Annotated in this window: 60 protein-coding genes and 2 pseudogenes (2 of these 62 cut by a window edge); 35 read left to right on the top strand and 27 right to left on the bottom strand. The window is 65.2% G+C overall.

What is annotated here, in order from left to right:
- On the bottom strand, positions 1-496 hold the beginning of the coding sequence (locus CEX87_RS12445) for a class I fructose-bisphosphate aldolase (protein ID WP_094287454.1). Its footprint begins 500 nt before the window's first position; only the first 496 of its 996 coding nucleotides appear in the window; its start codon is at positions 494-496; its stop codon lies beyond the left edge, outside the window.
- Between the two features lie 172 nt (positions 497-668).
- Between CEX87_RS12445 and CEX87_RS12440 the strand changes: the two genes are divergently transcribed.
- From CEX87_RS12440 to CEX87_RS12430, 3 genes are all read left to right on the top strand, one after another.
- Positions 669-2,099: a form I ribulose bisphosphate carboxylase large subunit gene (locus CEX87_RS12440; protein ID WP_094287452.1), complete on the top strand. Its 1,431-nt coding sequence runs from the start codon at positions 669-671 to the stop codon at positions 2,097-2,099.
- 20 nt (positions 2,100-2,119) lie between these two features.
- The gene (locus tag CEX87_RS12435) at positions 2,120-2,545 is read left to right on the top strand and encodes a ribulose bisphosphate carboxylase small subunit (protein ID WP_094287450.1); all 426 of its coding nucleotides are present in this window, start codon (positions 2,120-2,122) and stop codon (positions 2,543-2,545) included.
- Between the two features lie 145 nt (positions 2,546-2,690).
- Positions 2,691-3,209 carry a hypothetical protein gene (locus tag CEX87_RS12430; protein WP_094287448.1) on the top strand — a complete coding sequence of 173 codons (519 nt, stop codon included), beginning with the start codon at positions 2,691-2,693 and terminating at the stop codon, positions 3,207-3,209.
- A 378-nt stretch (positions 3,210-3,587) separates the two neighbouring features.
- Here CEX87_RS12430 and CEX87_RS12420 read toward each other — a convergent pair whose 3' ends face one another.
- Positions 3,588-4,310, bottom strand: a complete 723-nt coding sequence (locus CEX87_RS12420; protein ID WP_094287446.1) for a dienelactone hydrolase family protein — start codon at positions 4,308-4,310, stop codon at positions 3,588-3,590.
- Positions 4,307-4,954, bottom strand: coding sequence for a TetR/AcrR family transcriptional regulator (locus CEX87_RS12415; protein WP_094287445.1), 648 nt, complete (start codon positions 4,952-4,954; stop codon positions 4,307-4,309). Before CEX87_RS12415 ends, CEX87_RS12420 begins: the two co-directional genes overlap by 4 nt.
- 290 nt (positions 4,955-5,244) lie before the next feature.
- Between CEX87_RS12415 and CEX87_RS12410 the strand changes: the two genes are divergently transcribed.
- Complete coding sequence (locus CEX87_RS12410) at positions 5,245-5,769, top strand: sigma-70 family RNA polymerase sigma factor (RefSeq protein ID WP_094287444.1); 525 nt, start codon at positions 5,245-5,247, stop codon at positions 5,767-5,769.
- Between the two features lie 197 nt (positions 5,770-5,966).
- Positions 5,967-6,165 (top strand): annotated as a pseudogene (locus tag CEX87_RS12405) (SDR family oxidoreductase); the annotation flags it as partial.
- Positions 6,166-6,524: 359 nt separating this feature from the next.
- Here the strand turns inward: CEX87_RS12405 and CEX87_RS12395 are convergent.
- Positions 6,525-7,091, bottom strand: coding sequence for a TetR/AcrR family transcriptional regulator (locus CEX87_RS12395; RefSeq protein ID WP_233151371.1), 567 nt, complete (start codon positions 7,089-7,091; stop codon positions 6,525-6,527).
- Positions 7,092-7,100: 9 nt separating this feature from the next.
- On the bottom strand, positions 7,101-7,448 hold the full coding sequence (locus CEX87_RS12390; RefSeq protein WP_094287442.1) for a DUF962 domain-containing protein: 348 nt from the start codon (positions 7,446-7,448) through the stop codon (positions 7,101-7,103).
- A gap of 105 nt (positions 7,449-7,553) precedes the next feature.
- Between CEX87_RS12390 and CEX87_RS12385 the strand changes: the two genes are divergently transcribed.
- Together CEX87_RS12385 and CEX87_RS27555 are read left to right on the top strand one after the other, a co-directional pair.
- A complete protein-coding gene (locus CEX87_RS12385) occupies positions 7,554-8,366 on the top strand; it encodes an alpha/beta fold hydrolase (RefSeq protein WP_094287440.1) in 813 nt (270 codons plus the stop codon).
- Positions 8,363-9,007 (top strand): annotated as a pseudogene (locus CEX87_RS27555) (SDR family NAD(P)-dependent oxidoreductase). The gene CEX87_RS12385 and the pseudogene CEX87_RS27555 overlap by 4 nt, the downstream one beginning before the upstream one ends.
- Positions 9,008-9,442: 435 nt before the next feature.
- On the opposite strand, the gene CEX87_RS12370 reads toward CEX87_RS27555, so the two are convergent.
- The 5 genes from CEX87_RS12370 to CEX87_RS12350 all read right to left on the bottom strand — a co-directional run bounded on the left by CEX87_RS12370 (position 9,443) and on the right by CEX87_RS12350 (position 13,796).
- On the bottom strand, positions 9,443-10,327 hold the full coding sequence (locus tag CEX87_RS12370; RefSeq protein ID WP_094287434.1) for a phosphoribulokinase: 885 nt from the start codon (positions 10,325-10,327) through the stop codon (positions 9,443-9,445).
- 13 nt (positions 10,328-10,340) lie between these two features.
- Complete coding sequence (locus tag CEX87_RS12365; RefSeq protein WP_094287432.1) at positions 10,341-11,414, bottom strand: class 1 fructose-bisphosphatase; 1,074 nt, start codon at positions 11,412-11,414, stop codon at positions 10,341-10,343.
- 84 nt (positions 11,415-11,498) lie between these two features.
- Positions 11,499-12,350, bottom strand: a complete 852-nt coding sequence (gene hypB, locus CEX87_RS12360; protein WP_094287430.1) for a hydrogenase nickel incorporation protein HypB — start codon at positions 12,348-12,350, stop codon at positions 11,499-11,501.
- Positions 12,351-12,353: 3 nt separating this feature from the next.
- A complete protein-coding gene (locus tag CEX87_RS12355) occupies positions 12,354-12,653 on the bottom strand; it encodes a hydrogenase maturation nickel metallochaperone HypA (RefSeq protein ID WP_233151370.1) in 300 nt (99 codons plus the stop codon).
- An 84-nt stretch (positions 12,654-12,737) separates the two neighbouring features.
- A complete protein-coding gene (locus tag CEX87_RS12350; RefSeq protein ID WP_094287597.1) occupies positions 12,738-13,796 on the bottom strand; it encodes an AraC family transcriptional regulator in 1,059 nt (352 codons plus the stop codon).
- A gap of 234 nt (positions 13,797-14,030) precedes the next feature.
- Between CEX87_RS12350 and CEX87_RS12345 the strand changes: the two genes are divergently transcribed.
- From CEX87_RS12345 to CEX87_RS12260, 18 genes are all read left to right on the top strand, one after another.
- Complete coding sequence (locus tag CEX87_RS12345) at positions 14,031-14,636, top strand: helical membrane plugin domain-containing protein (RefSeq protein WP_094287427.1); 606 nt, start codon at positions 14,031-14,033, stop codon at positions 14,634-14,636.
- A 76-nt stretch (positions 14,637-14,712) separates the two neighbouring features.
- On the top strand, positions 14,713-15,684 hold the full coding sequence (locus CEX87_RS12340) for an NADH-quinone oxidoreductase subunit B family protein (protein ID WP_094287425.1): 972 nt from the start codon (positions 14,713-14,715) through the stop codon (positions 15,682-15,684).
- Between the two features lie 49 nt (positions 15,685-15,733).
- On the top strand, positions 15,734-17,368 hold the full coding sequence (locus CEX87_RS12335; RefSeq protein WP_094287423.1) for a nickel-dependent hydrogenase large subunit: 1,635 nt from the start codon (positions 15,734-15,736) through the stop codon (positions 17,366-17,368).
- On the top strand, positions 17,365-18,222 hold the full coding sequence (locus CEX87_RS12330; RefSeq protein WP_233151369.1) for a hydrogenase maturation protease: 858 nt from the start codon (positions 17,365-17,367) through the stop codon (positions 18,220-18,222). The genes CEX87_RS12335 and CEX87_RS12330 overlap by 4 nt, the downstream gene beginning before the upstream one ends.
- A 5-nt stretch (positions 18,223-18,227) precedes the next feature.
- A complete protein-coding gene (locus CEX87_RS12325) occupies positions 18,228-18,479 on the top strand; it encodes a hypothetical protein (RefSeq protein ID WP_416171906.1) in 252 nt (83 codons plus the stop codon).
- Entirely contained in the window at positions 18,472-19,788 is a 1,317-nt protein-coding gene (locus CEX87_RS12320) for a hypothetical protein (protein ID WP_233151368.1), read from the top strand. Before CEX87_RS12325 ends, CEX87_RS12320 begins: the two co-directional genes overlap by 8 nt.
- Entirely contained in the window at positions 19,769-20,689 is a 921-nt protein-coding gene (locus tag CEX87_RS12315; protein WP_094287589.1) for a NifU family protein, read from the top strand. Before CEX87_RS12320 ends, CEX87_RS12315 begins: the two co-directional genes overlap by 20 nt.
- Positions 20,686-21,882 (top strand): NHL repeat-containing protein, encoded by a 1,197-nt coding sequence (locus tag CEX87_RS12310; RefSeq protein ID WP_233151367.1) that lies wholly within the window; start codon positions 20,686-20,688, stop codon positions 21,880-21,882. The genes CEX87_RS12315 and CEX87_RS12310 overlap by 4 nt, the downstream gene beginning before the upstream one ends.
- On the top strand, positions 21,879-24,248 hold the full coding sequence (hypF, locus tag CEX87_RS12305) for a carbamoyltransferase HypF (RefSeq protein WP_094287585.1): 2,370 nt from the start codon (positions 21,879-21,881) through the stop codon (positions 24,246-24,248). The genes CEX87_RS12310 and hypF overlap by 4 nt, the downstream gene beginning before the upstream one ends.
- A 3-nt stretch (positions 24,249-24,251) precedes the next feature.
- On the top strand, positions 24,252-24,515 hold the full coding sequence (locus tag CEX87_RS12300; RefSeq protein ID WP_094287421.1) for a HypC/HybG/HupF family hydrogenase formation chaperone: 264 nt from the start codon (positions 24,252-24,254) through the stop codon (positions 24,513-24,515).
- The gene (locus CEX87_RS12295) at positions 24,512-25,225 is read left to right on the top strand and encodes a HypC/HybG/HupF family hydrogenase formation chaperone (protein WP_094287419.1); all 714 of its coding nucleotides are present in this window, start codon (positions 24,512-24,514) and stop codon (positions 25,223-25,225) included. The genes CEX87_RS12300 and CEX87_RS12295 overlap by 4 nt, the downstream gene beginning before the upstream one ends.
- A 4-nt stretch (positions 25,226-25,229) precedes the next feature.
- Complete coding sequence (locus tag CEX87_RS12290; protein ID WP_094287417.1) at positions 25,230-25,907, top strand: D-sedoheptulose-7-phosphate isomerase; 678 nt, start codon at positions 25,230-25,232, stop codon at positions 25,905-25,907.
- On the top strand, positions 25,904-27,016 hold the full coding sequence (gene hypE, locus CEX87_RS12285) for a hydrogenase expression/formation protein HypE (RefSeq protein WP_094287415.1): 1,113 nt from the start codon (positions 25,904-25,906) through the stop codon (positions 27,014-27,016). Before CEX87_RS12290 ends, hypE begins: the two co-directional genes overlap by 4 nt.
- Before the next feature lie 15 nt (positions 27,017-27,031).
- Entirely contained in the window at positions 27,032-27,304 is a 273-nt protein-coding gene (locus CEX87_RS12280; protein ID WP_094287413.1) for a HypC/HybG/HupF family hydrogenase formation chaperone, read from the top strand.
- A 19-nt stretch (positions 27,305-27,323) separates the two neighbouring features.
- Positions 27,324-28,469: a hydrogenase formation protein HypD gene (hypD, locus tag CEX87_RS12275; RefSeq protein WP_094287411.1), complete on the top strand. Its 1,146-nt coding sequence runs from the start codon at positions 27,324-27,326 to the stop codon at positions 28,467-28,469.
- On the top strand, positions 28,466-29,221 hold the full coding sequence (locus CEX87_RS12270; protein ID WP_269845541.1) for a DUF6390 family protein: 756 nt from the start codon (positions 28,466-28,468) through the stop codon (positions 29,219-29,221). Before hypD ends, CEX87_RS12270 begins: the two co-directional genes overlap by 4 nt.
- Entirely contained in the window at positions 29,218-30,057 is an 840-nt protein-coding gene (locus CEX87_RS12265; RefSeq protein ID WP_094287410.1) for a hypothetical protein, read from the top strand. Before CEX87_RS12270 ends, CEX87_RS12265 begins: the two co-directional genes overlap by 4 nt.
- A gap of 65 nt (positions 30,058-30,122) precedes the next feature.
- The gene (locus tag CEX87_RS12260; RefSeq protein WP_094287581.1) at positions 30,123-31,157 is read left to right on the top strand and encodes an HAD-IIA family hydrolase; all 1,035 of its coding nucleotides are present in this window, start codon (positions 30,123-30,125) and stop codon (positions 31,155-31,157) included.
- Between the two features lie 104 nt (positions 31,158-31,261).
- On the opposite strand, the gene CEX87_RS12255 is transcribed toward CEX87_RS12260, so the two are convergent.
- Positions 31,262-32,635, bottom strand: a complete 1,374-nt coding sequence (locus CEX87_RS12255; protein ID WP_094287409.1) for an FAD-binding oxidoreductase — start codon at positions 32,633-32,635, stop codon at positions 31,262-31,264.
- Positions 32,636-32,842: 207 nt separating this feature from the next.
- Here CEX87_RS12255 and CEX87_RS12250 point away from each other — a divergent pair, with 207 nt between their 5' ends.
- Positions 32,843-33,103, top strand: coding sequence for a hypothetical protein (locus CEX87_RS12250; RefSeq protein ID WP_233151366.1), 261 nt, complete (start codon positions 32,843-32,845; stop codon positions 33,101-33,103).
- 143 nt (positions 33,104-33,246) lie between these two features.
- Here CEX87_RS12250 and CEX87_RS12245 read toward each other — a convergent pair whose 3' ends face one another.
- On the bottom strand, positions 33,247-33,630 hold the full coding sequence (locus tag CEX87_RS12245; RefSeq protein WP_332888886.1) for a GntR family transcriptional regulator: 384 nt from the start codon (positions 33,628-33,630) through the stop codon (positions 33,247-33,249).
- A gap of 924 nt (positions 33,631-34,554) precedes the next feature.
- On the opposite strand from CEX87_RS12245, the gene CEX87_RS12240 reads away from it, so the two are divergent.
- Positions 34,555-35,589: a tyrosine-type recombinase/integrase gene (locus CEX87_RS12240; RefSeq protein WP_094287407.1), complete on the top strand. Its 1,035-nt coding sequence runs from the start codon at positions 34,555-34,557 to the stop codon at positions 35,587-35,589.
- 66 nt (positions 35,590-35,655) lie between these two features.
- Here CEX87_RS12240 and CEX87_RS12235 read toward each other — a convergent pair whose 3' ends face one another.
- Both CEX87_RS12235 and CEX87_RS12230 read right to left on the bottom strand, forming a co-directional pair.
- Positions 35,656-35,961, bottom strand: a complete 306-nt coding sequence (locus tag CEX87_RS12235; protein WP_094287405.1) for a type II toxin-antitoxin system PemK/MazF family toxin — start codon at positions 35,959-35,961, stop codon at positions 35,656-35,658.
- Positions 35,958-36,188, bottom strand: coding sequence for a hypothetical protein (locus CEX87_RS12230; protein WP_094287404.1), 231 nt, complete (start codon positions 36,186-36,188; stop codon positions 35,958-35,960). Before CEX87_RS12230 ends, CEX87_RS12235 begins: the two co-directional genes overlap by 4 nt.
- A 190-nt stretch (positions 36,189-36,378) precedes the next feature.
- On the opposite strand from CEX87_RS12230, the gene CEX87_RS12225 reads away from it, so the two are divergent.
- From CEX87_RS12225 to CEX87_RS12205, 5 genes are all read left to right on the top strand, one after another.
- A complete protein-coding gene (locus tag CEX87_RS12225; RefSeq protein WP_094287403.1) occupies positions 36,379-37,590 on the top strand; it encodes a transcriptional regulator in 1,212 nt (403 codons plus the stop codon).
- Positions 37,591-38,191: 601 nt separating this feature from the next.
- Positions 38,192-38,332, top strand: a complete 141-nt coding sequence (locus CEX87_RS27220; RefSeq protein ID WP_158220770.1) for a hypothetical protein — start codon at positions 38,192-38,194, stop codon at positions 38,330-38,332.
- A gap of 49 nt (positions 38,333-38,381) precedes the next feature.
- Entirely contained in the window at positions 38,382-38,633 is a 252-nt protein-coding gene (locus tag CEX87_RS12215; protein WP_094287400.1) for a hypothetical protein, read from the top strand.
- A gap of 28 nt (positions 38,634-38,661) precedes the next feature.
- Positions 38,662-39,240 (top strand): hypothetical protein, encoded by a 579-nt coding sequence (locus CEX87_RS12210; protein ID WP_094287398.1) that lies wholly within the window; start codon positions 38,662-38,664, stop codon positions 39,238-39,240.
- Between the two features lie 66 nt (positions 39,241-39,306).
- A complete protein-coding gene (locus CEX87_RS12205) occupies positions 39,307-39,864 on the top strand; it encodes a thermonuclease family protein (RefSeq protein ID WP_142301092.1) in 558 nt (185 codons plus the stop codon).
- Between the two features lie 157 nt (positions 39,865-40,021).
- Here the strand turns inward: CEX87_RS12205 and CEX87_RS12200 are convergent, their stop codons facing one another.
- A complete protein-coding gene (locus tag CEX87_RS12200) occupies positions 40,022-40,252 on the bottom strand; it encodes a hypothetical protein (RefSeq protein WP_094287395.1) in 231 nt (76 codons plus the stop codon).
- A gap of 229 nt (positions 40,253-40,481) precedes the next feature.
- Here CEX87_RS12200 and CEX87_RS12195 point away from each other — a divergent pair, with 229 nt between their 5' ends.
- A complete protein-coding gene (locus CEX87_RS12195) occupies positions 40,482-41,594 on the top strand; it encodes a hypothetical protein (protein ID WP_094287394.1) in 1,113 nt (370 codons plus the stop codon).
- 206 nt (positions 41,595-41,800) lie between these two features.
- On the opposite strand, the gene CEX87_RS12190 is transcribed toward CEX87_RS12195, so the two are convergent.
- The 5 genes from CEX87_RS12190 to CEX87_RS12165 all read right to left on the bottom strand — a co-directional run bounded on the left by CEX87_RS12190 (position 41,801) and on the right by CEX87_RS12165 (position 48,495).
- On the bottom strand, positions 41,801-42,718 hold the full coding sequence (locus CEX87_RS12190) for an FHA domain-containing protein (RefSeq protein ID WP_094287393.1): 918 nt from the start codon (positions 42,716-42,718) through the stop codon (positions 41,801-41,803).
- A gap of 200 nt (positions 42,719-42,918) precedes the next feature.
- The gene (locus tag CEX87_RS12185) at positions 42,919-43,293 is read right to left on the bottom strand and encodes a hypothetical protein (protein ID WP_094287391.1); all 375 of its coding nucleotides are present in this window, start codon (positions 43,291-43,293) and stop codon (positions 42,919-42,921) included.
- A gap of 143 nt (positions 43,294-43,436) precedes the next feature.
- Positions 43,437-45,449: a hypothetical protein gene (locus CEX87_RS12180; RefSeq protein WP_094287389.1), complete on the bottom strand. Its 2,013-nt coding sequence runs from the start codon at positions 45,447-45,449 to the stop codon at positions 43,437-43,439.
- A gap of 861 nt (positions 45,450-46,310) precedes the next feature.
- On the bottom strand, positions 46,311-47,834 hold the full coding sequence (locus CEX87_RS27550; protein ID WP_233151365.1) for a hypothetical protein: 1,524 nt from the start codon (positions 47,832-47,834) through the stop codon (positions 46,311-46,313).
- 466 nt (positions 47,835-48,300) lie between these two features.
- Positions 48,301-48,495 (bottom strand): hypothetical protein, encoded by a 195-nt coding sequence (locus CEX87_RS12165; protein ID WP_094287387.1) that lies wholly within the window; start codon positions 48,493-48,495, stop codon positions 48,301-48,303.
- Positions 48,496-48,837: 342 nt separating this feature from the next.
- On the opposite strand from CEX87_RS12165, the gene CEX87_RS12160 reads away from it, so the two are divergent.
- Complete coding sequence (locus CEX87_RS12160) at positions 48,838-49,161, top strand: hypothetical protein (protein WP_233151364.1); 324 nt, start codon at positions 48,838-48,840, stop codon at positions 49,159-49,161.
- A gap of 67 nt (positions 49,162-49,228) precedes the next feature.
- Here the strand turns inward: CEX87_RS12160 and CEX87_RS27545 are convergent, their stop codons facing one another.
- Positions 49,229-49,588, bottom strand: a complete 360-nt coding sequence (locus CEX87_RS27545) for a hypothetical protein (protein WP_233151363.1) — start codon at positions 49,586-49,588, stop codon at positions 49,229-49,231.
- A 266-nt stretch (positions 49,589-49,854) separates the two neighbouring features.
- The gene (locus CEX87_RS12150; protein WP_094287381.1) at positions 49,855-50,826 is read right to left on the bottom strand and encodes a ParA family protein; all 972 of its coding nucleotides are present in this window, start codon (positions 50,824-50,826) and stop codon (positions 49,855-49,857) included.
- Between the two features lie 484 nt (positions 50,827-51,310).
- Between CEX87_RS12150 and CEX87_RS27110 the strand changes: the two genes are divergently transcribed.
- Entirely contained in the window at positions 51,311-52,006 is a 696-nt protein-coding gene (locus tag CEX87_RS27110) for a hypothetical protein (protein WP_142301091.1), read from the top strand.
- Positions 52,007-52,055: 49 nt separating this feature from the next.
- Here the strand turns inward: CEX87_RS27110 and CEX87_RS27965 are convergent, their stop codons facing one another.
- The 5 genes from CEX87_RS27965 to CEX87_RS12125 all read right to left on the bottom strand — a co-directional run.
- Complete coding sequence (locus CEX87_RS27965) at positions 52,056-52,727, bottom strand: WhiB family transcriptional regulator (RefSeq protein ID WP_094287377.1); 672 nt, start codon at positions 52,725-52,727, stop codon at positions 52,056-52,058.
- Positions 52,724-53,899, bottom strand: coding sequence for a helix-turn-helix domain-containing protein (locus CEX87_RS12135; protein WP_233151362.1), 1,176 nt, complete (start codon positions 53,897-53,899; stop codon positions 52,724-52,726). The genes CEX87_RS27965 and CEX87_RS12135 overlap by 4 nt, the downstream gene beginning before the upstream one ends.
- A 430-nt stretch (positions 53,900-54,329) precedes the next feature.
- Positions 54,330-54,773, bottom strand: a complete 444-nt coding sequence (locus CEX87_RS27105; protein WP_142301090.1) for a hypothetical protein — start codon at positions 54,771-54,773, stop codon at positions 54,330-54,332.
- An 18-nt stretch (positions 54,774-54,791) separates the two neighbouring features.
- The gene (locus CEX87_RS12130) at positions 54,792-55,547 is read right to left on the bottom strand and encodes a DUF4326 domain-containing protein (RefSeq protein WP_158220768.1); all 756 of its coding nucleotides are present in this window, start codon (positions 55,545-55,547) and stop codon (positions 54,792-54,794) included.
- 59 nt (positions 55,548-55,606) lie between these two features.
- Positions 55,607-56,174: the 3' portion of an alpha/beta fold hydrolase gene (locus CEX87_RS12125; RefSeq protein WP_094287371.1), read on the bottom strand. Its footprint extends 551 nt past the window's final position; only the last 568 of its 1,119 coding nucleotides appear in the window; the start codon falls outside the window, past its right edge — the gene reads right to left on this strand; its stop codon occupies positions 55,607-55,609.

The raw sequence follows: 56,174 nt of genomic DNA, 5'->3' as shown, positions 1-56,174 counted from the left end.
ACGCCGCGGCATAGCGGCCTAAAGCACTGGCGTTGGCGCGGATTGCCCCGCGGGAAGGCGTGGTGTCGGTGATCTCGATGACCGCGCGCCATTTCGCGAATGCCGCCCCCATGTCGGCATACTTCGCCAGCCGAGCGGGCAGACCGTCGAGTCCCTCGGTGATTTTCTCGCCGGGTAGACCTGGGCAGGGCTTGGCGCCGGTATCTACCTTGATGCCCGGCAGAATGCCCAGCTGCAACACTGCCTGCGGGAACGGCGTCCCGTCGCTGAACGATTGGCCCAGCGTCTCATCGCAGAAGATGATTCCGGAAACGGACTCAGATAGCTCCGGTGCGGTTGCCAAGAGTTCGCGGTACACACGGCGGTTCTCGGCGGTGGGCTCAACCCCCGCCTGCTCCAGCCGGCTTGACATCGTTCCGATGCTCTCGTCCGCGGCCAGAATCCCCTTGCCGGGCGCGGTGAGTCGTTCTGCGATTGATTGACAGGTACTCGTCATCGTCGTCCTTCTTGTGTGGTGATCTCCCGGCGAACGTAGCCGGTCATACGCGACCGCAGCCTCACCCACCTAGTGGAGGGCCAGGGGGAGAGAGGTGAATTAACCAATCGCTTTAGTTTCGAAGCTTTATTCTCAATAGACACATCAAGAAACCGCTGGCACCATTTGTCGCATGACAGATAGATGGAACGCGGGAGTCATTCCCTACGCTGAAATGGGTTACTGGCAACCAGATTACGTCCCGAAGGACACAGATGTGTTGTGCACCTTCAGGATTACGCCCCAAGAAGGGGTGCCGCCCGAGGAGGCCGGCGCCGCGGTTGCCGGTGAATCCAGCACCGCGACGTGGACGGTGGTGTGGACCGACCGGCTGACCACCTACGAGCACTACCAGGCCAAGTGTTACCGCGTCGAGGCGGTGCCGAACGCGCCCGGACAGTGGATCGCCTGGATCGCCTACGACCTCGATCTGTTCGAGGAAGCCTCCATCGCCAACCTCACCAGCTCGATCATCGGCAACGTGTTCGGGTTCAAACCCCTTAAGGCACTGCGCTTGGAGGACATGCGGATCCCCACCCAGTACGTCAAGACCTTCCAGGGTCCGGCGCACGGGATCGTGATGGAGCGGGAGCATCTCGGCAAGTTCGGTCGTCCGCTGCTCGGCGCGACCACCAAACCGAAGCTCGGCCTGTCCGCACGCAACTACGGCCGCGTCGTGTACGAGGCGCTGCGCGGCGGACTTGACTTCACCAAGGATGACGAGAACATCAACTCACAACCCTTCATGCGGTGGCGGGATAGGTTCCTGTTCTGCATGGAGGCCGTCAACCGCGCGCAAGCCGCAACCGGTGAAATCAAGGGCCACTACCTCAACGTGACCGCGGCGACGATGGAGGACATGTACGAGCGCGCCGATTTCGCCAAAGAACTCGGCTCGGTCATCGTGATGATCGACCTGACCGTCGGCTACACCGCGATCCAGTCGATGGCCAAGTGGGCCCGCGCCAACGGCGTCCTCCTGCACCTGCACCGCGCAGGCCACGGCACCTACACACGGCAGAAGACCCACGGCGTCAGTTTCCGCGTGATCGCAAAGTGGATGCGCCTGGCCGGGGTTGATCACATCCACGCCGGCACCGTTGTCGGCAAGCTCGAGGGTGACCCCAACACCACCGCCGGCTTCTACGACACCCTGCGGCTCGACAGTGTCGCCGCCGATCCCGTCAAGGGCCTGTACTTCGACCAGGAGTGGGCCTCGATGCCCGGGGTGATGCCGGTGGCTTCTGGCGGCATTCACGCTGGCCAGATGCATCAACTCATCCACTATCTGGGCGAGGACGTGGTGCTGCAGTTCGGTGGTGGAACCATCGGTCACCCGATGGGCATTGCCGCAGGAGCCGAGGCCAACCGGGTCGCCCTGGAGGCGATGATCAAGGCCCGCAACGAAGGCCGCGACTACTACAAAGAAGGCCCCGACATTCTGAAGAAGGCCGCCTCGCGCAACCGCGCACTCGACACCGCGCTGGCCACCTGGGGTGACATCACCTTCAACTACGAATCCACCGACACCCCCGACGTCGTCGCCACCCCGACGACCGTCTAAATCCACGACGGAGAGCACACATGCGAATCACTCAGGGCACCTTCTCCTATCTGCCCGACTTCACCGACGAGGAGATCACCGCTCAGATCACTTACGCGCTCGACAACGGCTGGCCCCTGTCGGTCGAGTTCACCGACGATCCACATCCGCGCAACACGTACTGGGAGATGTGGGGACTGCCGATGTTTGACCTCAAAGATCCCGCCGGGGTGCTGTTGGAGGTCAACGCCTGCCGCCAGGCCAAGCCGAACCACTACGTACGGGTCAACGCCTACGACGCTCGGCTGGGACGGCAGACGACCGCACTGTCGTTCATCGTGCAGCGCCCGGCCGAGGAACCCGGTTTCCGCCTCGAGCGGACGGAGGTGAGCGACCGACGCATCCAGTACACCACGTTCGCTTACGCCACCAAAGAGCCTGTCGGACAACGCTATACATCGGAGTAGTTCGATTTCTGACGTGCAGGTAATCCACAGCCGCAGTGCGACGTTCAACAGCACTGATAACGGGGGGCTGGCGTTGGGGGAGAGAGCGGATGCCTCTCCCCCAACGCCACTGGTAGCACGACGGACATCAGCGATCGACCCTACGTTGGCGGTTGACGTCTCCGGCCCCGCCCACGGCCACGCCGTGGTGATGCTGCAAGATCCCGACGCCGACTCGGGCTTCACCGACGCGGTGCGAGCGCGGCTGCACGTTGCTCTGCTGCGGACTGTGGTGATCACGGCGCACCGGCGCCCGCAGGCGGAGCTGATTCTCAACAATCTCCGGCGGCTCGGAATCTCCTGGTCGCTGCTGATCGCGCACCGTGGTCTCGGGCCGCTGGCCTGGACCATGGCCGCCAGGCACCGTGAACGTTTCAGCGGTTTGATAGTTGTCGACTGCGGCCATCCGCGTGTGGCCGACGCGGCCGGGACGGTGGTCGATCCCCACTGCCCGCCGGTCGTGGCCGATACGACTGCATTGGTTTCCGACAACACCGACATCACCGTTGCTCGGGCGAGTGGGCAGTATGTTCATGGCCAGTTTCGACTCGCCAAACTCGCTAAGCGGACCGATGATCGAGTGGCACAGCTGGTAACCGAAATCGTGCTGCACACGCACAGTTGACTTAACTAACTTGACTAATGGTCAGCGCCCGTTAGTTCGTCGGGGTCGTTAGTTGCCGTGGCGATGACCCGCTCCGCTGAGCAAACCACTGTAGGGTCGGACGGCCTTGAGTTGCTCTTGATCTCGGCTCCGGTGTAGCCCTTGCCCCGAGGCAGCGTGCTGTGCAACGCGCAGCCAGCGACCGAATCCAACAGCGAGAACTCTGATCACCAGGCCCGGGCACGGGCTAGACCAGCGGGCGAAACGGGATTCCAAGGTGAATGCTCTGAAACTATGGTGGAAGCCGTAGCGTTGGGGCTCAAGATGTGCCTGTCGGATGTCTTCACTAGTGGCCACTGGCCGTGTGGGCCAGTGGTGAGTTGTGTCTGTCGGGGCGCGTCAGTGTAGGTGGGTGGCGAAGAATCGTTCGATGCGGTTCCAGGCGTCTTTGGCCGAGTCGGGTTCTGGGCCGATGCCAGTGATGCGTAGGAGGGGGCGAAGTGCGCGGGGGCCGGCTTCTGCGTCGTTGAGGAAGGCGTGGCTGGCGGCGGGATATTCCTTGACGTCGTGGGCAACTCCGGCGTTGTCGAGTGCCGCGTCGAGCCGGGCGGCCGCGCCCTTGAGTGACGGGTCGCGGCGACCGTAGCTGGCTACGATGGGGCAGGCACCTACCACGTTTTCGTCGAGGCGACGCGGGAGCTGGCCGTAGTTGACTGCGGCCGCATCGAATCCGTTCTTCGCGGTGAGCAGCGCGAAGCCTCCTCCGATGCAGAAGCCGATGACACCGATCTTGCCGGTGCAGTCGGGAGAAGCCGCCAGGAAGTCGTGGGCTGCGCTGATGTCGGCGAAGGCCCGGCCGCGGCCACGCATCATGGCGGACATCGTGGTGACCAGACATCGTGCGGTGCTACCGGCGCTGAACAGATCGACGGCCAGGGTGAGGTAACCGAGACCGGCGAGTCGGTCCGCATGGCCGCGCATGACCTCGTCGAGGCCGAAGATTTCGTGGATCATCACCACGGCCGGCCACGGACCGGTGCCCGGTGGAGTGGCCAGATAGCCACGAAGCGGCTGGGAGCCGTCGCGGTCGGCGGCTAGTTCAGACAGGTCGAGGTCGATCATGGTTGGGCTTCCTGTAGTTGTGTGGTGGGCAATGTGTAGGGGCCGACTACGGCCGCACCGAGCAGCGAAAGTCCGTTGCGCAGGGCATCCGCCGGTACGTCATCGACGAGGTGGTGCATCACGATCAGACCGTGCATGAGCGAAAACAGCGTTGCGGCAACGGCGTTGGCATCCGAATTCGGCGGGATGTACCCCTCGTCGCGCCACCGGCAGGCCAGTTCGGCGATGTGGTCGAGGGTTTGGAGGTAGAGCGCGCGGGCACGCTTCTGCAGTACCGGATCCCGCAGGGCCTCCGCCCAAGTCTGCAGCGCGAGCCGGGTCATGTCGTAGTCGGGGTTGTCCGTCCTGCTGCGCAGTTCGGCGACAATCCGGCTCAGTGTTTCAGCGGGAGTGGGGACCGGGTCGCGGTCGAGTAACCCCACGAAAATGGCCCGCACGCGTACCACTCCTTCCTCGGCGCTGGCGTGGATGATCTCCTCCTTGCTGCCGAAGTAGCGGTAGACCGCGCGGGCCGACATCCCAGTCGCCGCTATCACCTGCTCCATCGAGGTGGTGTGGAAACCGCCTCGTGAGAAGCACCTCCAGGCACTGGTGAGGATGTGTTGGCGACGCTGCGCGCGTGTCTGCTCGCTGAGTTTGGGCACACGCCGATGCTAAACGAACATGTTCCTTTGCGCTATAGCTTGTTTACGGATACGCTCGCGGTCAAATAAACATTTCGATGTTCGTTTGAGGGCAGGATGGCCAGGATTGCGGTTGTGTCAATCGACTTGGCCCGTGCCCGCGCGATCGCGGGTCGGGGCTTGGGTGCACGTAGGCGCCCGGGCTTCTACCGACGCGCCACGCTATGGGCTACCCGGGAAACGCCCGTCGACAACACCATTGAAGGCGACCGGTCGCTGACCCCGGTCTGGGGCGCTGGCCGGTATAGAGGATGACTGCCGAACAGCCAACCGAGCAGATGCTGGAACTGTTCGCCGACCAAGTCGAACCGTTGCGCCGTTATGCCCTTCGGCTCACCAGCAACCACGCCAAGGCCGAGGACGTAGTACAGGAAACGCTGCTGCGAGCCTGGCGCCACCTGCAGTCGAAGGACGACGACCAGCCGGGGCGGGCATGGCTGTTCACCGTCGCACGCAACATCGTCATCGACGACAGCCGCTCAGCTCGGGTTCGCTGTGAGGTGTGCCCTCCCGACACATCGGAGGTGCCGGATCGTATGGTCGCCGATGAGGCGAATGCCGCACTGGACCGGATCTTGGTCGCCGAGGCCATCGCACAGCTGCCGGCGACGCATCGGGCGGTACTCGGCCGGGCGTTCTATCTCGGCTGGACCACGAGCCAGATCGCCGAGGATCTCGACATCGCCGAAGGCACGGTAAAGTCACGACTGCACTACACCCTCAGGAGGCTACGGGTCATCCTGACCGAGATGGGTGTTAAGCCACTCTCCGGCTGAGCACGGAGGGGTTGGTCTGCGTCGCGTGAGTTGAAGACGGGCCCGGCGTGGCGGTAGCCGTCGGGGTGGTAGGGGTGGCTGTGTCACCGTGAGGACGACCGGTTTACTGTTCGGGTGATCTTGAAAGTCGGCCACCCTTCCCGCACGCGTTGACAGGTGCTGTCGGGAAGGGCCGCCCAAGAACGCCTGGAGGCGTCGTCGCACCCGGTCCCACCAAAACCGAAGGCGTCGAAGCGGAATCGGGCGAAACCAACGAGGAGCGGCCGCTCGCTGCCATTGGTCCGCACCGCGAACCCTGAGGACATCGCAGACGCGGTGCTCTTTCCCGCGTCGCGCCGCTCGACCTTCATCACCGGCTCAACCCTGCACGTCGATGCCGGCGGCACCACCATCTGAACGCACGCGACAAAGGAGGAATGAACGATGTCGAAGAACTATGACGCCCGATGGGCGAACGCGTTGACGGTTGTGCAGGAGGCGCAGCCACCCTTCATCCCCGAAGGTGCGCACGCGAAGACCGTCGTCATCGAGTACCCGCCGAGAAGTACGGGCGCACCCCCGCACAAGCACCCGAGCGGCCCTCCTTTCGGCTACATGCTCGAAGGCCGGGATGCACGTGGTCGGCGACGACCTCGACAACGACCTGCTGGCCGTGCCGGTGGTTGGGATGACGGCGTGCTAGTTGTTCTGACCACGAACGCCGCGCGATGGTGAAGTATGCCCGGGCAGGACTGTGATTGCCGACGCGAGCCAGCTCAATTCAGGAAATGCTCGAGCGCGGAGCGGACTTCGGGAAGCGCCGTTCCGGCTTGGTGTTCGATGAGAGCGGCTTCGGCGGTCATGCCTATCCATAGTCGTGCGCTTTCCCGGGGGTATGGGTGTGTCAGCGACGCGAAGTCGGGCTGGCAGAGTTCGGCGTTGGTGATGTTTCGACGGTTGATCTCATCGGCCACCGCCGGTTCGGCGCGCGCTTCGAGCAGCAGAGCCCGAACGGCGCGATCGCGCAAACAACCATCAAGGTAGGCCACTGCACCTGCGATGAGCCGCGCGCGGCCCGGCGCCATGTCGCCGATGGCGGCCTGTATCCGGCTCGCGAGCCGGTCGTGGAATTCCCGATGCAGCGCAAGCAAATAGGACGCACGGTCGCCGAAGTGGTGAAAGAACGTGCCTTTCGCGACTCCGGCGTCCGCGACGATGAGATTGACGCTCAGACCACTCAGACCGGTGCGTTCGGCGAGCCGCAGTCCAGCGTCGATGAGCGATTCTCTCGTGCGGGCCATCGCCTCCTTGCGCGCGTGCAAGCCATCAGGCTGCGGGGTCACACCGGCAGCCTATGCCGCCACGCCTCGAGCTCTGCGCGCGGCTTTGCGCTGACTGCGTCGCGCCAGCAGCTCACCGTACTGTTCGCATACGTGGATCACACCGGTGAGCTGGTAGGTGATCCAGCCCCTGTGCGTCGACGGATTGCCCTCGCAGATGCGGTGCCCGACGATCTGCAGCAGCCAGCCGCCGACGAACATCGGTACTCCCACTCGGGGTTTGGCCACAAGCAGCGGCATTGCCGTGGCGATCACCGGGGTGCCGATCACGTGGGTCAGTCTCACACCGCGGCTCGTGTGCTGGGTTCGGTAATACGCCAGCTTGTCCGCGAACGGCGCCTCGTTAGCCGGCATGGTCATCGGTCACTCTCCTTCTGCCACGAGCAGTCCTCACCTTGTGGGAGGGCACCAGCCATGGTGCGTTTGACCGACCGGTCGGTCAATTTGAGAATGGAGGTAAGACGAATGGCCAACGAGGTCACCACGCGGCTCGGTCCGCTGACCTCCAGCGATACCGGGGAGGGTCCGGTGGTCGTCCTGTTGCATGCGACGTTGCACGACCGACACGACTTCGATGCGGTCGCGCCGTCGCTGAGCCGCAGACAGCGCGTCATTGCGCTGGACTGGCCGGGCCACAGGGACTGCCGGCTACCGGCGCCGACCGACTCACTGACTGCGGCCGCCCTGGCCGACGCACTCGAGGATGTCGTTGGCGCACTCGACTCGCCGGCGGCCGCGTTCGTGGGCAACTCCGTGGGCGGCTTCGCCGCGGCGCGCTTGGCCATCACCAACCCGGAGCGGGTTTCTCGCCTGGTGCTGGTGAACACCGGCGGGTTCGCCGCCAGTGCCCTTACCAACCTCTACTGCCGAGCAGTCGGCACACCGGCGGTGACACGACTGGTTCTACCGCGGCTGATCCGAAGCTATATGCGGTCCACCAGCGACACCGACCGTGAGATTGAAAAACGCGCGCTAGCCAGGGCGCGCACCCCAGAGGGCGCCGCCTTGGCGGCCGCGCTGTGGCGCAGTTTCGCTGCACCCGAATACGATCTGCGGCCACAGGCAAATCGCATCACCGCGCCGACGCTGATCGTATGGGGATCGAAAGACACCGCGATCCCGTTGCGGTTCGGCCGGGCCACTGCGGCAGCGATCCCCGGATCGCGGCTCGAAGTACTGCCGACGGGACATCTGCCCTTCTCCTCAGACCCCGACGGGTTCCTGGCGATCGCTGCGCCGTTCTTGGCCACCGCAACTGGGCTGGGGACCGCGCGATGACCGGTGCAGCCGGTCGCACCGTCCTGATCACCGGGGCATCGTCGGGATCGGCCGAGCGAGCGCCGCGCAATTCCGCGCCCACCGATCGACGGTGTTCGGCACCAGCCGCACGCCCACGCGATTCCCCCAGGCAGCGCGTCGACGGCGTCACCTACCTTCGGCTGGACTATCGCGATCCGGCCACGCTCCGCGCAGTGACCGCGGCGTTGCCCCGCGTGGATGTCTTGATCAATAACGCCGGCGTCGGCGCCGGTGCTGTGGAAGACCGACAGCATTGTGACGATCGAGAGCTGTTCGAGACCAACGTCTTTGGCCCGTTGGAGCTGACCCGCGCCTACCTGCCCGCCATGCGCGCCAATTAGGGAGGCACGGTCATCTTCATCGGGTCGTTGATCGCCGAACTGCCGGTGCCCTTCCAAAGCAGCTACGCCGCATCGAAACTGGCCCTGTGGGCCTACGTGCAATCCCTGCGCCACGAGCTACAAACCCACCGCATCCGAACCACCCTCGTGCAGCCCGGCTACTTCCGCACCGGCATCGCCGACAAACGCCCATGGACGGCCCCCGCCCAACTCCGCCTAACTCGGCGCGTCGACGACCGTCAAGGGCAGCGTCGACCACGAGCACCACCGCGCCCGTGATCCCGCCATCGTGGCACGCCAACTGCTGCGCCTATCCGAACGCACCCGGCCACTGCCAGCGCGCACCACCATCGGCATCGGGGACACCGCTCTGGTATTCCTCGAGCGCTTCCTTCCAGGCAGTCAAATCGAACGGCTCATCGCCCGGCGATTCGGCCTGACGCAGTCCGGTAGCGCCGGAACGCGCCGTCGCCTAGCGAGCGCGCGGCGCCTGTTTAACACAGATTCGAACCCCAAGGACCGGGAAACACCAAGTCAGGCGCGTGCGAGCCAAAGACTGACGTTAGTGACCTGGCCCCAACTCAGATAAGAGGGGCCCGCGTCTGGCCGCGACCGCCCGTGGTGCACGACCTGCACCTCAAGTTCCACGCAGACCGGGACAACCTTCGGACTGGCTAGCTTCGCTTGGCTATTTGCCCGTAAAACTCGTTGCTCTTAAGTGCGGGCCAGTTCGGCGTTGCGCCGTTCGACGAGCCGCAGGATCATCGGTGTGAAGATCAGCTGCATGGCCAAATCCATCTTGCCGCCAGGACACACGATGGTGTTTGGACGCGACATGAAGGAATCGTGCAGCATCGACAGCAGGTACGGGAAGTCGATGCCGTGTGGGTCGCGGAACCTGATGATCAGCATCGACTCGTCGGCGGTGGGAATCGTCCTGGCAATGAATGGATTTGAGGTGTCAACCACGGGGACGCGCTGGAAGTTGACGTCGGTGTGGGAGAACTGTGGGCAGATGTAGTTCACATAGTCGGGCATTCGGCGCAGGATGGTATCTGTCACCGCTTCAGCGGTGTATCCACGAACCGACTTGTCGCGCTGCAACTTCTGAATCCATTCCAGGTTTATCACCGGCACCACTCCGATACGCAGGTCGGCGTAGCCGGCGATGTCGACGGTGTCGGTGACCACTGCGCCGTGCAGGCCCTCGTAGAACAGCAGGTCGGTATCGCCGGCCAGCTCCTCCCAGGGTGTGAAGGTGCCGGGCTCTTGTTCGTATGGCGCGGCTTCCTTCTCATCGTGAAGGTACTTGCGGACCTTGCCGGTGCCGGTTTCACCGTAGACCTTGAACAGCTCCTGGAGCTCCTCGAACAGGTTGGCCTCCGGCCCGAAGTGGCTGAAGGCGTGATCGCCGCGGGCATGCGCGTCGGCGATCGCGGTCTTCATTTCGGCGCGGTCATAGCGGTGAAAACTATCGCCTTCAATGTAGGCGACGCTGATGCCCTCGCGGCGGAAGATCTGCTGGAATGTTCGCATGACCGATGTGGTCCCGGCTCCCGATGACCCGGTGACCGACACGATCGGATGCTTCCGTGACACGTCAACGCCCCTCTCAGCTCGCCGGGACCCTGAACAGGCCACGCGCACCGTACAGCGGCCAGGGGTCCAGATTTTCGTGAATGTCGTTGTGGTAGTTGGTTATACGCTCCACTTCTTCGCGCGCTCCAAAGACGAACGGAACACGCTGATGCACGTCTTCGGGCTCTACCTCCAACATTCGGCGACGGCCGGTGGTGGCCGCACCGCCTGCCTGCTCGATCAGAAACGCCATCGGGTTGGTTTCATACAGCAGCCGCAGTTTGCCGGGCTTCGTCGGATCGCGTGAGTCGCGTGGATACAGGAATACTCCGCCACGGGTGAGAATTCGGTGGGTTTCGGCCACCAGCGAGGCGACCCAACGCATGTTGAAATCCCGACCGCGTGGTCCGGACTTGCCTTCCAAGCATTCCTGGACATAGCGCTGCACGGCCGGTTCCCAGAACCGCTGGTTGGACGCGTTGATGGCGAACTCGCCGGTCGTGGCGGGAATCTGAATACTCTCCCGGGTCAGGAAGAACTCACCCAGCGTCGGGTCGAGCGTGAAAGCATGGACGCCGGTGCCCACTGTCAACACCAGCATGGTGGACGGACCGTAGATGGCGTAGCCGCCGCACACCTGCTCGGTGCCGGGCTGGAGGAAGTCCTCGGGTGCTGGGTCCGTGCCCGGGGTGGGTGCACGAAGAATGGAGAAGATACTTCCCACCGACACGTTGACGTCGATGTTCGACGATCCATCGAGCGGGTCGAAAACCAGCAAGTACTTGCCGCGCGGGAATTCGGCGGGAAGCAGGTAGGGCTCTTCGAGTTCCTCGGAGACCATGCCGGCAACGTGCCCGCTCCACTCGGTTGTGCGCAGGAAGTAGTCGTTGGCCAGCAGGTCAAGCTTCTGCTGTTTTTCGCCCTGCACGTTGGTGCGTTCCGCCGATCCCAGCACGCCGGCCAGCGCGCCGCAGGCCACGCGGTTGGCGATGGCCTTGCATGCCAGCGCGACGTCGAGGATCAGCGCGTTGAGGTCTCCGGATGCGCTGGGGTGCCGGCGGCGTTCTTCGATCAGAAACTGCGCCAGGGTGGTGTGGTCGGCAAGCATGCCACCACCATTGGGGACCGGCGGGCCGCAGCCATCCCCAAGGAGGGTGGTCGGGCGGGTGGCTCACCCACCCGCAGTTAGCGCCTACAGCGTGGCGGGGACCGTGCGGTTCTGCCTGTGACGGTCGCATAGCCACTGGCACCATTGCGCGATGCCTAGGCCGGTGCGGGCGCTGATCTCGATCGTTACCGCTTGCGGGTTCACCGCGCGCAGGTTGGTGTAGAAGGTTTGCAGGTCGAAGTCCAGATGGGGAATCAGATCGACCTTGTTGACCAGCACCAGATCGGCCGAACGGAACATCACCGGGTACTTCAGCGGTTTCTCCTCGCCTTCGGTCACCGAGTACACCATCGCCCTGGCGTGCTCACCGATCTCGAATTCCGCTGGGCACACCAGGTTTCCGACGTTTTCGACGATCACGATGTCGAGTTCGGACAGCGGCAGCCGGCCAAGTGCCTTGCGCACCATCGGTGCATCGAGATGACACTCGCCGCCGAAACCGTTGGAGGTGTTGATCAACGACACCGCGGCTCCTAGGCCGTCGAGGCGGTCGGCATCGATGCTGGTTTCAATGTCGCCCTCCACGATGCCGATACGCAGCTGCGACCGCAGCCGCTGCAGCGTCTCCCGCAGCAGCATGGTTTTGCCGGCGCCGGGTGACGACATTAGGTTGATTGCGGTGACAGCGGCGTGGTCGAAGTCGGCTCGGTTGGCCGCGGCCGTCTGGTCGTTTTCGGCGAAGATCCGCTCGAGCACGACGACTCGGTCGGATTCGGTGGCATAGCCCGAGTGATCGCCGTGACCGGCCGCGGGTGCTGCGTCGACACGACGATGTTCACCGTGGTGGCCATGATCGTGCTCGTGGCCATGATCGTGATCATGATCGTGTGGGTGGTCATGGTCATGGTCACCGTCGTGGCGGTGGAAGCGGCCCATCTGTTACACCTTCTCGAGTTCCAGTGAGGTTATGAGGAATTCGTCGCCGGACACCAGCGCCACGTTTGCGCTTTCGCACGCCGGACAGAGCATGATCGGCGCGTCCAGCACGTGCTCGTGGCCGCAGGCCCGGCAACGTATGGTCGCTGGCACCTGTTCGACGTGCAGCTGCGCGCCGTGCAAATCAGAACCCTCGGTGACCAATGACCAGCAGTACACCAACGTGTCGGGCACTATCTGGCGCATCGCGCCGATGCGAACGTTCACAATACGCACCGCGCCGTGGCCGGCGTGGTCGGTCACGATGCCCACGATCGCCCGGCAGATCGAAAGTTCGTGCACGCGGCACCTCCTGACCTCAACCGACGACCATACATGGACACCGGCCTAGCGCCGCAAGGTTTGTGAGGGGGTCTCGCCCCATCGTCTGCGGTACTCGGCCGCGAAGCTACCGAGGTGATTGAAGCCCCAGCGGGCGGCGGTGCCAGTGACCGTGACTCCGTCGCTGGGCAGCGCGTCGGCGAGCTCGTCATGGACTCGTTCCAGGCGGCGTTCCCGTACATAGGCCATCGGTGTGACACCCAGCTCGGTGCGAAACCCCTGCTGAATTGAGCGAACACTCATGTGAACGTTCTTGGCGATCAGCTCCATGGTCAAGGGTTCGCCCAGGTGGGCGTCGATGTAGTCGATGGCGTCGCGAACCACGCGAAGTGCCGCGTGCTGTGGCGGACGGACGAAGTCGCCGTGATAGTTGGAGGGTTGCAGGTGCAGCAAGCTGTTCATCAGCAGCTCCTCGATCCCGCCGATGCCCTGGCCATGCTGGACCAGTGACCCCTTGTGGTAGACCTCGGTGTGCAGGAGTTGCACGGCGGCATGCCAGCGCATCGCGGCCTCGGAGGTCAGGTCGAATTCGGGGTGAAACACCAGCGCCTCGGATAGTCGCCGACCCCGCAGCCGGACCAGGTAATCAACCAAGGCCGCCTCCTCGATGCGGAACAACAGCTGCGGCGAGGCATCGTCGAGCTGCATCGTCAACGACTTTCCAGGGCTGGTGACCAGTGCTCGGATGGGGTTCGCCTCGAACACGTGGCCGTCGTGATGGCACTCGGCGCTTCCACTCATCGGCATGTGCACGGCGAAGTACTTGCCCGCGGCGGGGATGTCAACGGTGGCCGGCACGGACAGGTCCAGGTACAGCATGCTGACATTGCGCAGCCTCACGCCGTGCATGCTCGCCGCGAAACGGCCTAAGCAGTTGCGGTCCACGGTGATTCGCGTCTGGGCCAACGCGCGACCGATCATCGCCGACGCCTCGTGGATGTTTTCCGTATAGAAGATTTCTGAATCGGCCAAGGCCGGTGGGACGCCTCGCGGGCGAACTTTGCGCCGGACCGGGTCGCCGGTGCGGCGTGCGTCGATGAAGCCCAGCCTCATCAGCCGCGACATCAGGGCCGCCCCGCCCACGCACTCCGCGCCGGTTGACCATTCGTTAAAGTGTCCGCTGCGATCAATCAAGTCTCCGCAAGTCTTGATGCGTTTCTACGCGACCAAGTCTGCGCAATTCTGACAGCGCTTGCGCAAAAACGCTAGGCCTTGGCCGTGTCGGACCCGTACCGTCTGTGACCACCAACATTCCGACGTGGCGGTTGTGATCAGCCCCACACCGCATAGGAGGATTGCGTGACGGCCCATGCACTCACCGCAGTGTCTGATACCGACCCGTTCGGCGCACCGTCTCCGGGCGACGAGCTGGTTCAGCGCCTCGAAGACCCCCGAATCGTGGCATCGCTGTCACTGATCCTCGACCACGCCGACCTGATAGCCACGTTGATCGCGAGTCTCGACGGTGTGATCCGGCGTGGGGAGGTGATCGGGGACTCGCTGGCGTCGTTCATCGACGACTTCAAGACGGCTGGGGGGCCGGTCGCCGGTCGGTCGCTGCTGCCCGGTGTCGATGTGGCCCGACTGCAGACCAGCGCGTCCAGCCTGGCGTCAGCGTTCATCGACGCGACGCCGACCATCGACAAGTTGCTGCACTCTTCCCTTACAGACGCCCAGACTGCCTACCTGCTGGCGGACTTGGGAGAAGCTGTGCTGGCCGGCAAAGCCGCCGCCGAGGCCGACCCGCGCGGCCCCAAAGGCATCTTCGCGCTCATGCGTGTGACCAAGGATCCCGACGTATCGCGGGGTTTGGGGTTCATGATCCACGTCGCCCGGGCCTTCGGTAAACGGCTCGCCCAAGAACCCCCTGACGCCGAACCCGGTCCGCGCCATTCCGCGCGCTAATCCCTGTCCACACAATCAACAGCCCACGACGTGCCTGCTGACGGCGAACTGATGCAGGCCAACTGAGAGGAGAGTCATGGCATCGGTGCTTTGGTTTCAAGGGGGAGCGTGCAGTGGCAACACGATGTCGTTCCTCAACGCAGAGGAGCCCAACGTCGTCGATCTCATCGTCGACTTCGGTCTGGACCTGCTCTGGCATCCCTCGCTCGGTCTGGAGCTTGGCAAGAACGCGCAGAAGGTGTTCTGGGATTGCGCCAAGGGTGAGCGTCCGCTGGACATCTTCGTCTTCGAGGGCACCGTCATCGAAGCGCCCAACGGCACCGGGCGGATGGACATGTTCGCCGACCGGCCGATGAAGGACTGGGTCACCGACCTGGCCGCCGCCGCCCAAATCGTCGTCGCCATCGGAGACTGCGCCTGTTGGGGGGGCATCCCCGCGATGGATCCGAACCCGTCGGCCTCGACGGGTCTGCAGTTTCACAAGCGGAGCAAAGGTGGCTTCCTAGGCCCAGACTTCCGGTCGAAGATGGGTCTGCCGGTGATCAACGTACCCGGCTGCCCCGCCCATCCGGACTGGATCACCCAGATCATCGTCGCGCTGGCCACCGGCCGGGCCGGCGACATCGCCCTCGACGACCTGCACCGCCCGGAGACGTTCTTCAAGACGTTCACCCAAACCGGTTGCACCCGAGTCCAATTCTTCGAATACAAGCAGTCCACGCTGTCGTTCGGCGAGGGCACCCGCACCGGCTGCCTGTTCTACGAGTTCGGCTGCCGCGGCCCGATGACCCACTCGCCGTGCAACCGCATCCTGTGGAACCGCCAGTCGTCCAAGACCCGAGCCGGCATGCCCTGCCTGGGCTGCACGGAGCCGGAATTCCCCCATTTCGATCTGGCCCCCGGCACCGTGTTCAAAACGCAGAAAGTCAGCGGCATGATCCCGAAGGAAGTCCCGGAGGGCAGCGACCACCTCACCTACATGGCCCACGCGGCCGCCGCCCGCATCGCGGCACCGCAATGGTCCAAGGAAGACATGTTCGTCGTCTGACCCCGTCCTCGAGTACACCACTTGCGAACGTCCCGAAAGGATTTCATCAATGACCGCACTAGATTCAAGTTCATCAACGACCGCACTGGATTTGTTTGTCAGTCCCTTGGGCCGCGTCGAGGGCGACCTCGACGTGAGGGTGACCATCGAGGACGGCGTCGTCACCTCTGCATGGACCGAGGCCGCGATGTTTCGTGGCTTCGAGATCATCTTGCAGGGTAAGGACCCGCAGGCCGGCCTCATCGTATGTCCCCGCATCTGCGGGATCTGCGGCGGCAGCCACCTCTACAAATCGGCCTACGCTCTCGACACCGCGTGGCGCACCCATATGCCGCCCAACGCCACGTTGGTGCGCAACATCTGTCAAGCCGCCGAGACGCTGCAGTCGATCCCGCGCTACTTCTACGCGCTGTTCGCGATCGATCTCACCAACAAGAACTACGCCAAATCCACGTTGTACGCCGAATCGGTACGACGCTTCGCCCCCTACGTCGGTACCAGCTATCAACCGGGTGTGGTTTATTCGGCCAAACCCGTTGAGGTGTATGCGATCTTCGGCGGACAGTGGCCGCACTCGAGTTTCATGGTGCCCGGAGGGGTGATGTGCGCGCCCACCCTCTCCGACGTCACCCGCTCGATCGCGATTCTGGAGCACTGGAAGGACAACTGGCTGGAAAAGCAGTGGCTGGGCTGCTCGGTGGAGCGCTGGCTGGAGAACAAGACCTGGGAGGACGTGCTGGCCTGGGTCGACGAAAACGAGTCGCAATACAACAGCGACTGTGGCTTCTTCATCCGGTTCTGTCTGGACGTCGGCCTGGACAAGTACGGGCGCGGCGTGGGCAACTACCTGGCCACCGGCACCTACTTCGAGCCTTCGCTCTATGAGAACCCGACGATCGAGGGGCGAAACGGCGCCCTCATCGGCCGCTCGGGAATCTTCGCCCAAGGCACATGGCACGAGTTCGACCAGGCCCGGGTGCGTGAAGACGTGACGCACTCGTTCTACCAGGGCAGCACCCCGCTGCATCCCTTCGACGGCGAAACCATCCCCGTCGACCCCGAGGAAGGCCGCAAGCAAGGCAAGTACAGCTGGGCCAAGTCGCCGCGCTACGACGTGCCGGACCTGGGCGCCATCCCGCTGGAGGCCGGTCCATTGGCGCGCCGGATGGCCGCCGGTGCCCCCAACCCCGCCGCCCACCAGGACAACGACCCGCTGTTCGTCGACATGTACAACAAGATCGGGCCCAGCGTATTCGTGCGTCAACTCGCCCGGATGCACGAGGCACCCAAGTACTACCAGTGGGCGCGCCAATGGCTCGACCAGCTCGACCTCAAGGAGAGCTTTTACACCAAGCCTGTCGAGCACGCCGAAGGACGGGGCTTCGGCTCCACCGAAGCCGCCCGTGGTTCGCTGTCGGACTGGATCGTCATCGAAGACAGCAAGATCAAGAACTACCAGGTCGTCACCCCGACGGCGTGGAACATCGGCCCGCGCGACGGCGCCGAAGTGCTCGGCCCGATCGAGAAGGCGCTGGTCGGTTCGCCCGTCGTGGATCCCGAAGATCCCGTCGAGTTGGGTCACGTGGCACGCAGCTTCGACTCCTGCCTGGTGTGCACGGTGCACGCCTACGACGGCAAGACGGGGCGGGAACTGTCCAAGTTCGTCATCAACGGAATGGTGTGATCATCACGTCGAACACGACCGACAACACGGCACAACCCGGCCGCATCGAGAGCGATCTCGAGCCGCCGGGTTGTGCGGTCCTCATCGTTGGATGCGGCAACCTGCTGCGCGGCGACGACGGCGTCGGGCCAATCCTGGTGCGGCACCTATGGGAACGCGGCGTGCCCGAGGGGGCACGGCTCGTCGACGGTGGAACCGCAGGCATGGATGTGGCCTTCCAGATGCGCGGCGCGCAACGAGTAGTCATCGTCGACGCCTCCGCCACCGGAGCGGCCCCGGGCACCATCTACCGGGTGCCCGGCGACGAGCTGGCCGAGCTGCCGCCGCTGCAGGGCCTGCACACCCACTCCTTTCGATGGGACCACGCCATCGCCTTCGCGCGCTGGGCACTGGCCGACGCCTGCCCCGCCGACATCACCGTCTTTCTCATCGAAGCCGAAAACGTCGCGCTCGGCGCCGACCTATCCCCATCGGTGACGACCGCGATGGAATCGGTGATCGCCATCGTCGAAGACGTCTATCTGTCGCCGCTGCGACCCGACGACCGCAGTGTCGATAGGCGACTGACCGTGGATTTCACCGACGACGGCTATCTGCGCCTCAGCGCGCAGCTCGCGGCAGCACGCTTTCCCGCCGACGCCGCGGTCGGTGCCGTCCGCGACGACGAGCTGTGGCTGCTGCCGCTGCGCGGGCCGCGCAGCGGCGGGCTGCTGCTCAAACAGCGCAACCCCGCCGGTGACCGCGCCGTGCTGGTCCGCGAGATCCTTCGCGACGTCATTCCCACCGGTGAGCGCCGCGCCTACTGGGACGACGAGCACGGCGCACTGCGAATCCCGTTGGAGCAAAAGACGTGATGCTCGTGACCGACGACGCAGCCATGAGGCCACCCACCACCCCCCGCGGCGACAGCTCGGCCCAGGAAGCCCTGCCCGTGGACACCTACGTGGTCGAAGACCGCGGCCGGTGGGCCGTCGACATCGTCGTCGTCTTCGCCGACGGGGTGGTGCGCAAGCGCGTCGACACCCATTTCACCAAAGCCCGCGCCGAACTGTCGGCGCGCCTGATCAGAAGGGCCGCTGAACGCGACCTACGAGGACCACTCAATGGCTGACCCCCTGATGTCATCCGGATCCCTTGCCGCCGAGGATGATCCAAACCGTCCTTTGGCGGTGCGCCCCCAGCCCGTAGGCGCCTTCCCGCTGCCGGTCGGATACATGCTCATCCCCGCCGGCGACGACACCGAGGACGCCCGCGCCGCAATGCTCGCCGGCAGGTTGCCCACCCGCTGGCCGGCCGCGCTGCAGGCCCACCAGCACGCGTTGCGCGGTGACCGAAACGCTGCGATCGAGTCGCTCGACGCCCCGGGGCACCTTGATCCGGTGGCCCGCTACAACCGCTTCGTCCTGGATCCCGACAGCGACGACCCGCAGAGCCTACGCGACGCGCTCGGCGACTTCGCGGTCATGGTGGACGTGGTGCTGTTCGCCCTCGGGCGCACAAACACGCCACCCAACGCGTCCGGCGTCGATTTCGAGCTGGCCGCCGTGGCGCTGTCCGCCCAGGCCAGCGCGGCTCTTGCGGCCGGCGACACCGCCGGCGCCCTGCAACTGCTCGATACCGCGACCGAAACGGCCGCCGACGCGTCGGCGGCCTTGACCGGCATCCTGCTCAGTGGGGCCGCCGGGGTCTGCCGCGACATCGACGCCCCAGATGCAGCGGCCAGGCTCACACGAGCGCTCAAGGCCCTCGACGGCGCAGACGGCCTAGCCGTGGCGCGCGCCGAGATCCACCTGTGCCTGGCCGGTCTGCTGCACGAACAGGCCGCCGACCAGCCCGCGCTGCTGTCACAGGCGGTACCGCACTACCACTCCGCGCTGCAGCTCGTCCAATGCGCCGACGCCCCGCTGCTGTGGGCGGCCGCTCATGCCGGGCTGGGAGCGGCATATCTGACCATGCCGATGGTCGAGGCGTCCCGCCAGCTGCGGCTGGGCGTGGCCGCCCAGTCACTACGTGCCGCGCTGACCGTCTACACCCGCAACGATCACCCCCGCGAATGGGCGAGCACCCAGCTGAACTTGGCCAACTCCCTGGTCTACACACCGTCGCGGCACCACGCCGACAACCTCGTCGAGGCTGTCGAACTCTACGAGGCGGTGCTCGAAACCCGCGACCGCGACACCGACCCCGTCGGGCGCGCCCGGGTGCTGGCCAATCAGGGCAATGTGCTGGCCCACCTGGGCGTGTTCGATCAGGCCAAAGCCAAGCTCTACGAAGCACGTTTCCTATTCGAAGAGCTCGGCGACCACGATTCGGTGCGCACCGTGCGCGGCGTGCTCGACGAAATCGCCCGCGAACGCGCACTGGCGCAAAGCGCCACCAATGGTCACCGAGGAGACCCCGATGTCAACAACAGTTTCTGACGTCACGGCTTCGTCAGCATCGGCGCCGCACGCCGAGCCCGGCCTTGAGGAACTCGCCAAGCGGGTCGACGATGCCATGGCGGCGCTCGAGCGGCTCGACGCGTCGGACCGCGCGGTTGCCGAGGAACTCAAGAATGCCCTCGAAGCCATCCACCGTGCCGGCCTGATCACGATCGTCCGCCAGTTGCGTGCCGACGACGCCGCACGCGCCGTGCTCTTCGGACTCGTCGACGACCCCGTCGTGCACCTACTGTTCTCTCTGCACGGCATCGTGCGTCCCGACCCGATGACCGAAGCCGCTACTGTGCTGCGGTCGGTGCGTCCTCAACTGCAGGGCCACGGCGGCGACGTCAGCTTGGTCCGCATCGACGACGGCACCGCCTACGTGCGGCTGCAGGGCGCGTGCAACGGCTGCTCGATGGCGTCGGTCACGCTGCGCAACCTCGTCGAAAAAGCACTGGTCGAGAACGTGGCCTCAGTCAGTCGCGTCGAGGTGCTGCCCAACGAGCCGACCACCACCCTGATACCCACCGAATCACTGTTCAGTGGCCAGCACCTGGCGCGCGATGAGGGATGGACCGAAGCCGCCACCGCCGATGACCTCGCCGACGGCGAGGTCACTGCGCTGAGCCTGACGGCCGCCAGCACCGGCTCGACCACCAACGTCTTGGTGGTGAAGATCGCCGGGCAGCTCAGCGCCTACCTCAACGAATGCGCCCACGAAGCGTTGCCGCTGGACAACGCCGTGCTCGACGTCGACAACGGCACCCTGACCTGCCCGTGGCACGGCTTTTGCTACGACGCCGCCTCAGGGGAATGCCTCAGCGCCCCCGGCGCGCAACTCGAAGCCCTCCCATTGCGCGTTGACGACGGCCAGGTGTGGATCCGGGTCGGCACATGAGCCAGCGGCTGACCGTCCGACTCACCCGTCCGGGCACCACGCCCCCTACCCAGCAGGCTGCCGGCACCGATCTGAGCGGGGGCTGGCGCCCACGGGTCTGGCTCGGGGCGCCGGCGCCGGGTGGACTGGCGCTGCCGGCGGCCACGCCGACGATGGCCTGGATGTATTCTCCGCGAGCGGTATTCGTCGACGACGACTATCTCGTCGTCGCCGACTCCGGCAATCATCGAGTGCTCATCTGGCATGGCATCCCCGTCGCCGACGAACACCCCGCCGACGTCGTGCTCGGCCAACCAGACGGCACCACCGAAGCACGCGCCGGCGGCGCTCACGGCCCCGGCAACGGCATGAACCTGCCCACCGGGGTGCTGATTCACCACGGCCGGCTGCTCGTCGCCGACGCCTGGCATCACCGAATCCTGGTGTGGAACACCGTCCCTGATACCAGTGACACCCCGCCCGACGCCGTCCTGGGCCAACCCGACCGAGTCAGCGTGGAGCCCAACGCCGGCCGGGACTGCTCGGCAGACACCCTGTACTGGCCGTTCGGGATCGCGCTGATCGGCTCGCGGTTCTGGATCGCCGACACCGGCAACCGTCGCGTCCTGGGCTGGGAGGGCGGCATCCCCGAGCCCGGCCAACCCGCCGACATCGTCTTGGGCCAGCCCGACCCCGCTCAACGCCAAGAGAACCGCGGCGGCGCGGTCAACGCGTCCAGTTTCCGCTGGCCGCACGGGCTGGCCGGAAACGACGATATGCTGCTGGTCGCCGATGCCGGCGACCATCGGGTGCTGGGCTGGTCCCCGCACCCCGACACTGACCGGCCCGCCGACCTACTGCTGGGCCAGCCCGACTTCGCCACCGCCCAGGAATGGCCGTACGCGCCTCAACAGGCAGACCGGTTCCGGTTCCCTTACAGCGTCGCACTGCAACAGTCCAAAGCGGGCGTGCAGACCCTCGCCGTCGCCGACACGGCCAACAACCGCGTCCTGCTGTGGGACGGGGTCCCCGCCGACGGACGCGGCGCCGACGCTGTGTTGGCCCAGCCCACCTTCGCCGCCAACGGCGAGAACCGCTGGAGCGCGGTCGGGCGAGACACCCTGTGCTGGCCGTATGGGATCTGCTTGTCCGGTAAACTGCTGGCAGTGGCCGATTCCGGAAACAACCGGGTCGTCCTGTGGGGGCGGCCATGACTGCGGTCAACGCACTGGCGGCCGGGCAAACCCGGCGACGAGTGACAGTGACGGGCGTCGTGCAAGGCGTGGGTTTCCGGCCCTTCGTGCACCGCATCGCCACCCAGCTGGGGCTGTCGGGTTTCGTGGGCAACGACTCCGCTGCGGTGTTCATCGAAATTCAGGGCAACCCCGACCAGCTCGACGAGTTTCTTCGCCGCCTGCACACCGACGCGCCGCCGCTGGCCGTCATCACCGGTGTCACCTCAACCGAGCTGCCGGCAGACCGCAGCGGCGCCAACGGTTTCGACATCACCGAAAGCCGCACCATCAGCGCCGCCGCGACCGCGATCCCGCCCGACATCGCCGTGTGCGACGACTGCCTTACCGAACTGTTCGACCCGGCCGACCGCCGCTATCGCCATCCGTTCATCACCTGCACGAACTGTGGGCCCCGCTTCACCATCATCACCAGCCTGCCCTATGACCGCCCGGCCACCACGATGTCGCGCTTCCCGATGTGCCGGCGCTGCGCGCAGGAATACCACGCCCCACGCGACCGGCGATTCCACGCCCAACCCATCGCCTGCCCGCACTGCGGACCCACCCTGTGGTTTCACGCCGGTACCCACCACACCACGAGCACCGACGCCGCGTTCGCAGCCACCCAACGCGCATTGGCCCAGGGCAGCATCGTCGCGGTCAAAGGCCTCGGCGGCTACCACCTGGCCTGCGCCGCCGGCGACGACGCGCCCGTCGTCTCGCTGCGCCGCCGCAAAGCCCGCGGCGGCAAGCCTTTCGCGGTACTGGTGCGCGACCTACAGGTAGCGCGGCGCTACGCCGACATCACCGACGCCGAAGCCGCGCTGCTGACCTGCCCGGCCCGGCCGATCGTGCTGCTGCCCCGACGCGCCGATGCCCCGGCGTCGCCACACGTCGCCCCCGCCAACCCATGGATCGGGCTGATGCTGCCGTACTCACCGATCCACCACCTGCTGCTGAACCCGGTCCCCGGCTCGGCGTCCGAACCGCCCGAGGCGCTGGTCTTCACCAGCGCCAACCGCTCCGGTGAGCCGCTGTGCTACACCAACGAGGACGCGGCGCGGCGGCTACCCGCGCTGGCCGACGCCGTGCTGGACCACAACCGGCCCATCCACGTCCCCTGCGACGACTCCGTGGTACGCATCCTCGACGGCCGGCAACTACCCATCCGGCGTTCTCGCGGCTACGCGCCGCTGCCGGTCGACCTCGGCCGTGACGGCCCCACGGTGCTGGCCGTCGGAGGCGAGCTGAAGAACACGTTCTGCCTATTCGACGGGCGGCGCGCCTTCATGTCCGCACACGTCGGCGACATGGGCAGCGCCGCGACGCTGGAAGCGTTCGGGCAGGCGGTCAATCAGCTGTGCGAGATTCGACCCACCCCGCAACGCCTCGCAGCAGACCTGCACCCCGGATACGTCACGAGGACGTGGGCCGAACGCCACGCCGGGCCACGTCCGCTGGATCTGGTCCAACATCACCACGCTCACGTGGTATCACTGCTGGCCGAGCACGGCCGACTGGGCGAACCGATCATCGGAGTGGCGTTCGACGGCACCGGCTATGGCTGCGATGCGGCGGTATGGGGCGGAGAAATCCTGCGCCTGGGCACCGCCAGCCACCGCTTCACCCGCGTCGGTCACCTGGCGGCCGTCCCGATGGCCGGCGGCGACGCCGCGGTACGCAACCCCTGGCGGATGGCGCTGGCCCACCTGTGGACGGCCGGGATCACGTGGGACACCGACTTGGCACCGGTGCGCGCCGCCAGCAACCAGGAACTGCGTCTACTGCGTTCACAATTCGACACCGGCCGCGGCTGTGTGCCCTGCACCAGCATGGGCCGGTTGTTCGACGCCGTCGCCTCCATCCTCAATGTGCGCCACGGCGTCGACTACGAAGGCCAGGCGGCCATCGAACTCGAGGCTCTGGCGGCCTGCGGTTTGACGGCCCGCGACTCGCTGAGCGCTACCGGGCTGCGGATCGCGGTCAACCCCGACGGAACGCTGGACCCCGCGCCGATGCTGGCGGCAATCGTTGCGGCCCTGCGCGAGGGCATCAGTCCCGCCGACTTGGCCGCCGGATTCCACCGCGCGGTGGCCACGGCGGTCACCGACGTGGTATGCCAGGCGGCCGGTCCGATCCGGTTGGCCGGGCTCACCGGCGGCGTGTTCCAGAATGTGCTGCTCGCCGCCGAATGCCGCCGTCAACTACACGATGCGGGCTTCACGGTGCTCACCCATCACACCGTTCCGCCCAACGACGGCGGGCTCGCGCTCGGCCAGGCAGCGGTCGCGCTCCTCACAGCCCTCGAGGAACGCCGCACCGCCGACAAGGAACGGAAGGAATAGCCGATGTGCTTGGGCATACCGGGCCGCATCACCGAAATCTGGGACGAACCCAGCGGTGCGCGGATGGCACGGGTTCAATTCCCCGGCGACGTGAAAAAGATCTGTCTGGCCTACCTGCCCGACCTACAGGTCGGTGACTACACCATCGCACACGCCGGGTTCGCGCTGAGCCGCATCGACGAAGACTCAGCGACTATCACCCTGGCCACCATGGCCGAATACGGCGTCTTCGGCGACGTCTTCGGCGACGCGCAGGCGGCGCCATGACCACAACGACGCACCCGCTCGTCGACCGCGACCTGGCCACCGACCTCGCCCGGGCGGCACTGGCGCTGGCACAACGGTTCTCGGCGGGAGCCACCATGTGGTGCATCGCCCCGGACTGGGCCTCGCACGCTCAACACATCGCCGCGACCTTCATCCACCCGGTGATCGCCGACAAAAAGGCGCTTCCCGCGGTGATGCTCACCGGGCCCGACCCGGTGGGCAACGCGCGGGTGTCGGTTCGCGCCGGCGATGTGGTGATCGCCGTGGCCCCCGCCGACGACCAGGCCGTCGACGCGATCATGCGCCGCGCCCCCGCCTGGGGGGTCACCACGATATGGATCGGCCACGGTGCACGCCCGCGTCCGGGCACAGCCGATCACGTGCTCTGGTTGGACAATCCGGACCCAACGATTCCCACGACCGGGCAGTTCCTTGTGCTCTACCACCTGTTGTGGGAACTCACCCACATCTGCTTCGACCACCCCGCGCTGCTCAGCCCGCCACCCGAGTGCACCGACGAGGTGTGCATCACCTGTAGTGACGAAGGACGCCTCGGTGAAGTATCGCTTCCTTCGGTCGACGGGACGGCGCACGTGCGTACGGCCACCGGCAATGAGACGGTGTCGACCATCCTCACCGAGCCTCTCGCCCCCGGTGACCTCGTGTTGGTGCATGCCGGGATGGCGATCACCAAGATCAGCGAGGAATAGCGGCATGGCACAACAATTCCCCGGAACCGATCAAGCTTCATACGCCACCAACTTCCTCTACCCCTTCATCGACAAGCAGGGATCCGACGCCCAAGCGCTCGTGGTTGAGTTGGTCGCCGCCGCCGAAGCCATCGCAGCCGAAAGCGCCTCGCTGCGCCACGCAACCCTGCAGGAGTGCGAGCCGTTGGTGGCCGCCGCCAGCGCCGAAATGGCGCGCCGCTTCGCCGCGGGGGGCCGCCTATTCACCTTCGGCCACGGGGGCAGCTCCACCGGCGCGGCCACCCTGGCCGCACTGTTCGCCACCCCACCGCACGGCCAGCCACTGCCCGCCTGGTCACTGAGCGCCGACGCGGCCGTGCTCACCGCGCTGGGCTACGACGTGGGCTTCGAGCTGCTCTTCGCCCGCCAGCTCATCGCCCGCACCGCACCATCCGACATCGCCATCGCCATCACGACCAGCGGCGACTCCGCCGACCTGGGCACCGCGCTAGGCGAGGCCCACCGCCGCGGCCTGTACACCATCGGATTCGCCGGATACGACGGCGGCGCCTTCGCCGACAACCCGGACGTCGACACGTGTTTCACCGTGCAGTCACAAAATGTTCACCGCATCCAGGAAGCCCAAGCGCTCCTCGGATACCACCTGTGGGCAACCACACAAGCTCAGGCGGGCATGCGATGAGCGATCACGCACAGCAGTATCGGGATTCGGGCCCAAGCTTCGCCGAAGGCGAGGTCATCGAACGCATCGAGGTGTTTCGCAAACGCCGGCCCCGGCTGCGCGACAACGTCATCACACTGGCCCACGGCGCCGGCGGCAAAGCGTCCGCGGCGCTAGTGGACGCGGTGTTCCTCGAAGCGTTCCGCAACCCCTACCTGGAATCGCTGGGTGACGGTGCCGTGATCACGCTGCCCACCGGTCAACGCCTGGCCCTCTCGACCGACTCGTTCGTCGTGCAGCCGCTGCGTTTCCCCGGCGGATCGATCGGAGAACTCGCGGTGCACGGCACGGTCAACGACCTCGCCATGGCAGGCGCGCTACCGTCATGGCTGACAGCGGCCTTCGTGCTGGAAGAGGGTCTGCCCGTCGAGGTGCTCCAAGGCATCGTCGCCGACATGGCCGCCGCGGCCGCCGCGGCCGGCGTCCAGATCGTCACCGGGGACACCAAGGTCGTGCCCAAGGGAGCCGCCGACGGCATGTTCATCACCACCGCAGGTGTAGGCCTCATCCCGCCCGGCCGGGAGCTGACACCGAAATCGGTGCGCCCGGGCGACAAGGTCCTGGTGTCGGGAACGATCGGAGACCACGGCATGGCGGTCATGCTGGCCCGCGGCGATCTGGCGATCGAAGCCGACATCGACTCAGACACCGCCGCACTGAGCGGGCTCGTCGAGACGCTGCTGTCGGCCGCACCCGACACCCGCTGGCTGCGCGACCCCACCCGCGGCGGCGTCGGAACCATCTGCAACGAGCTGGCCCACGACACCAACCTCGCGGTAGCACTCGACGAGCAGCGCCTGCCGGTGCGCACCGACGTGGCAGGCGCATGCGAAATGCTGGGCATCGACCCGCTCTACGTGGCCAACGAGGGCAAGTTCATAGCCGTCGTGCCACCTGAACAGGCCCACGCGGCCCTGGACGCGCTACACCAACACCCGTTGGGCCGCGACGCCGCACTCATCGGAGACATCACCCGAGAACCCTCCGCCACCGTCGTGGTGCGCACCGGGTTTGGCGGCACCCGCATCGTCGACAAACTCGTCGGCGACCCACTGCCCCGGATCTGCTAGGAAAGGAGCACTCGAATGTGTCTCGGAATCCCCGGCCGAATCGTCGAAATCACCGACGCGGCCAACTGTTTGGCGAAAGTCGACATCGGCGGTGTCCGTCGTGTCATCAGCGTTCGACTGCTCGAGAACGACCTGCCCGCACCCGATGAGTGGGTGCTGGTGCACGTCGGATTCGCGATGGCCAAGATCGACGAAACCGAAGCACTGCTCACACTGGCCGCAGTGCAGAAACTCGGCGACGCCTACACCGACGAGATCCAAGCCCTCGACTCGTCGGTGATCCTCTAACACGATCGGAGTACTAACCATGCGATTCGTCGACGAATTCCGTGACCCCGCCGCCGCGCGCCAACTGGTGGGCGCCATCGACGCGCTCGCAGCGCAGTTCGACCCCAGCGAGCACCTCAAATTCATGGAAGTGTGCGGCGGCCACACCCACACCATCTACCGGCACGGCATCGAGCACCTGCTACCGGAAAACGTGGAGCTGGTGCACGGTCCGGGCTGCCCGGTATGTGTGATCCCCATGGGCCGCGTCGACGATGCGATCTGGCTGGCCGAGCAACCCGACGTCATCTTCACCTGTTTCGGCGACATGATGCGAGTGCCGGGATCCAAGGGCAGCCTGCTCGACGCCAAAGCGCGCGGCGCCGATGTCCGATTCGTCTACTCACCGCTCGACGCGCTCAAGCTCGCCACCGACAACCCGACCAAACAGGTGGTGTTCTTCGCGATCGGCTTCGAGACCACCGCCCCATCCACGGCAGTGACTCTGGTGCGCGCCCGCGAACTTGGCGTGCCCAATTTCAGTGTCTTCTGCAACCACGTCACCATCGTGCCGCCCATCAAGGCGATCTTGGAATCACCCGACCTGAGGCTGTCCGGGTTCCTCGGGCCCGGCCACGTCTCCACCGTCGTCGGCAACCGGCCCTACCGGTTCGTTCCGGGTGTCTACAAAAAGCCGTTGGTGGTCGCGGGGTTCGAGCCGCTGGACATCTTGGCATCCGTCGCGATGCTGCTGCGCCAGATCCGAGAAGGCCGCTGCGAGGTGGAAAACCAGTACTCCCGCGTCGTGAACGAGGAGGGCAACCCTGCAGCGCTGGCATTGATGGCGCAGGTTTTCGCACTACGTCCCCATTTCGAATGGCGCGGGCTGGGATTCATCTCCCAAAGCGCGCTCAAGCTGCGCGACGAACTGGCCGACTTCGACGCCGAGCACCGATTCGCACTTCCGGGCGTGCGGGTGGCCGACCCGAAAGCCTGTCAGTGCGGAGAGGTCCTCAAAGGTGTGCTCAAACCGTGGGAGTGCAAGGTTTTCGGCACGGCGTGCACCCCTGAAACGCCGATCGGTACCTGCATGGTGTCCCCCGAAGGGGCGTGTGCGGCCTACTACAACTTCGGCAGGCTTCATCGTGATGCCGCCACGCTGATCGGACAGGGCGCACCGACGTGACGAGCACCGATGTGACCGACATCCGCGGTGCGCGGATGTTCGCCCGCTACGCCTACGCCCCGAACCAGCTTGGCTACTGCGGTCCTTCCGGATCGACGGCTTTGCCGCACGGTTCACGGCGCGAGATCGAAAAGGCCGCACGGCAATTCACCGGTGCATGGCCGTACCTCCAAGTGCTGGCACAGATGACGGGTATCGGTGATCCGCTCGATGAGCGCATCGTCGAATCGTATTGGCTCGGCGGCGGTGTCGGCGCGCGCCTGGATGGGCGTGAATTCGCCGCGCAGCTGCTGGCCGTCATCGGCCCACAGGCCGGCCACTACTGGCATCACCTGACCCCCGAACTGGCCGAGGAAGCGGCCCCCAACCACTGCTTCCACGTGTTTGGGGTGTACCCCTGGTCGCGGTTGCTGGGTAAAGGAATGGACGAACATCCGATGTCGGTGCTGCAGAACTGCAGGATCGCCTGGGGCACAGTGCTTTCCACCGACGACACCACCGCGATCGTCAGGAGTCAGGCGCTTGATTGGAACGGCACAGCGCTGTCGTTGACACCGCCGTCCACCCAGCGGGTTGAGGTCGGCTCCGCGGCCGGTGACGATGCCGCAGACGTCGCCGCCGGCGAGATGGTGGCCGTGCACTGGGGCCGCATCTGCGGCAGGCTCACTCCCGAACAGGCTGCGGCGCTGGAAGACAGCACCGAACAACAGCTTCGGACAACCAACCGTCGTCTGGCCACACAAACGACATGAGACCGCGCATCGTGCAAACCGACGGCCAGATCGGGTTCTACTGGGCCACCCCCGCCGGCGAGCCCACCACGTTACCGGAACTGCTGCTCACCGATGACGAACCCGAACGCTTGCTGGCCACCCACCTGGAGGCACTCGATGACGCGATGATCATCGCGGCCGCCCAGTTCGGGGAGCTGCTCGGCGGCGGCCGGGCGCCCGATCCCGCCGAACGCGAGGACTTGCTGACCCTGCACCGCGCCCTCGACATCCTGTGCCGCGAATACGCGCTCGGGACCGAGCTGACCTCCTCGACCCCCGACCTGCGGGCCGGCAAAATCATCGGCACGGCAGCGCTGTTGTCCATCCGGGCGCGCGAACCGCTCGGGCTGTTGGGTCAAGCGCCCCTCGACGACCAACTCGATGAACCGCCGCAGGGCGTGATCTCGGGCTTCGGCCAGTTGCAGCTGGTTGACCCGGACAAGCCCTGGGCGGGCGGGCGGTGGGTGGTCAAAACCGAAGCGGGCCAACGTTATCCGCTGACGCTGGCGATGATGCTGTTCGACAGCTCCGGGGTCAACAAGAACGCCGCCCGCCAAGAACACCGCGACCTGTTGCGCACATGCATCCAAGCCGCGGACAGGGACGTCGACCCGTTCACTTTGGCGTGCGCGCTGGACTGGCTGCTCTACGACTGGCTGATGGCTCACCGCGCCGACCCTGACAGCGCGGCCATCGAGTTCCCGAGGGGAAGCGAAGCCGACGCAGTCATGATCGTCGAGGCTGCCGCGGCTTCGGTGAGAACGCGGGCACGGTTCGATCCCGGTCTGACCAGCCTTCTTCTGGGGCGGCCATGACACAGGCACAGCCAGACCCGTGGCCGATAAGCAGCACCGCCCCCGACAACGACGCCCCACGTTCGATGCTTCCCTTTGACGCCAGCTCGGACCAGACCGCGCTAGCCGACGACCACGACATCTTGCTACTGGACCTCGATGGAACCGTTTACCGCGGCAAACAACCCACCGCCGGCGCCGCCGAGGCACTGCTCGCGGCCAACGCACGCACCATCTTCCTGACCAACAATGCATCGCGCCGCCCGTCAGACGTCGCCATCCAACTGCAATCCATGGGCGTCGCGGCCACCGCAGCCGACATCGTCACCAGCGCCCAAAGCGCAGCGCGGCTCCTGGTCGCCCAACTTTCACCCGATGACCGCGTCCTCATTGTGGGCACCGACGCGTTGGCAGACGAAATCAACAAGGTCGGGCTGCGACCCGTCCGGCACTGCACCGAAGCACCGGTCGCGGTGGTGCAAGGCCACTCACCCACCACCGGATGGCAGGACCTGGCCGAAGCGGCCTTGGCCATCAGAGGCGGAGCGCTGTGGGTGGCAACCAACCTCGACGCCACCTTTCCCACCGACCGGGGGCTAGTGCCCGGCAATGGATCGATGGTGGCTGCGCTCCGCACCGCGACCGAAGCGCAACCACAAGTCGCCGGTAAACCCGGACGGGCGATGATCGAGGCGGCGATCGCCCGCGGCTCCTTCCAAGCTCCACTGGTCATCGGCGACCGGCTCGACACCGACATCGCCGGCGCCAACGCCGCCGGCCTGCCGAGCCTGCTGGTGCTCAGCGGGGTCAGCACACCCCTGGACGTGCTACACGCACCACCAGCGGCGCGGCCCACCTATCTCGCACACAATCTGGAAGCGCTGGCAAAGCCCAGCACATCGCTACGCATCGCCAACGACCCGGCATGGGACATCAACCTCGATCACGACACCGCGACGATCAGCGCGACCGACCATCAGCTTCCCATCGACGCTGTATCGGTCGTGCGCGCAATCGCCGCCACGGTCTGGCAACACCACACCGCACCACCGCGCCAGCTCATCGCCGGAGACCCCGCGGCGCGGGCAGCACTTCAAGAGGCCGGTCTGCCGGTCGGATAGCGACGCACACGACCACCGAGCGGACGTTACAGCCAGCTGCGCTGCCTAACTGACGACGCGCTGCCAGACAGCGCCGAAAGCGTTGAGCCCGCTCATCCTTCGATTCAGATGACCGCACCCGGATTGAGGATATTAAGCGGGTCCAGCGCAGACTTGATCCGCCGCGTCAACTCCATCACATCCTCGCCCACTTGATCGGGCAACCAGGCTTTCTTGAGCCGCCCGACACCGTGCTCGCCGGTAATGGTGCCGCCAAGCCTGATCGCCAGGTGCATGATTTCACCAAACGCCCGGTGTGCCCGGGCCGTCTGATCTGGATCACCACCGTCGAACACGATCAACGGATGAGTGTTGCCGTCGCCAGCATGGGCGATGACCGCGCAGACGACGTCGTGTTCAGCGGCGATGCCCTGGATGCCCTCGATCAGATCCGGCAGCGAACCAAGCGGCACACCAACGTCCTCCAACAACAGCTCACCGAGCTGCTCAACCGCCGGGATCGCAAATCTGCGCGCGGCGGTGAACGCCTCGCCCTCGGCGGCGTCATCGGTACTGAACACCTCCACGGCCCCGCTGCCACGGAAAACCTCCGCCATCGCCGCGGCTTCACGTGCACGCTCAGCACCCGCCAGATCCGACTGCGCGATGAGCATGGCCGCGGCGTCGCGATCCAATCCCATCCGAAGCTGGTTTTCGACCGCGCCGATCGTCACACGATCCATGAACTCGAGCATCGCGGGACGTATGCAACGACTGATCTCCAATATCGCGGCGGTGGCGTCACGAACTGAGGAGAACACCGCGACCACCGTGCTCGCCGGCGGTTGGGCTGGCAACAGCCGCAACGTCAGCTCGGTAATCACCCCCAATGTCCCCTCGCTACCCACAAACAGCTTCGTCAACGACAACCCCGCGGAGTCTTTCATCCGCGGACCCCCGAGACGCACCGCCCGACCGTCGGCCAAGACGACCTCAAGACCCAAAATGTAGTCGGCGGTTACGCCGTACTTCACACAACACAACCCGCCTGCGTTGGTCGCGGCGTTCCCCCCAATAGAGCACATCTCATACGATGACGGGTCCGGCGGATACCACAGCCCGTGGACGGCGACCGCACGTTTGACTTCAGCGTTCAACAGACCCGGCTGCACCACGGCAATTCGGGTGGCCGGATCGATATCGATGTCCCGCATCGACTCCGTCGTCAGCACGATGCCACCGTCGACTGCCGTGGCACCACCTGACAACCCCGAACCGGCACCGCGCGGAATCACCGGCACCCGCTCGGCCGCCGCCCACCGCATCACCGCCTGCACATCCTCGGTACACCGGGCACGGACCACCGCCAGTGGACGACCGGCATCGGGGTCGCGCGCCCAATCGCGCCGATAACGCTCGATCACATCGGAATCAGTCAGCACCGGCGTCTCGGGAATGCGCACTATCAGATCGCCGACACGCTGATCCAATGCAGTCATAACGAACTACTCCTAGCACAAGTTTGGGGCCGTGCCTCAATTGCAGACGAGTCTAATCCACTCCGGCGCATCGTTATTCCGGCGGAAAGTTGACCAAATACAGACCTCACTTAAGCATTCGTCAAAGCGACGCCATGAATCAAACTTTGACCATTCGCGTACACATGGTGCTCTAATTGAGAACATCGACAAGGGCGGGAACGAACCATGAGCCACATTGATTGCGGAGCCGAGAGCGGCTCGGCGCCGGATCCCCCCGTGGGTGCGATGGTTTGGGTGTTTCCCGGCACAGATCGCGAGTGTCGTGGGGTCATTGCGGAGGATTTCGGCGAAGCAGCCGGCCACGGAGTCAATATCGGCGCTGCCCGCATCGCCGATGCCGCACGAAGGTGGGCGGTCAGCCTCGACGACGGCAGACTCGTGTTCGTCGACGACAAGGACATCGCAGCCGAGCCAGGCGACAGTTGATGTTGCACGCGTGCCGCTGCCGCGTCGCCTCATCGCAAGGCGTGAACAAGCAACTACCGAACACCGGCGCCGGTGCCGCTCAACGCCTCGGATGGCCACTATCACTGGGCCTTCGACAGGCTGCGCGTGCCGCGACCATAGGGTCATCCACCGCAAAGGGTTCCGGCTGTGTGGCCAACCTCGTAACGGATGCCACCCGACCGAACTGAATCAGATTCGAACGCGGCCGAAAGATACTGCAATGCCTCGCACTTGTTGATTCCGAATGTCCGCGCCAACATCACATAGCTATGGGCTGCCTCGGCGAGAGCAGCCTCAGTGGAGTGGGCACATGCTACGAAAGTGCCCAGGTAACCTCGTGTCTCGATAATTCCGGCGGTCCGCAATTCGCCGTACACGCGAGCGACCGTGTTGACCGCCAGGTTGGTCCGAGCGGCCAGCGCGCGAACCGTCGGCAGCCGCGTCCCCGGCGGCAACCGGCCATCACCAACGGCGGCAACGATCTGCATGCGCAACTGATCGAACACTGGCCGCGGCGCGCACCTATCAACGTGCGCCCAGTCAACCGAGTCAGTCGTCATCATCAGACAAAACCACTTCCGTCGGTCGGCGGGCTGTCAAGAATCGTTATCGCCGCACTCACACATTCCGTGCATGAATGATTTAGCCTTTCGTTCAAAATGTATCCCCTATCACGGGAGCCATCAGCAACCTCGTCTCTGCGGCGCTGCGGGGACCACAACAGTGCCGAATCAATGGAAGGCTTATTCATCACGATCTACGCAGGATCACTTCAATGAAGAACTCGATCAGAAACCACCCCTCTTGCTCTCCGTCAAGTCCCTCAGGGCGCGCGGCCTGAATCCAGCGCCTCCCCACCTGACCTTCACATGCTCTGCTTGTTACCGTCCGCATCAGCGTTTGCGCCTCCCCAACACGGGTGACGCGTGAGGTGGCCGGTGCCACGGCACCAACTGCGAACCACCGCCGATGCAGCCATCGTCTGCGTGAACGCCTATCGACGACTCCGGCCGGCCGCTCGCGTACCGTTCAACCCGTCGCGCGCCGACCTGGTCGCGGTGCTGAAGACGCCGCTAGCCGAAAGGCAGCAGTGTTAACCGAGGATGGGCAGGGCTGCCCGAAGAAGCCGGCTCAGTGGAGGATCCACTCATGGTCGCGCTGTGCTAATAACGGCGGCCGAAATCGACCCGTCTCCGACACGGGGTCAGTTTTCAGACGACGCCTACATGTGCGTGGCGCTGACCTAGATGGCTGCGCTGTCAAACGACACGTCTCTCCTACCGGTAACCCTCAATATTCGATCTCGCTGTATTCGCTCGTGCGGGGCGGATGCCATGGCTCTAGAATCGCCAAGATTCATCTGATGAAAGCGGCGTAGCTTCTCGTGGATAACTGCTGTTATCCATCACGATTCGTGCGACCATTGCTTCATGACACCGGCGGCGGATCCCCCCCACGATGGTGAATCACGTTACCCGGAATGGTTTTTGGCGTTCCTTGCCGATCGGGCCATTCGCAAGCCCTCACAACATACCATCAAAGCCTACAAACAGGACTTCACCGCGATCACCACACTGCTCGCGGGTGCCCCAAATCGCATCGTGCACTTGACGCCCGACGCGATCAACAAGGATGCGATGCAGATGGCCTTCGCCGCCTACGCCGGCACCCACGAGGCCGCATCCATCCGGCGCTGCTGGTCGAACTGGAACACATTGTGCGACTTCCTCTACACAGGTGAGCTCATCACCGCCAATCCGATACCACTGATCGGCCGACCCAAGGTCGCGAAGACGCTTCCGAAAGGGCTTGGTGCTGACACAATCTCCGCGCTCCTGAGGGTGATCGACGACGACCGCAATTCGGGCCGACGCTCGAACTGGCCCGAGCGCGACCGGGCCATCGTGCTGACGGCGGTGCTCGCCGGACTCCGCGCAGACGAGCTCGTGCGCGCCGACATTCGTGACATCCGACCGACCGACGAGGGCGGTGTCGTTCACGTACACGGCAAGGGCAACAAGGACCGCCGAATACCGGTGGAACAGCCCCTGATTCGCGAACTCGAGGCCTACCTCGACTCAAGAGCACTACGCTTCCCGCGCAGTACCAAACGCCGCCCCACCAACGGCGGACTGGCCGCCTGGCCGCCCACTGCCCCCTTGTTCGTCGGTAATGACGGTCAACGCATCACCCGCGGCACACTCCAGTACCGGGTGCTACGTGCCTTCAAGAAGGCCGGGCTGGACAGCCAGCGCGCGCGAGGAGTCCTAGTGCACGGCCTCCGGCATACCTTCGCGACCGAACTCGCCAACGGGAACGTCAGCGTCTACGCGCTGATGAAGCTTCTCGGTCACGAGTCGATGGCAACCTCGCAGCGCTACGTCGACGGCGCCGGGACACAGAACAGGGCGGCCGCTGCCCAAAACCCCCTCTACGGCCTCATCGAACAATCGCGGGAACCGTAGCTTCGTCGGTTTCTCACACAGCCTGGGCGGTTCCGACCGAGGCTCCGGAGCGCAAGCTCAATTCTGCTATCGATCCGGTGTCGCGAGAATTTTGAAGAGCATGTTATTGACGTCGGTGAGGGCTTGGACATCGATCAGGCGGTGGTGTGCGCTGAGTCTGGCCTTGCGCAGGCTAGTGACCAGTCCCGGTGCAGCCCAGTCATTCTCGCCGAGATCGACACCAAATCCGGTGTCGGGCTCGGTGTCGAATACCGGCACGACGATGACTGTGGGCTCACTTGGAATCTCGTTGTACACGGTGGAGGAGACGACGAGAACGCTGATGCCGGTATCGGTTGTCCAGATCTCGCCACGGCGCGGGGATTGGCTCAACGCCGCGCTAATTCATCGAGGTTGCGGTCCGCCCACGCCTCGCTGAACGCGGTGGCATCGGGGTGGGCTCGCATCCACTGGTCGTGTGCCGCGCAGCGACGCCGCATGTCCTCGATGTCGAGAAGGTTCTCGATCCACGAGTTCATCGACTGCTGGTCTGCGTCGGCGTAGCGTTTGACCGCCTCATAGGCACTGTCGGACAGGCGCAACGTGATCATCCTTGGCATCGCCCGATGCTAGCAGATAATGCTAGTGATAAACGGTAGCAACGCCCCCCTGATTCGTCACTCTGACGATTCGCCGCCTGCCTCGCATGGGCACCGTGACGCCAGATAATGGCGATTATGTCAAGTGTGACTTGGCTGTAGCGCGTATTGACACTTGACCATTCGGAAGCTTCGCAGAATACTTGGCGGTATGGCAACCCCCCGGCTTGTCGACCTGATCGACCAGTACAAGAACACGCACGGGGTTAGTGACGCTGAGTTGGCGCGGCGAATCGGCATCACCCGGGAAAACTTGCGCCTGTGGCGGACGAATGGCGTGCGACGGCTACCAGAGCGCTTGAACCTTGCCTCAGTTGCCCGCACTATCGGCCGGCCATACCGCCAGGTCCTCTCGGCCGCCCTGTTCGACACTGGCTACCTCACCGACAGCGAGACCGCCACACCGCGGCCGTACGACGAGGTTCTCTACGACGCCATCAGTGTGCTGACCGAGGCCAGCCGTCTCACCAATCAACCTATGCGCCAAGCGAGTTCGGGTCAGTGGGAACCCGATCCCGACCCGCGCGCGGCGCTGCCGATCGATTGGGCGGCCTTCGTCACCGAGGCCCTGGCGGGGGCTGCGGCCAACGCTGGCGGCATAGACGCGATCTTGTCGGGACGGCCCGGGTCCTGGGAGGCCGCCGTGGTCGGCGACGCGCTGCGAGCCGCCGTCGGTCACGACGAGTGGGATCTTTGGCGCCACCGCACCGAACCCGTCGTCATCGACTTGTGGGTCGAAAGCATTCTGCGCGACACCAACGACACCACCTACGACGACTACCAGGAGGCCGAGGAGGAACTTTCTCGGCGCGAACACGCCATCCCCGAACCCGATGACCTACCGCCCGGCCCCTTCTCCCCCGACGACCCGCGCATCGCCGCGGTCGACTGGATCAGCGTCGACGACAACGGTTATCTCATCGTCGAGGGCAAAGCCGGCTGGGGCGACGATCCTGCGGACGTTGCGCTGTTGACGGAACTTCACCAGGAGGCCGGGGCGAGCGCACCTCCGCACAGACCGGCCACTGCGGGTGAAATCGCGTACGACGAAGCCCACGAAGCCATTACAGCTCTCCGGGATGCGCTCACAGAACAAGAGCGCCGTGAATACACGGACTACGCCGAACGGCTCACGGTTGCTGTCCAGGCCCGTCTTGCGGCGCTAAAGTTACCCACTCCGGCCACCGTGAACATCACACTCGCCTCCGAGGGCGCCGGCTCCAACGACTTCGACGACCATTCGCCGGTGACGTACCCGCGCAACGCGATCGAGGCGGCGATCGACGACGCCATAACCAGCACCCCGACCCCATCAGCGCTGCCGGGCACTCCCCTAGATCGGCTCGGTGGGGGTCGGACGTAATGGTATTCAGAACTGGTCGAAGGGATTCCCGGTGGACGCAGACGGTCAAGAACGCGACCATGTCGCGCGCCCGACACTCCCCTGGCGCACCGACCGACATACGCAATGCGGGCGTGATGCGGACGACGTCGACAGCGTTATTTCCGTCGAGGAGCTCGAAGCACGTATTGAGCGTGACGGGCACGAGCGGAGCCTAGACACCACGTGCAGGACGTGCTGGGAGACCAGTCGGGACGCGGCTCGATGGGAGACCAACCCAATCGGCGTCGTCGCGCGCGAAGCTGTCCGCGCTGGCATCGGCTCGCGAGAGCCAAGTAGCCGACCTGAGGCGGTTCGGTTCGCCTGGGAGCTCCGCGCCACAGCCGCGCTCATCGAGGCCCACCGGAGTGAATTCGACGGGTACCTCGCGGCCCTTCAGTCCACTGTCAGCATTACCGAGCATCGCCGAAAGGCAAGACGGTGAGCGGAGACCGGGAAAGGTCCGACCCACGCCGAACGCTGCACGCCGGAATCAGGCACATCGCACAGCCGCAGGCGAGCACGTCAAAGTATGTCGTACCGCTGAGGGATCATCTCGCCATGACTACTAGGAGGATCGAGCGTGGACATCACCATCTTGACGTGGATTGCTGCGATCATCGGCGGCGCAGCACTGGCCCTGGGCATTTACAACCTCGGTTTCAACCGCGGAAAGGCAATGGGACGCCGACTCGAGCGAAGAGAGCGAGGAGACGAGTCATGAACCCTCTCGCGTTGCCGCCTCCCCCACCGGATAACACGTGAGGATTGACATGAGCGCTGAACTGCCAAGCCGCACAGATATTTTCGTCAACGCACTGGCGGCACTCGATTCAGCCCGCAGATCGTTGAGCGATGCGCGTGACTGGCTCGCCTCCGACTGGAGCCCAGTGGGATCGGCCCTTACGCCGGAGGCGGCGCAAGCGCGCGGAACGCTGCTCGCTGGGATAGGCACCACAAAGAACGCAATCGACACTATGAAACAGGACGTCCACCGAGCGATCGCATCGTTCAACGAGACGTAGACGTACCAACACACAGGAGCATCGGCCCATGGGTCTACTTGAGGACAACATTCGCGAAGGTTCGCACACACAGTCAGACACGATCGTCAGGGACGCCGAGGTTGCGTTCACGGACGGGACGACCGCCCGCTTCAGCGCGGTGGAGTTCTTGCCGGATCGCCGCCTTAAGGCGTATATCACTACTTGCGTCACCGTCGGTGCCCACGATCATCACGTCACCGACATCACCTACTACGCCGCAGGCTCGTGGGACTCCGTGCAGGAGGCAGCTCGGGGCGTCATCATCGCCGACGTCGAGGAGCTGCCCCTCCTGAGTGGTAGGAAGTGGTCAGAGGTCGTCGCCGCGGGATGCTTTGAGTACGAAGTGCCCGAGAACATCGTCGAGTGGACGATGAAGCGCTGGCGCGCCAAAGCAGTCGGGCCGAAACGTCCTGGAGACATCGCCGACCGGAGCGAGCTGCTCTCGACCGAGTTCGAGTGCTACGTGAAGCTGCCCAACGGGGGCGACGAACTTGCGGAGAAGGTGCGATTCCGTTGGGTGCGGCCGGAGCCGCCGAGCGAGTCAGTCAGGCGGCAGCCCACTTCCGTCCCACCCTGTCCCGCGTAGAGGCCGACGTGCTGACCCGGTATCTGTCCCAGCTGAAGGTACGAATGTCATACTCCGGGAGGACAATTGAGCGACAGTATGTTTAAACGCGTCGCCTCCTCGGTAATCGTGGCGGCGGCGCTGGTTGGCTGTGGTTCAGCACCATCGCGTGCAGAACCCGACGCAGCCGGCTATCCGAACATGCCCGCCGAGAACGTCACCGGGCCTTTCCCGGTTACGAAGGTGTCTGACGGAGATACGATCTGGGTGAACGACCACGGCGAGCCCGTGAAGGTCCGCTTGATCGGCATCGACACCCCCGAACTGCACGACCCCCGCAAGCCGGTGGAGTGCTTCGCCCAGGAGGCATCCAACCGAGCCGAAGCCGTTCTCGGCGGTCAAACGGTCTATCTCGAGACGGATCCCTCCCAAGACTCAGTTGACAAGTACGGTCGGGCCCTTGCCTATGTGTGGACCACCTCGGGTCAGCTGTTTAACCTCGACATGCTCGCCGATGGCTTCGCCAACGAGTACACATACGACTTGCCGTACCGCTATCAAGCACGTTTCCGTAAAGCGGAGGCAGATGCGCGGAGCAATGCGCGCGGCCTGTGGGCACCCACCTCGTGCAGCGGACAGCGATGATCACCACCACCGAATGATGTGGCTTCGCCAACGGGGACTGACATTCGAGGCCTTGGTGGTGACGCGATCAATTGTGGTGGGACGTCGGCCAACCGACATCGGTCGGCCTTAAGACCCGAAAACTTCGGTCATGCGAGATTCGGCATCGCGGCAGGACCTATGTCAGCCTGCGTAGTTCTTCGGGACTGGCGGTGCACCAGTCGACGCCGTTGACCGGAGAGTCGAATCGCACGATGATCCCGACGTCGTTGTACCCATCTACGACGCCGCGCGCGTGTTGCGATCTACGCTTGCGGGCAGCTCGCACGGTCACGACGGAGCCCACTTGCACGCGGTCACCCACCGGGAAGTCGCGGCTGATGTTCTCTAACCAAGTCTGTCCGCTCATCGCCGTCTATTGTCCGTTCCAGGTTTAGTTGGCATGTTTCCAGATGATCTTGTCGGCCTACGGCATGTCGCACGATGTCCGGAAGCAGATCGCATACCTTCTCATTTTTGCCCCGTCAACGCCTCGCGGCAGCGTACGGGGCGCTCGGAGAGTCTGAAACGTGATTTGGCGTCCCCTCTGGCGGTTAGCGTGCTGTCTTGGACTCGCCCGGCGGGGAGGTATGCGGACTATGGGACTGTTCGATCGCTACGACGAGGCCAACGAGACCGCGTACCGAACGTTGCTCGACATCAGCGTTCGCGCCATGTCCGGTCGCGCTCGATTCCACCAGTGGGAAGTAGCGCAACAGATGCTGCGAGACCACTACACGTCTGAACGGGCCGTCGAAAACTCAGCCCAGTGTGCGAAGAGAATCGAGTACCTGAAGGTCCCCGAACCACTGCCTGTGATCGAAGACTTCTTTCCCGCCGGCAGCTATCCGAAACACACGGCCAATTGCCAGCGAACGCTCGCCGCGTTACAGCACCGATTCGAGCACGGCTGCGTAGTGCACCAGCAGCGCGAGAAGGTCCGCCTGAAGGAACTCGCATGGGCAAAGTCGCTGCACGAGCAGTTGGCGATTACCGAGCAATCTCGGCGTCCCACCCGTGCGCGCCGCATTGACGACGAACACAACGACGTGGAGATTGCGGCAGTAGCAGACACTCCCGAGCAACTTCAATCCCTGATGAGCGACAAGCACCGCTACTGGGATTGGGCCGCGTTTGCGTCCATCCTGGTCCAGCGCAGGCACGCACTGCGGCATCTGCTCAACGACCACCGCGACTCGGTCGCTCCTCCATCGCGCCGACGAGTGTCCAGCACCTACGAGCTATATGGGCTCGTTTCGGAGGTCTTCGGTGAAGTATCCCGACTGGCGGAAAACTTTGAGCTGTACGTGAACTCGTCGCCTCTTCAACGCTTATTCTCAGACCGCGACCTCTACGACGAACCGACCCCCGCGGCAGTCACCGCCATAGCGACAACGGTCATCGACTTCTACGAGGCGAACCTACTTCTGGCGAGGGATACCAGAGGAGTTGCTGCCGACAGCAAGTACGCCGTGATCATCGAAGACCTGGCGCACCTGGCGGACCGCTCCCTGGAAACCGTCGATGACCTCATCACCAAGCTTGTTGGGTTCCTCGACATGCTCCCGACCCTCGCGCGCACAGGCTCCCCTGACGACACCCAGAGATACCCGCTGACGCTCGATCTCGACCTCGACAACGACGAGCTGCTGAAGCGGATTAACCGACAGCTCGATTCACTCGATAAGCCGTGGAAACGCTGGTTCCGATGACTTAACCCTTTCCGACCGATGATGCGGGATTCTCTCGATATCGCGGGATATCGCGCCCTTGTCCCAGCCGTGCTATGCCCTCCCGATCCCCAGTGCCGATACGTTGCTGTGCGCGATCAACCGCAGCGTTGTATCCGTGGTAGTGCCAACATAAGTCATGGCTGGATATGTCAACTAAATCCGGAACGGACATCTATCCCTGGTTGTTATATGCGGCGATGCGTGAGGGCGTCGACGACCGTTTCGATGGCCGCTCGCACCGATTCGGCGACGTTGAGCTCGGCTTCGGCGGCGGTGATGTCGCTGGCGGTGACACCGGCTGCGGTAGCGATCTCGTCTGCCGAGAGGCGGCTGGCGTGGCGGGCGGCGTAGAGGCGCTGCCCGAGAGTGCCGCCGGGTGAGTTTGCGGCCTTAAGCATCAGATCGGCGTGGGTAAGCCGCACGTCGCTGAGGATGACGGCGACCTCGGGCCTGCCTGGTGCCCGTGCTAGGTGCGCGGTGATCGTGTTCTCGTGACGACGCAGCTCGTCCCGCAGCGCATTGACGCGAGGGGGGAAGTCCGGATCGGTGGTCGCCGGCAGAGTGGTCGTGCGGATTCTGCGCAGGGCGATCTGGGTGGCGTCGATCGTGACTGCGGTTTGCACGCTGGGGGTCAGCGTTTCGGTGGTGTCGTCTTCGGGAACCGGTGTGGTGGTTTCGCTGTCGTTGTGCGGCTCGTGGGGCTCGGTGCCGGTGCGGAATTCATCGTTTCCCTGGGCTGTGGTGGTGTTGAGTTGGACGACCACGCCGTTGGCGTTGCCCAGGTGCACGGTGAGTGCACCGTTGACGGGGACAGAGTGGATTTGGTGCCCGTCAATGAACGTTCCGTTCCTGCTCCCGGGGTCGGTCAGTATCCAGGAATGCTGGGCCTGATCGATGAGGATATGTGTGCGCGAGATTCGTGGGTCGTCCACCTGGATCCGCGCCGGTAGTTCTTGGCTGTCCTGGGGCAGCACGCGTCCGATGGTGACTACGCCGTCGTCGGGGTAGACGGTGTAGTCGCGGTCGGCAAGGCTGATGGTCAGCGCAGGCAGACGTCGCTGGCTGTGGCTTGCCCCGGATGCTGGGCCCCGGTCGTCGTGCACGTCAAACCTCCTGCGACCCGCCGCGCGGCATAACTGCTAGCTGCGCTTATGGTAGCGATCCGGGTGCGAGCGGCTCCGGAGCCTGCTCCCCCGCCCACCACGGCCGCCCCCTACATGCGGTGTACCGATCCCTAACGCCGCGGCGGCCGGGTTCTCAAGCGTGTCGTTGGCGCCCGAGCGCAGACGAATCGTGTTGGCGGTCAGGGTGTTTGCCCGCCGAGCTCTTTGAACCACACGAAGTACTTGTTGTTCCAGATGGCGGCGTCAGTTGGATCTTCGACCGTGGTCATCCCCGGCCCGAAGGTCTCATGAACCTCGATGGCGACCTTCATGCTGGCGGCAAGGCTCGGCAACGCTTCAGTCAGCCACTCGTTGACGGTTTTGTCGAAATCGGCGAGGGCTTCGGCGGCTTCCGGGTCGTCGGATGCGGCGTTCCTAATGGTGTGCGCGGTGCGGGTCAGCTGAGCGATCGTCCGCTGGCCGTCAACAAACTGGCGCGCCAGCGACCACAGGACCTCTTGAGGGGCCATGGAGAACACCGCGTCGTCGGACCGGGTCGGCTGGTCCTCAGGCATCTGCTAATGGTGGCACGCCGCCGTGGACCAGCCGCGCCCTCAACCCGGATTTGCGCAGCGCGAGCGACCGCAACCCGATCTCGGTGCGACCGTTGGGAACCGTTTCCACGCGGTGGACGAAGCAGGCCCCCCGATTTGCCCGCTTAGGCGGCTTCGTCGCTGCTGTCGCTGGCGTCTGATGGTGAATCGCCGCCGCGGCCCGCCGGCGTGGAGCCGGAGGGCTCTTTGTCGAGCCTGTTCTTGATTTCAGTGACCGAGGACGGGTTGTTGACGTTGCCTCGCGCGTGTTTGCCGGTGGCGGCTCGGCGTGAGCTGCTGGTGCGGTTCGAGGTCGTGTCGGGATCGCTGTTCGTGTGCGTCGACGACTCTTTCCTGTCGCCGGCGCGGGCCATGGACTCGCTGAGGGTGTCCTCGCCGGACGTGTCGGGTTCGTCTTTGTCCGCGTCGTCTGGTGTGCGGGGCGTTGGATCCTCGGTGGTGCGGTGGGTGTTGAGCGAGCCTGCCGACTCTTCGGTGGCGTCGTTGGCCGAAGCGCTGTCGGTTGTGGTGTGTTGCGCGTTTGTATTCGGGTCGGTGACAGCGTTGTTGGTGTGTTCGGTCTCGGCGGGAAGGTCTTCGGCGGGGCCCGGTGTAATCTCTTCGACCGCCGTCACCGCGTCGGGTTCCTCGGCCATGATGTTGTCGTCGGCACCGGCACTTAGCGTGTCGCTGGTGTCCGTTTGCGGGTCGGTGGTCTCGGCTTCTGAGGTGCTGGGTGCGCTTTCGGTGCTGCTGACCGAGTCCGTCAATGCTGCGGCCGGCGGCGAGTCGGTGGCGCTGAGTGTGAGCACCCGGTGCGTGGGCATGGCGCCGGTGAGGGTGTTGCCGACGTCGAGCCCCAGACCAATCCCATTGAAGGCGGTCGACGCTGCAAGGGCGGTCAGGGTGATTGTGGTGATGACGCCGGTGGCCAGCGCATACGGCAGGCCTTGGACGAGTGCCGGCAGCCCGGCAGCCTTCATGAGGCCAGCGGTGGCCTTGGCGAGTTGTTTGTTGGTTTCGGTGATCATTTCGGCCGCGGTTTCGCTGAGGTTAGCCGCGGCGTAGAACGGCACCGACACCAGCGAGCGTGCCGTCCCGGTGGTGATGTTGACTGTTGCAACCCCCGCCTCGACGAGCCTCGCAATGGCGCCGGTGTAGGCAGCTGGGCTCACGAGATTTGCGCCGATCATGTTGACAGCGTCCTGCAGCGCGCCGGGTGTGGAACCGCTGCCGACCCAGGTGGCGACCGCCGCGCCAGCGCCGCTCGTCAACCTTTCCAGGGTGATCCTGCCAGCCCGTTCGAGCGTGCCGCTGAGCCCATCCACCCCGGCAGCGGCGACGAGGAGCGGTCCGGCCGCGATGGCTTGCGCCGCGGTGACGAAGCCGTCGATGAGATCGTTGTCCGGTATGTCGGCTGCGGCGTCGATCAGATGCTGGACGGCCGTCAGGGCGGTGCGCAGCTGGGCGGTGACCCCGGTCACGAGGGTGTCGCCGAGGTCGAGCGCGTTGACGCCGACGTCCTGTGCTGCAGCGACCGCCGAGGTGAGCACCAGGCCGGTGACTTCAAGGGGCAGGTTGGCGAGCGCGGTGTAGCTTGACACCGCAAGCGGATTCGATACGCCGGTGGCCAGGGTGTGCGCGGCAGTGCCCTGCGCCCCACTGAGCACGGAGGTCAGCAGGTCGGTGAGCTGGCCAGCGGTCATGACCAAGCTGCCGCTGGCGGAATCCACTGTTGCGGCGAGCTCGGACAGTCCGCCAGCCGATGCGCGTTTGAGCCCTTTGAGCACGTCGGACAAGACCGGATTATCTGTCGCCTGGATCAGGCTGTCCCACAGCGAGTTTTGCAGTGCTACAGCGGAATTGAGCGCACTTGTCAGGGTTTGGCCTGGGACTGCGGCCACTTCGGTCACCGCGAATGCAGCAGAGCCCACGACGTCGTCGAGGTTGGCGGCCAGAGCGGTGATGTCGGCGGGTGTAATGGCCGCTGTCAGCTCAAGATTCGGCGCCGAGAGTTGCGGAGGTGTGATGTCGGGTGGGGTAGTGTCGGCGACGAGTACCGGTGTGATTGCGATGGCGCTGGTGGCGGTGAGCGCGATGCCGGCAGTGAGATAGGAGCGGGTCGAGAGTTCCATCATGTGGGTGAGCCTCCAGGGATCATTCAGCGGCGGACTGCACGGTCACGTCGCCTGGGTTGGGTCGTCGAGTCCTGCGTGCGCTGGCGCGAGATCCGAGACTTCGCGCTAGCTTGTCCTCTCTTCGTTGGTCAAGCCGAGCTTAAGGCCGCCCAGATAGCCTGCCGTGCACTATTTTTCGCGGTCTGGACGTGAGGGATCAGGACAGCGCAGCCAGCTGGCGGAGGGTGTCAAATCACCTGGGAAGTGAGGGTTGGGATCGCGGGTTCTGTCAGTGTCGGTCGCTATTCCCCAGCGCCGCACCAAGATTGGTCGTGATCATGTCAGCTTCGAGCCAAAGTTGCATGGTGACCCTGGATTTGCCGTTGGCGCTGGAGGCTGGCATGAGCACAACTGCCAGCCATCCCCCGTCGGCGGCGCGTCGAATCCAGGCGACTTGGCGTGCAGGCATCAGTGGCTCTAGGCGCAACGCGGCCGCCCTTGATCCAGAGTGCGAGCTCGTCTTGTCGCTGCCGCCGGATGCCGGGGAACGCCCGGGTGACGTCGACGAGCACTTCGCGGTCCACGCGGTACAGGGTTGGATATGCGGGATCGTCTCGCCATTCATCGAACATACGTTCATTGAACATGCATTCGATTGTCTCACTCTGGCGGTGGCTGCACAGCTGAGCCACTGGCACGCCAGCGCCCGGCTCCCCCGCCTCTCCCCCGGCCTCCACAACGGATCCGGGCGCTGCGCGCCGCGCATGTGTGCAGATGCAGGATCGGCGGCCCGCTCCCCCGCCTCTTCCGGCCTGCACAACGGATCCGGGTGCTGCGCGGCGCGCATGTGTGCGCATGCGGGGTCGGCGGGTGTGCGCGGCGCTAGCCGGTTAGCGCGCCAGCTGCCTCCGCTGCTAGGAGGATCTTGCCCACCATCTCGTGGTGGACGTCGCGTCGGCGTCCGATCGTGCTCGGTGGCGTGCCCGCGGCATGGTCGGCCAGGATGGTGGCCACTACCGTCGGATGTTCTTCTTGTGGCCAGCGTCGCATGCGGCCCCGCGTGACGCCGTCGCCGATGAGTGTGTGTGCAACCGGCAGCCACTGCTGGATGGCAGCCGGATCGACGTCAGGGCGGCGGGCAGTCTGTTGTGCGCGCTCGGCTTGGGCGGGTGCGTTGCCGTTGTGTGGGTTCGCGGAGTTGGGTACGGCCGTCAATGTGCGCGGTGCGTCTGCTCCGTTGATGGTCGATGCGCGTGCGTGTGCGGCCTGGGGCGGTGCGCCGGGCGCCGGCTGTGATCCGTTGACTGATCCGCGCCGGGCGGCGGCATCGGCTGTGTGGTCTGCATCTGCGCGTTGCGGCGGCGTGGCCGCTGTCTGGGTCGGGTAGCGCGCGGATGCGCGGTTTGAGACGGTGGCGCGTGTGCGCGGGTCGGTGTGCGCGCCAGTTCGCTGTGCGCGATCGGGTGCGCTGGAGGTGGACGGTTGCGCACATCCCGCGGTGCGGGCTCGCGCGTGGTGCGCGGTCGTGCGGCCATCCGGCGTGGGGGTCTGGTCCTTGCTGTTCGCCTCGGTGTGTGGGGCCGTTTCGTACCTGTCGAGCCAGGGTGACGAGTGGTCGTGGGTGCTGAGTTCGTGTGCGTGATGCAGGACGGACAAGCGGGCGAGCATTTTATCGCGCATGCCCGGGTCATCGGCGACGTTGGCGGCCAACAACGCCCGTCGTAGACGCGCTTCGCGTGACCAGCGCCAGCGGCGCGGCGCGGAAAGCTCGGCGGCGCGGTAGGCGGCGCGGTCGCGGGTGCGTTGCAGGGCGTCTCGCTCGTCGTCTGCCAGGCCGAGTCGTGACAGCATCCGTTCTCGCAGTTCGCGGGTGACGCGGGCCACGGTTCCTGTCCGGTGGTTGCGGGCGCGCATCTCGAGTCCCAACGCCAGGTGCAACATGATTGTCCCGAGGACGGGGCCAAGGATGACGCGGCCGAGGCCTTCTTGCACAGTGGACATCGTCCAGGCCATGTAGGCGCTCACGGCGCACATTGACCACACCACGAAGCGGAACGGGCCGGGGTGCCCGGTGCGTCGCACGTTGGCGGCCATGCCGGCGCCGGAGACGATCAGGGCGATCTCGGCAACGACGAACATGATGTGGCGCTCGCCGTAGGCGGTCGGGATGTGCAGCACCTCGTCGAAGAATCGCCACGACGTGTTGAGGCTCACCGGCAGCGTGGCGAGGGCGGCGACATAGCACGCTGCAGTGATCCACCACGCAGGTTCAGGTGTCTGCCGGTCGCGGTCATCACGCGGCGCCTGGCGGGGTTGGCCGGTGCTGAGCTCCGGTTTGTTCGGAGCGTCGGCGGGCCGCTGCGCCGGCTGGGTTTGTGCTGCCCGGTCGGTGGTGGTAGTCGCCATGGTTTCCCTTCGCAGACGGGCTACCTGATCTCTGCACTGTCGGTGCTGTCGCTTCTCAGGAGTTCTGGTCGGCTGAGTTGTTGGTGTCGGCCAGATTTCAAGCCTATCTAGGGCGAATGTGTGCTCCCTGCAGAATTTTGACGGTGCCCGCGAATGGGTTCGCGAGCCGTCAATCGGTCTGCATGCGCCGTGGTTGACGCCGGTCGTGCCGACGCCGCGGGAGATCTGAGCTGGAGTTGAGACACGCTGTGTGCCGCGGAAGGTGCCTGACAGTTTCGCCGCAGCGTTGGTTGGTCAAATACTAACAGGGGCAGACGGTTTCGCGCGCGCCCTCAGATGTCTGGGGTGTCGCCGGCTGGGGGTTCGGGCGTTGTGGCACATGTTGAAAAGCGGCTGGACGCTGTTCGGTACGTTCGCCAGCGAGTGGGATGCCGGGCGGCGCGGTGGGGCCCCTCGGCCGGCGCGCCTACGCCACCTGCGCTGCGCGGCTGAAGATGTGTGGGTATTTCTCGGCTAGTGCCGAGAACGCGATCTCGGCCATGTCCGCGTCCTGCTTGTCGGCGAGTTCTTTGAACGCTAGATGTTCTTCGGGCAGTAGCCGAACGCCGAGGAGCTTCGTGCGCTGCCGCTTCTCGGAGTGCCGCTTCTGGGAAACGCGCATTACTAGTCCCCTTTGCCCTGTCCCTGTCTTCCGGATTGCCCAAATTGTACAAAGTGCTGCTTGTTTTGCCTATTTTGGGTGCCGCGTGTCGAGGGTTCGGCGGTAGGCTCACGGTGACGTTTTAGGCAATTTGGTCGTCACTGGACCCGCGGGGGTGAAGTCGTGGCTGGTGGGAGCGGGTGGAAGTACCCGCCTGCCACCGTGCCTAGCGAGCCGGACCCGTCGCGAAAGTATGTGCCGGTCAGTGATGCTGCTCAGCGACTTGGCGTGGATCGGCGTACGTTGTTGGCCGCCGTCACGCGGGGCGATACGGCGGGGTGGGCACGGCCGGGGCCTGGCCACTTGCGGTGGTTCGTCTACGAGGACGCGCTGCCGCGCACTCAGGGCGCGAACACCGCTGACCGGCTCGAGCAGTTGGAGGCCGAAGTTGAGCGGCTTCGTGCTCAGGTGGCCCATCTGCAGGCTGGCGGTGGTGTCGACCGGGGTGCTTCGGGTGACGCAGAGGCGGTGATTGCGGATCTGCGCGCGCGCGTGGTCAGGGCAGAAGAAGCCAACCTTCTATTGATTGCGGCCCATGCAGACTTGGCCGCGGCAGCAGATAAGTACCGTGACGCGCTGGCGCAGTACATGACGCCTGGCCACATTGGGCAGCTGTCGGAAAGCTGATTTGATTCTGAGCGCCAACGGGTGGCGGCCTCTCCCCCACCCCGCCTCCGGCCACCGCTGGCGCTGGTCAGCCCTGATCGGGTAGCGAGTCTTTGCGGCCGGGCAGAAATGCGTTGAGGACGGGTGCGATCCAGGTGCTGCGTGTATCAAAGCCCAGCTCGGCGCCGATGCGGTCGATGACCTGCTCTTGCTCTGCTGTCGGACTAAAGCCGATCTGCACGCTTCCGCCTCCGAGGTAGCGAACCGCGCTGGGGTCGGCCGGAAACAGCGGATTGACCGGGGCGGTGCTGAATGTGGAGCCTTTGATGATCTCGGCCAGCTCGCCATGCTTGGCGCTGATGGCCTCGAGAACGACCTGCAGGTTTGTCGCCTTGCGCCTGTGCCGGTAGGCGTCGAATCGTGACTTGACGCCGGGGCTGACGTACACCGCGGTAACTGGCTTACTTCTGGTGCGCGGTCTTCCTGGGCGCCGGCCGCGTGGCTGCACTTGGGGCTCGGGGACGGTCCCTATCGCTCTGATTGGTGTTGGAGCGGCGCCTTGTTCTTCCGGCGGATCGGGCTCCGCCGGGCCCGGTCTGGGCGCCGATACTCTGCTCTCCCCTACTAGGTCGGCCAGGCCGGCGCCGCGGGGCTTCGCGGGTCCTTCGAGGTCGGAGAGATCCTCCTTCGGCATGTTCTGCTCGCGCAATCTACTCATGGCCAACTTCCTTCTTCGATCATTTCGGCTCGTCGCTCACCAGCGCGGGTGAAGATTTCTTTCGCCAGTCGGTCGTAGTCCTCGGCGACCAGTCGTGACGTTTCACTGACTGTTGTTGCGTTCTTGGCACTGCCTTTGCGTAGCTCCCAGTACTTCGGGTTGTTCTGAATCTCTTGCTCGAGTTCGTAAGCGAGTAGCCCGTATTTGACCATCTCGTTGGCCACGGACTCCGCATGACGGATGAAGGCGTCGAGCAGAAGGCCGCTGCTTTGGCCGAGGTCTTCGGACACATTCTTGGCGATATCACGCCGAATCTTCTTCGATCCAGTGCCCGAGGCGAACACGAACACGGCGAGCAGGGTCAGGTGTGGATTGTGCTCTCGCATGCCTCGGATGTCGGACGCTATGTCGCGAAGTCCTTGCCGCGAGAACGCGTCAGTCTTCAACGGGACGATGACAAATCGCCCCGCGCACAAGGCGATGTTGGACAGCAAGGGATTCTCGGGAGGGGTGTCGATGATGATCAGTTGGTAGTCACTGGCGATAGTTTGCAGGCACTCGGCCAAGGCAAGATGGACGCGGTTGGCGTCCGCGCTGGTTGCCAGTTCCGCTGACAGGACTGATCCGATCCGCCGAACGTACGGGCCGCCAGGGATGACGTCGAGGTTGGGTCTAACGCCGCGTGCCGGGCTGAGAGGCGCTCCGGCAGTTACTGCGCTGAAGAGGTTGCGACCTTTGTCATCGTTCTCAGTGTGGGCGAAGCCCAGCAGCTGAGCGCAATTGCCCTGCCCGTTGAGGTCGACCAGCAGGGTGCGCACACCGTCTGAGGCGGCGAGCCCGCCAAGGTGAGCGCTCGTGGTGGTCTTTCCGACGCCGCCCTTGTCATTTGCGACCACGTAGGCGTGTCCGAGACGCGCCCACTCGATCGCGACTTCTGGTTGCTCCCAGGTGGTTACGCTATGGGTCATGTCTGCCCCGCATTCAGGCATGATGACGCCGGATGATGGCGTGGCGCACTACATGCCGCCACGCGCGGAACCGCATCCTTGTCCATGGTTCCCGAAGTGTAGTGCGCGCGATGCGACGCGCCGCTGCGCAACGCGCCGCGACACGCGCACCAGGAACAGTTGCGTCCGTCATAGCGCGATCTACCTCGCACGGTGTGGCAAACAAAAGGTGGGAGCAGCCAGTACGGCTAGCAGCCACCTCAGTGAACCCCGCCGTCCCGGCTCTCACAACCGTCGAGGCCTGACACGAGGTGCACCCGTCAATGCCGCCGCCTGCCAGCGTCACTGTGCATCGCGCCGCATGGCGCCCGGGCTAGACCCCCGTATGCAGAGCAGCTCTATAGCTCACCTACTGCCTCACGGTGGCCGTACCAGTGCCAACACCAACACACCACACCTGCGCACATACCTGACCCAATACCTGCACCGATACCTCGATCCCTATATGGGCGCATACCGCGTCACCTACAAGGGCCGTGACGACGAGGCGAGCGACCAGCGGCACCATGAGACAGATGTCCACTGCTATCGCCGCGACAATGGTGACCACCGCCAGCAAATGCCCAGTCAGTCCAACCTGCCGGTGAATGAACTCACCGCCTGCAGCGCAATTGTCACTCGCGCGTTTCGGCGTGTCGCGGTCGAGGCCCGCTCATATGTATGGCGCTCAATCAGCGCACGTACGTGTAGATGGACAGCGACGACAGTTGATAGCCACACTGTGCGCGCGGTGCGGCCGTACACAACGCATGTGATCTCCAGCGATGACGCGATGAACACCTGGGCCACAACTGAATACGATGCAGCCTCGCCTGCTGTCTACGAAGGCGCGCACGACGCCTCAGATAACGCACGCACGACGACGCGCGACACCGTTGTGCACGCAGCCATCGAACAGACTGCGCTGCGCGCCTTTATCGAAGCTGTGCGCCGTATCGCGCCCAATACCCAGGAGACAGCTCTGTCCGCTGTTGTGCGTGCGGCTGCGGCAGTAATTGTGCCCGGCACCATGGCCTGGACCACCGCCTCAATGGGGTTCGTGACTGCGGGCAACGCATCGACTGCTGCGTGCCGCGCGATTTGGTGGGCTGGTCGTCGGAGCGGCGATCATGCGAAACTATCCGTCACGGTGACGAAATAGGCGCCGGTTGAAGTCTGCGTTGAATGGCATTTGCCCGGCTGTGTAGCTGTCACAGTGCTTTTCGGATGATTTGGTCGTCCGCTGGACAGATGCGGCTACCTCCGTCGAGGTACACCCACCGCGTTTGTCGCCAGAAGAATCGTGTGTATGCCGGCTCGTACGGTGGCCGCACGACGATGCCGAGGCGCTCAACGAATGCGGGTTCGGCGTCGGCGAGTGCTGCGGCACAGGGTCTGCAGACGGCGTAGGCGTCGCCGGCGCGTTCGAGGGTCCAAGGGTCACGCCCTGGGACGCGGCTGCCGAGTGTGTCGAAGGTCAGCCGGCAGTGTTGGGTCATGATTTCGCAATGACCTGAGGATCGCGCCGAAATGAGGGAGAGCACTGCATTGACCCGGCGAGGGGCCCGCGGTGTGGGCGGTGGTGTGGCGGCGCCGGGCGCTGCGACGCGGTGACAGTTGGGCGACGCAGTGACGCTTTCAGTGGGCGCGGGGGATTGGGCGATGTCGCGCAGTAGCGCCGTGACCGAAGCCAGGTTGTTGTCGATGAAGATGCCGGCCCACATACCGAATGAGGCTTGTACGCGAAGTGCTTCGCCGGCGCACCATTGGCGCATGGGGCAGCCCAGGCAGGCGAGGAGGGCGTGTTTGGGTTGCACCTTGTCGAACCACAGCTCCGGGTCCGCGCTGCACGCAGGCCGTGGCGGCCTCTGAGCGGGTTTCATTGCCGCTCAGGACCTGGATTTGGTTCTCGGCGTTGCCGCTTGCGTTGTAGGGCTTCCTCGAGTGCCTTGCGGGCTGCGGCGTGGCCGGGACCATCGAGTGCCGCGCGACCCATTTCGCGCGCTCTCCGGTGCTGTTCGCGCTCGGCCGCATTCGCGGCGATGCGGGCCCGCTCGGCGGCCAGCTGTTCGGCTTCGCGGGCTTCGTCGAGGGCCGCTGGGCGTTCCTGCAGGTTGTCGTGCCACTTCAGGATGTGTCCGAGCAGGCCTGCCGGCTTGTGTGGGCTGTCGGGAACCCAGTTGCCGACGCCGATGTAGTCGGAGATGAGCTGGTTGACGTCTCTGGGTGTCCAGTTGTGCGTTTCCGGTCCCGCCAACAGCCGGGCCCAGGCCTGGGGTGTGCGATAACGCCGCGCCCAGGGCGGGCTTGTGGGGTCGAGCACCCATTGCCTGGCGAGCCGAGCCCCGGGCTCGGGGCTGTCGCGCCGCGTAGCGGTGCGGCTACCGCCGGCGTGCCGGCGGTGTTGGGTAGTGAGTTTGTTCTTAACAGAAGGTTTTTCAGGAAAAAGAGACCCTGCGGGGTGGGGTGACAGACATCGGTTGCGGTTATCATGAAGCGCCCACACCGAAGCCCATCCGCGACCTTTGTCTGCGACTCGCCAGCTGGCCATGCGCTCGTTGCGGCTGCGCTGGCGACCACGCAGCACCTCGGTGGCCACGCCGAGCAGGCGAAGCGCGGTGGAGGCCCGTTGTACGGTGCGGATGCTGACTCCAGCGCATGCGGCCAAGGTGGCGTTGGTTGGCCGGCAGTCGCGGCCTGTGCGGTGATCTGCATACCGCGCCCTCGCGGCGGCGACCTTGATCAGGGTGGGCAGGCTGATCGGGTTGCCGGGCATGACCGGCCGCACGTGCGTGTCGTAGCGCTGCTTGTAGGCGGCGGGCACGGTTTCACGTGCCCAGCGCTCGGCTCCGCCGGACCAGCACGGGACACCGGCCCATGGCATGTCACCGAGGTCCAGCCGGATCAGTGGATGTGCGTGCCCGTGGGCATGACCGGCAGCCCGAAGAATCCACACTGGCGCCGTTCGGGCGGTGCCCGCTCGCGGCGCGATCTTGGTGCAGCCGCGATAGGGCAGGCTGCGCTGTTCGGTTGGCTTGTCACGATTAGCGCACACCTCTAGCACTGCGGCAGGGCGTGCGTTACCGTGGAATCTGTCCGACACGACAGTTCCCTTCGGGGTAGGTGCGCAAGCACCCGAGTCGAGCGCCAACTCGACTCACCTGCTTCGGCCCTCGGTATTGAGCCGGGGGCCGAACTATTTGCGGGCGTTGGGCTTTCGCGCGTATTCAGTTCGGGTTAGCGGCGTCTGCGCGCCGTCAATCAGGCGTGTGAGTGCCCTCCTTCCGGGGTTGCGGCGCTGTGGTGTGATGCGTGGGTGTGGTCGCCCCGCCGATGCGGCGGTTTAACCGTCGGGTATAGCTCCGCATGCGTGCGATAGGGAGCCGCCGACATGGGGCCAGCATGCCGTTGCGGGAGTGAAAAGTGAGGTTGACACGCCGACGTACGGTTAAACCGTTTCTGCCGTCGGGCCCGGCTTGTTGTGCTCACGGCTGGATCTGGCTCGGCCGCAGGTCCATCGGGCCTCGGCCACATTGCACGGCTGTCTCCGCATGCGATGGCGGGAGGCAAGTGGTGTCGCAGATGTATGCGCGCGGGTTTGGCGCGGCAGCGGGCATGGTTGGCCAGACCAGCGGGTGGCAGGGCCGGCACCCGGTGCGGGCGGCGTGTTCGAGTGCATCGACGACGGCGTTCGGGGGCCAGAGCAGCCGTCGGCGGCCTTGCCATCGGCACGTGCAGACCGCTTGATGCGCACGGGTTTTCGCGGCGATGACGTACACCGAGCCGCCACCATTGCGGGCCATCATCGCCTCGAGGGCCATCATCGCCTCGAGGTCGGCAGCGGGACTGCGGTGGGGCTGTTGGTTTGGTGTGCGGCCGCCGACGACAGCGCGGATGTCGCCCGGCGGGGAAGTGGCGTGGTTCCGCATGGTGTCCTCCCTGCGGTGTCACTGCTCGGTGTTCACTTCGGCTGTTGACAGGGCGCGGATGGGGCTTGCCGTTGGGGCGTCGCGGCGCAGCAGGACCGCCCACGAGACGGCACGCAGTCCACGAAATCCGCGTCCGGGTACCCGGCGGGCCAGGCGTGCGCCGCGGCGGAATACCCAGTGGTAGAGCCGCTGGCTGCGGTGCCGCGCTGGCCGGCCCCACGGTGGGCAGCAGTCGCGCCGCGCTGGGTGTACGTCGACGAGCACGGCTGCGCCCAGCCACCCGGTTTGTGCGGCATGCCAGGTAGCGTCGAATCCCGCGGCCGCGGTGGCCTGAACCCCGGCGTCGTCGAGGCGCTGCGCGCCGATGATGCACAACGCACCGCGGTAGTCGGTCGACCAGCTGCGGTGATGGATGAGGGTGGGGCTCAGCTGTTCTGGGAGCAGTGTCAGGGATGCCCACGGCCGAGCCACGGTGACGGCCAGCGCGTGTCCGTCGGTGCTGTGTGGGTTGTCGCAGCGGTGGGCGAAGTCGACGAGGACATCGCGGTGACACGGCAGTTCGGCGGGGCAGTAGCAGCCGACGTCCTTGCCGGCGCACTGGGCGCAGGCCAGCGCGAGCAGGTCGGGCCGGCTGGCCAGTCGTACGGCGTATTCGGCGATGGCGCCTGCGCGATGCTCGAGGTTGGCGGCTGCGCACGCCGGGCTGGCCCACGTGTTTGGTTCGGCGACGTCAACGGTGTGGGGTCGGGTGGGGTGCTGGCGGCGCAGCTGCACTGGTCGTGGGTCAAGTGGTGTGGGTTGTGGCGTGGACCATCGCGCTGTGACCGGATACATCAGCTGGCCGTACCTTGTGCGGTGAATGGGTCTTGTTGGCTCCGAGGGCGGTTGGCGTGCCATGTGGCGGTGTTGGCCGGTGCCGCGGTCGGGCCCGGTTGGCGATCGTCGCTGGCGAAGGGTGTGACGGTGTGGCGAGCTGGCTGTCGCGCGGGTGGGGGTGAAATCGTGCGTGCGATGGCCTGGTTGACCACGTGCGGAGCTTCGTAGGGCAGCATGTGGCCGGCGTGGGCTAGATGCACGCGGGTCGCATGGGGGATACCGGCGGCGAGATCGCGCGAATGGGCCGGGGGGGTGAGCAGGTCCGCGCCGCCGCTCAGTATGGCGGTGCGGGCGCAAATCGAGGCCAGGGTGCTGTAGGCGTTGAATCGGCGCAGCGCGGTCAGGAATCCGACTGCGGTTGTGACCGGTGTTGTGGCCAGCGCTGCGACGGCGGCCGCGCCCAGCGTGGTGCGCTGGGGGTGGCCAAGGCAGTAGTAGCGGCTCAGTGCGGCGCATAACGGCCTGCTGAGCGCTTTCGCCGCCCGTTCGGGGGTGTAGCCTGCGGCGCCGAAAAGGGCTGCGGTG

It is taken from the genome of Mycobacterium lehmannii, assembly GCF_002245535.1.
Classification (GTDB): domain Bacteria; phylum Actinomycetota; class Actinomycetes; order Mycobacteriales; family Mycobacteriaceae; genus Mycobacterium; species Mycobacterium lehmannii.
This window is presented reverse-complemented; position numbering and strand designations above follow the sequence as displayed.

What these genes read in the sequence shown, in the direction of transcription:
- CEX87_RS12150 (WP_094287381.1), bottom strand. Translation starts at nt 50,826, where the DNA reads ATGACCCATAGCGTAACCACCTGGGAGCAACCAGAAGTCGCGATCGAG.
- CEX87_RS27110 (WP_142301091.1), top strand. Translation starts at nt 51,311, where the DNA reads ATGGGCGCATACCGCGTCACCTACAAGGGCCGTGACGACGAGGCGAGC.
- CEX87_RS12200 (WP_094287395.1), bottom strand. Translation starts at nt 40,252, where the DNA reads ATGAGCGGACAGACTTGGTTAGAGAACATCAGCCGCGACTTCCCGGTG.
- CEX87_RS12280 (WP_094287413.1), top strand. Translation starts at nt 27,032, where the DNA reads ATGTGTCTCGGAATCCCCGGCCGAATCGTCGAAATCACCGACGCGGCC.
- CEX87_RS12310 (WP_233151367.1), top strand. Translation starts at nt 20,686, where the DNA reads ATGAGCCAGCGGCTGACCGTCCGACTCACCCGTCCGGGCACCACGCCC.
- CEX87_RS12335 (WP_094287423.1), top strand. Translation starts at nt 15,734, where the DNA reads ATGACCGCACTAGATTCAAGTTCATCAACGACCGCACTGGATTTGTTT.
- CEX87_RS12250 (WP_233151366.1), top strand. Translation starts at nt 32,843, where the DNA reads ATGAGCCACATTGATTGCGGAGCCGAGAGCGGCTCGGCGCCGGATCCC.
- CEX87_RS12320 (WP_233151368.1), top strand. Translation starts at nt 18,472, where the DNA reads ATGGCTGACCCCCTGATGTCATCCGGATCCCTTGCCGCCGAGGATGAT.
- CEX87_RS12195 (WP_094287394.1), top strand. Translation starts at nt 40,482, where the DNA reads ATGGGACTGTTCGATCGCTACGACGAGGCCAACGAGACCGCGTACCGA.
- CEX87_RS12435 (WP_094287450.1), top strand. Translation starts at nt 2,120, where the DNA reads ATGCGAATCACTCAGGGCACCTTCTCCTATCTGCCCGACTTCACCGAC.
- hypB (WP_094287430.1), bottom strand. Translation starts at nt 12,350, where the DNA reads ATGGGCCGCTTCCACCGCCACGACGGTGACCATGACCATGACCACCCA.
- CEX87_RS12230 (WP_094287404.1), bottom strand. Translation starts at nt 36,188, where the DNA reads ATGCCAAGGATGATCACGTTGCGCCTGTCCGACAGTGCCTATGAGGCG.
- CEX87_RS12210 (WP_094287398.1), top strand. Translation starts at nt 38,662, where the DNA reads ATGGGTCTACTTGAGGACAACATTCGCGAAGGTTCGCACACACAGTCA.
- CEX87_RS12240 (WP_094287407.1), top strand. Translation starts at nt 34,555, where the DNA reads ATGACACCGGCGGCGGATCCCCCCCACGATGGTGAATCACGTTACCCG.
- CEX87_RS27105 (WP_142301090.1), bottom strand. Translation starts at nt 54,773, where the DNA reads ATGCGGAACCACGCCACTTCCCCGCCGGGCGACATCCGCGCTGTCGTC.
- CEX87_RS12215 (WP_094287400.1), top strand. Translation starts at nt 38,382, where the DNA reads ATGAGCGCTGAACTGCCAAGCCGCACAGATATTTTCGTCAACGCACTG.
- CEX87_RS12290 (WP_094287417.1), top strand. Translation starts at nt 25,230, where the DNA reads ATGGCACAACAATTCCCCGGAACCGATCAAGCTTCATACGCCACCAAC.
- CEX87_RS12340 (WP_094287425.1), top strand. Translation starts at nt 14,713, where the DNA reads ATGGCATCGGTGCTTTGGTTTCAAGGGGGAGCGTGCAGTGGCAACACG.
- hypD (WP_094287411.1), top strand. Translation starts at nt 27,324, where the DNA reads ATGCGATTCGTCGACGAATTCCGTGACCCCGCCGCCGCGCGCCAACTG.
- CEX87_RS12440 (WP_094287452.1), top strand. Translation starts at nt 669, where the DNA reads ATGACAGATAGATGGAACGCGGGAGTCATTCCCTACGCTGAAATGGGT.
- CEX87_RS27550 (WP_233151365.1), bottom strand. Translation starts at nt 47,834, where the DNA reads ATGGCGACTACCACCACCGACCGGGCAGCACAAACCCAGCCGGCGCAG.
- CEX87_RS12315 (WP_094287589.1), top strand. Translation starts at nt 19,769, where the DNA reads ATGTCAACAACAGTTTCTGACGTCACGGCTTCGTCAGCATCGGCGCCG.
- CEX87_RS12410 (WP_094287444.1), top strand. Translation starts at nt 5,245, where the DNA reads ATGACTGCCGAACAGCCAACCGAGCAGATGCTGGAACTGTTCGCCGAC.
- CEX87_RS12365 (WP_094287432.1), bottom strand. Translation starts at nt 11,414, where the DNA reads ATGCTTGCCGACCACACCACCCTGGCGCAGTTTCTGATCGAAGAACGC.
- CEX87_RS12260 (WP_094287581.1), top strand. Translation starts at nt 30,123, where the DNA reads ATGCTTCCCTTTGACGCCAGCTCGGACCAGACCGCGCTAGCCGACGAC.
- CEX87_RS12390 (WP_094287442.1), bottom strand. Translation starts at nt 7,448, where the DNA reads ATGACCATGCCGGCTAACGAGGCGCCGTTCGCGGACAAGCTGGCGTAT.
- CEX87_RS12385 (WP_094287440.1), top strand. Translation starts at nt 7,554, where the DNA reads ATGGCCAACGAGGTCACCACGCGGCTCGGTCCGCTGACCTCCAGCGAT.
- CEX87_RS12185 (WP_094287391.1), bottom strand. Translation starts at nt 43,293, where the DNA reads ATGCCTGAGGACCAGCCGACCCGGTCCGACGACGCGGTGTTCTCCATG.
- hypE (WP_094287415.1), top strand. Translation starts at nt 25,904, where the DNA reads ATGAGCGATCACGCACAGCAGTATCGGGATTCGGGCCCAAGCTTCGCC.
- hypF (WP_094287585.1), top strand. Translation starts at nt 21,879, where the DNA reads ATGACTGCGGTCAACGCACTGGCGGCCGGGCAAACCCGGCGACGAGTG.
- CEX87_RS27965 (WP_094287377.1), bottom strand. Translation starts at nt 52,727, where the DNA reads ATGAAACCCGCTCAGAGGCCGCCACGGCCTGCGTGCAGCGCGGACCCG.
- CEX87_RS12225 (WP_094287403.1), top strand. Translation starts at nt 36,379, where the DNA reads ATGGCAACCCCCCGGCTTGTCGACCTGATCGACCAGTACAAGAACACG.
- CEX87_RS12255 (WP_094287409.1), bottom strand. Translation starts at nt 32,635, where the DNA reads ATGACTGCATTGGATCAGCGTGTCGGCGATCTGATAGTGCGCATTCCC.
- CEX87_RS12180 (WP_094287389.1), bottom strand. Translation starts at nt 45,449, where the DNA reads ATGATGGAACTCTCGACCCGCTCCTATCTCACTGCCGGCATCGCGCTC.
- CEX87_RS12165 (WP_094287387.1), bottom strand. Translation starts at nt 48,495, where the DNA reads ATGCGCGTTTCCCAGAAGCGGCACTCCGAGAAGCGGCAGCGCACGAAG.
- CEX87_RS12295 (WP_094287419.1), top strand. Translation starts at nt 24,512, where the DNA reads ATGACCACAACGACGCACCCGCTCGTCGACCGCGACCTGGCCACCGAC.
- CEX87_RS12265 (WP_094287410.1), top strand. Translation starts at nt 29,218, where the DNA reads ATGAGACCGCGCATCGTGCAAACCGACGGCCAGATCGGGTTCTACTGG.
- CEX87_RS12300 (WP_094287421.1), top strand. Translation starts at nt 24,252, where the DNA reads ATGTGCTTGGGCATACCGGGCCGCATCACCGAAATCTGGGACGAACCC.
- CEX87_RS12420 (WP_094287446.1), bottom strand. Translation starts at nt 4,310, where the DNA reads ATGATCGACCTCGACCTGTCTGAACTAGCCGCCGACCGCGACGGCTCC.
- CEX87_RS12350 (WP_094287597.1), bottom strand. Translation starts at nt 13,796, where the DNA reads ATGTCGCGGCTGATGAGGCTGGGCTTCATCGACGCACGCCGCACCGGC.